Origin of the sequence: Micromonospora sp. NPDC049523, from assembly GCF_040676775.1 — a bacterium.
Lineage (GTDB): Bacteria > Actinomycetota > Actinomycetes > Mycobacteriales > Micromonosporaceae > Micromonospora_G.
On record NZ_JBFAPP010000003.1, the window covers coordinates 401073 to 457577 of the forward strand.

Sequence of the window (56505 nt, forward strand, 5' to 3'; positions counted from 1 at the left end):
GCCGCCGTCTACTGCGCCACCAAGTTCGCCGTACGGGCGCTCTCGGAAGGGCTGCGGCAGGAGAGCCGCGACATCCGGGTGACCGTGGTGAGCCCGGGTTACACCGAGTCGGAACTCGCCGACCAGGGCGGCGATCCGGAGGTCCGGGCCGCCGTACGGGCCGCGTCGCAGGAACTCGCCATCCCGGCGTCGGCGGTGGCGGACGCCATCGGGTACGCGATCGCCCAGCCCGCGAACGTCGACGTGAACGAACTGGTCGTCCGCCCCACCGCCCAGGGCTGACCGGTCGTTCCCACCGCCCAGGGCTGACTCGTCGGTCCCACCGTCCAGGGTGGACCCATCGGGCAGCCGGCCTCAGGTCGGCCGTTCGAGGTCCGGCGGGCCGACCGCCTCCAACCGGTCGCGGAGGGTGTCGCACTCCTCCAGCAGCCGGGTGTAGTGCTCCAGCATGGTTTCCAGGTCCACCAGGGCCGCGTCCCGCCGCCGCTCGCGTTCGAGCAGGGCGTCGGCGAGACCGGCGCCCCGATCGGTGAGGCGCTCAAGCTCGGCACGGTGCCGGGCCTCCAGCGTCTCGCCCAGGCTCGCGGACAGGTCACGCTGCTGGTGGTCGAGATCGCGTTCGGCCGCCCGGCGGGCGGATTCGAGCTTCGACAGGCCGAATTCCCGTAGCTGGGCGCCGACCTCCCGGCGGCGGCGCAGATCGTGCCGGCGCTGCCCCTCCCGGCGGCCCGCGTACCAACCGGAGACCTGGCCCGCCAGCCCGCCGACGGCCGCCCCGACCATGGTGCCGACGCCGGGCAGCACGATCGTCCCGGCGATCACCCCCAGGAACGCACCCGTGCTCCCGTACGCGCCGCCCCGGGCCCGCGTCCGCGCTACCGGCTCCGGCACGGGCTCGACCGGTCGCTGCTCGCCGGCCGGGTCGATGTCGGCGGGTGGCTCGGACATGCCCGCGTCGGCGTACGCGTCCAGGCCGTACTGCCGTGCGACGGTGCTCGCCGCCACCAGCAGGTCCCGTTCGGCCGCGGCGACGACGGCGGCGGTCTTCGCGCCCACCCAGTCGGCGACACCGTCCGGGTCCCGGTGTGCCCGTTCGCCGTAACTGGCGGCGCGGAAGTCGGCGGTCAGCCGGTCGAAGTCCTCGGCGAGGCGCCGCCGGACCGGTCGCGCCGCCCGCTCCAGGTCCAGCGGTAGGGCGACCAACTGCCGGCCGTGCCGCTTCTCCCGCGACTCGACCTCGGCGCGCAGGTCGGAAAGCTCGTCCCGAAGCCCGGTCGGTACGTCGTCGACCAGGGCGGTCAGCCGTTCCGCCTCCGGCCGGCGCAGCGCGTCGACCAGTTCCTCCCAGGTGTCGAGCGCGGCGAGGATCTGCACCCGGCAACAGAGGTCGGCGATCCCCTCCGACAGTCCGCCGACGACGACCAGCTCCTCCGGCGAGATTCCGACCGTGGCGGCGATCCGTCCGTTCAGCTCGCGGACCACCGGCTCGGGATCGTCCACCAGGTCGAGGAAGGTGACCACCGCTATCACGTCGGGGCAGAAGGAAACCGAGTCGGCCAGGAAGGCCAGTTCCTCCGTACGCAGCCGTTCGACCGCCGACGCGACGAAGACGAGCACGTCGGCCTCGGCCAGCTCGGCCCGTACGACCTCGGTGTGCGTCGTGGTGCCGATGCCCGGGGTGTCGACCAGGACCAGCCCCGATTCCAGCCTCGGCAGCGGTAACCCGATCTCCACCTGGTGTACGTCCCGCTGCTGGACCGGGCCGCCCCGCTCGCCGGTGAACTCGGCGAGCCGGTCGAGCGGGATGAGTTCCAGCGGTTGGCGTAGCGGGCCGGGATCACCGGGTCGTGGATCGAAGTGTGCGACGACCTGCTCCTCGTCGGCCCAGGAGAGACTGACCACGGTGGACGTGGTGACCACCTCCGGCGACACCGGGAACAGCCCCGGCCGGTCGACCAGCGTGTTCAGCAGGGTCGACTTGCCGGACCGGAATCCGCCGCAGACCACCACGCGGTACTGCCCCGAGTCGAGCCGTTCCCAGGCGGCACCGGCCTTCCGACGCAGGGCATCGGGCAGTTCGGGCGCAACCATCTCGATGATCCGGGCGAAATGCGTCAGCACGTCCTGTCGTACCCGGAATATTTCGTCCACGACCGCCTCCTCGCCGGCGGCCCGCCCTCGGTGGAGCCACTTCGGACGGTGCCGATGGTCAGGGAAGATGTTATGAACGTCGGTACCCGTGCTTCCCATCAGAGGATGGGGTTCTCCTCTCCGAGCAGTGCTGGAATTGCGGCCGACGAGCCGCCCGCACTGACGGGAAGGTGGATTTGACAACAGATTCCGGCGCTTAGAGTGACGGCCAGTTGGAGGCAACCACGACGGAGCGGGTCGAGGTCTCGGAGCGTGTCGACAATGGCGGCTGTAGACGGCTCGTCGCGATTTGAAAATGTCCGGTGGGCGCGTGGCACCTTGTTGCACGATCTCCAGCCGGCCGACCGGTCCGCACTACTCGCACTCGGCACACAACGATCATTCGGCGTCGGCGAGGCGCTGATGATCGAGGATGACCGGGGAACCGACGCGTACGTCCTGCTGGAGGGCTGCGTCAAGGTGGTGGGGAGTGCGGTCGACGGCCGGAGCATCCTGCTGTCGATCCGGATCGGCGGCGACCTCGTCGGCGAGTTGGGCGCACTGCACAACACACCCCGGTCGGCCTCGGTGTTCACCGCGACTGCCGTGGTCGCCCGAGCCATTTCACAGCGGACGCTGGCCCGATTCATGCTCGAGCACCCGATCGCGGCCCGCGCGATCCACGGCGCCGTCGCGGACAAGTTCAGGAGGGCGACCCGCCACCGGATCGACATCAACGGTGCCTCCGTACGTAACCGGCTCGCGCTGGTGCTGCACTACCTGGCCGAGACGTACGGCCGGCCACACTCGGACGGAATCCGGATCGAGGTGCCGCTGAGCCAACCCGAGTTGGCCAGCCTGATCGGCGTCTCCGAACCGAGCCTGCAAAGAGCCGTACGGGAACTGCGCGACCAGGACGTCATCAAGAGCGAGTACCGGCGACAGATCGTGCGCGACCCGGAGGCGCTGCGGAAGTTGGCGACCCAGGGAGGAGGGCCGCCGGACACCGAGAAGGGGTAGATGCCATGACCGACCTCCCGGAGTTCACCGACCGGCTCTGCCTGGTGGTCGACATCCCGGAGCACGGCGCCCGCGCGGCACCGGAACAGACGGACGCTCAGGGAGACGCTCAGTTCCGGCTGCTGCGCATCATCCAGTTCGCCTGCCTGAGGGCCCGCATCCGCCGGATCGCCGGCAGCGGCCTGCGGGGCATCGGCCTGCGAGGCGATGGCGGCCCGGGCAGCGGCATTCGGGGTGGTGGCGACGCGCAGGTGCTGGTCCTGCCGCCGGCCGTCGATTCGGCCCGAGTGGTTCCCGCGCTGGTACTCGGCCTGCGCCACGCGCTCTACGAGTCGAACCGCGAGCCGGGATCCGGCGGCCGGATCCGGCTGCGCGCGGTGCTCGTCGGCGGCAACATCGGCCGGGGCGCGACCGGATTCCTCGGCCCCGCCGTCGTCCTCGCCGCAGACCTGGCCCACACCCCGGTTTTCGAAACCGCCTTCACCCGGCCCGAGCACGAGCACGTCGACCTGGCCCTGGTCACCAGTGACCTGCTCTACCAGGACGTTTTCCGGCAGAACTACCCCGGACTGCCGGCCGACGACTTCCGGCCGGTGCCGATCACGGGACGGGAAACCGCGCCACCCGCCTGGTACCACCTTCCCGTCAGCCGCCCGGCCCCGGACAACCGCGCCGCCCGGGTTTCCTGGTCCGACCTGTCCGACGCCGTGGTCATACCCGGGCTGCTGGACCTTCCCCGACATCCGCCAGCGCGGAACAGCAGCCCCCTGTAGCGAAAGAGTGGCCATCCTCGCGGAAATGGCCACTCTTCAAGAGACCGGATCCTCGGTGGCCGGCGGCGAGCCGCTGCGGAGCCAGCTCTCCTGGGCCGAGCCCTGGCCCCCCGCCGGCTGAGCCCGACGGTGACCCGCCCCACCGGGTCGGGCCACCGTCGGACCGTACGTCGAGCCGTCACGACCACCGGATCGACCGGGGCGTCCAGGGCAGTTCACCGGCACCGTTCCAGCCGACCGAGCCGCCGGCGAAGTACGGCTGCTGGTAGTGCTTCGCCCAGCAACCGGCGAAGCTGCGGTACCAGCGCCAGCCCGACGGGAGGTCGAGGTTCGGGACCTCGAAGTCGACGTCGGCGAGCGACCCGGTGCAGCCGCTCGGCGCGGTGAAGGTGAGCGTGCCACCGCTGAACGAGGCGTTCTCGTACAGGATTCCGACCACCACACCGGCCCGTACGGCGGCGGCCCGGCCGGTGCCGTCGTCACAGCTGATCCGGGCGTCGGTGGCCGCCAGCCGCAGTACGCAGTGACGCGGCTGCGCCGAGGGCGCCGGGATGTTCGTCGGACCGGTCGCGGACAGTACGACCGCCACAGCGGTGGTGGCCAGTGTTCGTAGACGCATGGAACCCTCCTCGGTAGGTCTGTGGCGCCGGGCCGTCCCGGCGCGGCAGGACCGGCGGTGGTGCGAGTCGCACCACCGCCGGTGCCCGGTCGGTTCAGGACCAGCGCAGCGAGCTGGTCTCGTCGTCCATCCAGCCCATGTCGGCCAGCCCACCGTCGTACGACGTCGAGATCCCGCCGAAGTAGCTGTGCTCGTAGTGCTTCACCCAGCAGTTCGAGTAGCCCCGGTAGGAGCCGATCTCGTCGTTCCAGTTCGACGGCAGGGCGGCGAACTCCCAGTCCACGTCGCTGGTGGTGCCGGTGCAGCCCCACGGCGCGGTGAAGGTGTACGTGGAGCCGCCGAAGTCGTCGTCCCAGTACTCGATGCCGATCAGGACGTCGACGGCGACGGACGCGCGGTCCTTGGTGGCGCCGGTGGCGTTCAGCTTCGCGGTCAGGCCCTGGTCCTGGATGGCCGCGCGGGCGTTGTTCGGGGCGTCGGTGACCCGGCCGCCGGTGGCCTTCGCGATGGCCTTGGTGAAGCTGTCGTAGCAGGTGGGCGCGGCGCTCTTCGCCGCCACGTCCACCACGCAGTGCAGCGGCTGTGCGTCGGCCTGCGCGGGCGTCGCGACGAACGCGAGTCCCAGCGCCGCCATGGCGATGGTCGCGGCGGCGAGAGTTCGAAATCGCACGGGGTTCTCCTCGGTTGGGATCGTCGGCACCGGACCTACCGGGCCGGTGACTCCACAGTGGTGCCCGACCCTGGTCACGAACCTTGCGGCAACCTTGCGGAGCGGCCAGGATCGTCACCGGGGCCAACCGTTGGCGATGGTGCGATCACCGGGAGCGGGTATGGAGTTCCGCCTGCTCGGTGAGCCGGAGTTGCGGGCCGGTGGCCAGTTGTTCGATTTGGGGACCCCGCGGCAGCAGGCCGTGCTGGCCGTACTGGCGGTGGAGTCGCCCCGCCCGGTCGCCATCGAGACCCTGGTCGACCGGGTCTGGGACGACGCGCCACCGGTCGCGGCCCGCAACGTGCTCTACTCGCACCTGAGCCGGATCCGCCGGCTGCTCGCCGATGCGGCGGCACGATCGCCGGGGCTGGTGGCGCGGATCGAGCGGCGTCACGCCGGCTACGCGCTGACCGTCGAGCCGGACCGGGTGGACCTGCACCGCTTCACGCGGCTCGTCGAGCGCGGCCACGACCCGCTGCTGCCCGACGACGACCGGGCCGGCGCGCTCGCCGAGGCACTGGCACTGTGGCGGGGCACCCCGCTCGCGGGCGTACCCGGAAGCTGGGCCGAACAGGTACGCGGCACCTGGCACCAGCGGCGGGTGGACGCCGTGGTGCGGTGGGGGAGGATCGAACTCCGGCTCGGCCACCCCGACCGGGTGATCACCGCCGGGTCGGCGCTCGCCGCCGAGTACCCGCTGGTGGAACCGATCGAGGTGCTGCTCATGCGGGCGTTGCACCTGGCCGGGCGGGACGCCGAGGCCGTCGACCGCTACACCGCCACCCGGCAGCGGTTGGCCGACGAACTCGGCACCGATCCCGGCCCCGAACTGCGCGCACTGCACCGGGCGATCCTGCGTGGGGAGCCGCCGGCTCCCGCCGTACCGGAAAGGGTGGTCCCGGCCGCGCGGACCGTGACACCACCGGCGCAGCTACCACCCGACGGGTACGGCTTCGCCGGTCGCGACCGTGAGCTGAGCCAACTGGACGGCCTGCTGGCCGTGGCCGGCGCCCAGCCCACCGCCCTGGCGATCGTCACGGTGTCGGGCACCGCCGGTGTCGGCAAGACCACGCTCGCGGTCCACTGGGCACACCTGGTCCGGGACCGGTTCCCCGACGGGCAGCTTCACCTGAACCTGCGCGGTTTCGACCCGAGCGGTACGCCGGTCGCGCCGGCCGAGGCGGTACGGGGTTTCCTCGACGCCCTCGGGGTGCCGACCGAACGGACCCCGGCCGGCTTCGAGGCGCAGGTCGGCCTCTACCGCAGCCTGCTGGCCGGGCGGCGGGTCCTGCTGTTGCTGGACAACGCGCGCGACGCCGAACAGGTCCGCCCGCTGCTGCCGGGCGCACCCGGTTGCCTGGTGGTGGTGACCAGCCGCGACGAACTCACCGGCCTGATCGCCGAGGGCGCCCGACCGTTGACGCTGGACCTGTTCGACGACGACGACGCGCGCGAGCTGCTGGCCCGCCGCCTCGGCCCCGAACGGGTCGCGGCGGAACCGGAGGCGGTCACCCGGATCGTGGCCCTCTGCGCCCGGCTGCCGCTGGCGCTGGCCGTACTGGCCGCCCGCGCCGCCACCCATCCCGGCTTCGGACTCGGCGTACTCGCCGACGAGCTGGGCCGGGCCCGGGGTGGCCTGGACGAGTTCGCCGGAGGCGACCCGGCCACCGACGCGCGGGCGGTCTTCTCGTGGTCCTACCTGCAACTGAGCCCCGGCGCGGCGAGGATGTTCCGGCTGCTGGGCCTGCATCCTGGACCGGACATCGGCACGAGCGCCGCGGCGAGCCTGGCCGGCCTGCCGGTCGCACCGGCGCGTGCGCTGCTGGCCGAACTGGCCCGCGCACACCTGGTCACCCAACACACCCCCGGCCGGTACGTCTGCCACGACCTGCTCCGCGCCTACGCGAACGAACAGGCGCACCTCGTCGACCCACCTGACGAGCGCCGGGCCGCGCTGCGGCGGATGCTGGCGCACTACGTACACAGCGCCGACGTCGCGGACCGGCTGCTCAACCCGCTCCGGTTCGACCCGCCGGTGCTGGCCGCGCCGCCCACCGGGGTCACCGTGGACGGCCCGCCCGACCACGGGTCGGCGCTGGTCTGGTTCGACGCCGAACGTCGCGTACTGCTCGCGACCCTTCGGCAGGTCACCGGCTTCGACGTCGAGGTCTGGCAGCTGGCCTGGATGCTGCGGCGCTTCCTGTCGTACCAGGGGCACTGGCAGGACTCGATCGACGCGCTCTCGGCCGCGCTGGCTGCCGCGCGGCGGCTGGACGATTCGGGCCGGCAGGCCTTCGCGCACTGCTTCCTGGCCTGCGCACACGTCTGGTTCGGCCGGTACGAGACCGCCCGCGTCCAGTTCGACACGGCGCTTGAGCTGTACCGGGTCGCCGGTGACCGGATCGGCGAGGGCAACACCCACTTCCACTACTCGTGGATGCTCGACCGGCAGGACCGCCACCCGGAGGCGCTCGCGCACGCCGAGCGGAGCTTCGAGGCGTTCCGCGCCGTCGGGCACCGGGCCGGGCAGGCCCGGGCGTTGAACGCGATCGGCTGGTTCCACACCATGCAGGGCCGGCACGCGGAGGCGCTGGTGTACTGCCGGCAGGCGCTGGAGATCCAGGGCGAGTTGGACGACCGACTGGCCCAGGCCGAGACCTGGGACAGCCTCGGCTACGCGCACATGCTGCTCGGCCAGCACGACGAGGCGATCTCCTGCTACCGGACCGCGATCGAGCTGTACCAGGACTTCCACTACAGCTACAACCGGGCCCACGGGCACGCCGCCCTCGGCGACGCCCACCACGCCGCAGGCGACCTCGAATCCGCCGGTGCCGCCTGGCGGGTCGCGCTCGACCTGCTCGACGGGCTCGGTCATCCGGAGGCCGAGGCGGTCCGTACGAAGGTGGAGAAGCTTCGCGCGGCGGGACCTTCGGCGGACGAGGCGCGAGCGAATCATCCCCTTGACTGAGGGTGTCCGGGCGGGCACCGTACTGGGGTGTGTGTCCGGGCCCGAGTGTCGGTGTCCGGACGGCAGCGGGTGGCGGTCCGGGTCGGACGGCCACCATGGTCGTACCGCTCAGGTCGTGCTCACCAGGTAACGCAATCTGGAGGCCCGCAGTGACCGAAACGCCGATCAACCAGGCCGACATCGACGGGCTCGCGGCAGCGCTCGACGGGCTCGACCTCCCGCCCCGGCAGCGGGCGCTGCTGGCGTCGATCGTGGCCGCGGCCGCGAAGTTCGCCGACGAGGAGAGCCTGGGACTCGAGGCCGCCGTCCCGTCCTTCGCCGCGCAGTTCGCCACCGCATTCACCCCCGGTACGGCCTCGTTCCTGGTCGGCTACAGCCACATCACCCGCGGCTGACTTTCCGTACCTCCCCTTCGGGGCTCCCGTTCGGTTCATCCTGGAAAGGATGAACCGAACCGTGCGGACGTCCGGTGATCGGGCGTTCGTGGAATTGCCTCACGTACCGCCGAAACGGATTTCCCGATGTCGGTGGGAACCGTCGTGTGCCGAGCGGACATAGCTAGGTATGGGACAGCACTTCGATCCGCGGACACCGGATCTCGACCTGTTGGCGCAGGCCGAGTCGGGTACGGGCGCGGCGTTCGGGGAGATCTTCCGCCGGCATTCGGACGCGGTGTACAACCATTGTTTCCGTCGCCTCGGCTCGTGGAGTTCCGCCGAGGACGCCACCTCCCTGGTGTTCCTGGAAACGTGGCGGGGGCGGGCCAGGGCGGTCGGGGTGGACGGCTCACTGCTGCCGTGGCTGCTCGGAGTCGCCAACAACGTCGTACGCAACGTCGCGCGCGCCGCTCGCCGCTACGACGCGGCACAGTTCCGCCTGCCGGCCGGGCCGGTCGAACCCGACCACGCGGACGAGGTCGCGTCCCGGCTCGACGACGAGCGGCGGATGCGGGAGGTGCTGCGCCGGATCGCCACCCTCGGCGCCGACGAACAGGACGTGGTGGCGCTCGTACTCATGTCCGGGCTGAGCTACGCCCAGGCGGCGGTGGCGCTCGGCGTGCCGGTCGGCACCGTACGGTCCCGCCTGTCCCGGGCCCGCGAACGCCTCGCCGCCCTGGAGCGCGCCCAGTCCGAACCCGCCCAGTCCGAACCCGCCCAGCCCGATCCCGCCCAGCCCGGCCTTGTGCCAGACGCGGTGCAGAGCCGCCCCGAACTCGCCGACGTCGCGGCCACGCCCCGAACGCACGAGTCCAAGGAGACCCGCTGATGTCCAGTCTCGTCGACCTTCCCCCGCAGCGACCGCTGCCGCCCGCACGGGCGCGGGCCCGCCAGGCCCTGCTGGAGCAGTACGCGTCGACCCCGGTACGGATGCCGCGGCGACGGCGGATCGCCCGGTACCTCGCGGTGACGGCGGCCGGTTCGACCCTGCTGTTCGGTGGCGCCGCCGCGGCCTATGTCGCCTACCGGCCGGCCTCGGTGCCGGTCGAGGACCAGACCCGCTGCTACACGGTGGCGTCCCTGGACGGTGGCGACTCCGACTTCCACGGCACCACGGTCGGTCGGGCGTGGTCCGGCGACGGCCAGCGGTCCGCCGCTGCCGCGGTCGAACTCTGTGCGGCGCTGTGGCAGCAGGGTGTGCTGGAGGCCGGGGCGAAGGGGGTCCGGCCACCGGAAGGCGGGGCGAAGGAAGTCGGTCCGTCGGCCGGTGTGGTGCCGACCGTGCCCGTGCCGCCGCTACAGGCGTGCGTGCTCGACAACGGCATCGCCGCGGTCTTCCCCGGCGACACCGGCACCTGCGCCCGCCTCGGCCTGGCGAAACTGGCGGGGTGAAAGCCGACAGGGACCACAACGCGCTCGGGCGGAGGGCCGATGATCGACCCTCCGCCCGCCCCCGTGGCCCCCGCGTGGCTTGACCCGTCAGTTGCCCCGGTTACGCCAGGCAGCGGCCAGCGACGTCCGTCCGTTCGTACGCAGCAGCGAGCCCTCGTACAGGCGTGCCGCGAGCAGCAGTACGGCCACCGCCGAGCCGAGCAGGATCAGCAACGCCACCACCGGCTCCCAGCCGGCGGCCTCGCCGAGGAAGAGTCGTACCGGCATGGCGGTCGGCGCGGAGAACGGCACGTACGACAGCACGGTCATCAGGGTGCTGTTGTCGTTGCCGAAGATCACCGCGAAGAACGGGATCAGCACCAGCATCTGCACCGGCATCGACACCGAACCGATGTCCTCCTGCCGGCTGACCAGCGCGCCGGTGACCGCCCAGATCGCGGCCAGCAGCACGAATCCCACCACGAAGAACGGGATGAACCAGCCGATCGCCGGGGCGACCTGGTCCATGATCGCGCCGCTGTCGGTGACGGTCATGCCGACCACGGCGGCCAGCGCGATCAGTACGATCTGCCCGATCGCGAGCGTGCTGGCGGCGATCACCTTGCCGGCGAGCAGGGCGCGTACGGGCACGGTGGCGACCAGGATCTCCACGATCCGGGTCTGCTTCTCCTCGGTGACGCTCTGCGCGATCTGGATGCCGAAGGTGATCGAGGTGAAGAAGAAGACCATCCCGAAGATCAGCGGCACCAGCACCCCCACCACCGGGTCCACCGCGTCCGGGTCGAGCAGTTCCACCGGGGGAGCGGTGCTCAGCGCGCTCACCACGTCCGTCGGCGCCTCGTCCAGCGCCAGCACCCGTACGCCGTTCGGGCCGGCGACCACGGCCGCGTCCACGTCCTCGGCGAGCACCAGGTCCCGGGCCGCCTGCTCGTCGGCGACGGTCCGCACCTCCAGCCCGGCGGCACCGAGCACCTCGGCGGCTTCGGAGCCGACCACGGCGACGGTGTCCGGCCCGCCGGAGAGCATCGCCGGCAGCACGGTCGAGCCGACCGTGAGCAGCAGGAAGAAGACCGTGCTGAACAGGAACGCCTTGTCCCGCAGCTTGGTGCCGATCTCGCGCCCGCTGATCAGGCCGACCGCCTGCCAGAACGAGGTGGCGGGCCGGAGCGGCGCGGGTGCGGCGGCGGGTGCGTCGGTCGGCTGGGTCTGACTGGTGAGCGTCATCGTGCGATCTCCCGGAAGATTTCGGCGAGCGACGGAACGATCGGACGGAAGGCGCGTACGGGTTCCCGTTCCAGGACCCGGCGCAGCACCTCCTGGTCGTCGCTGGGCGAGTGGATGTCGATGACCGCTCGGGCGCCGTCGAGGTCGACCACGGTGACGCCGGGCAGGTCCCGTACCCAGCCGGCGTCGGTGTCGACGACCAGTTCGTAGCGCGGCGAAGCGTGCTTGCGGCGCAGGTCGGCGCGGCTGCCGGCGGCGCGGATGACCCCGTCGGCGATGATCACCAGGTCGTCGCAGAGCCGTTCGACCACGTCGAGCTGGTGGCTGGAGAAGAGCACCGGTACGCCGCGCGCAGCCCGTTCCCGCAGCACCCGGACGATGACGTCGACGGCCATCGGGTCGAGCCCGGAGAACGGCTCGTCGAGCACCAGGGCCACCGGATCGTGTACGAGCGCCGCCGCGATCTGCGCGCGTTGCTGGTTGCCCAGCGACAGGGTGTCGACCGCGTCGCCGGCCCGTTCGGCCAGCCCGATCTGTTCCAGCAGGTCGTCGCTGCTGCGCTGGGCCTCCGGGGCGGTCATCCCGTGCAGCCGGCCCAGGTAGACGAGCTGGTCACGGACCTTCATCTTCGGGTACAGGCCACGTTCCTCGGGCATGTAGCCGAAGCCCTGCCGGAGCGTGCGGGTGAGCGGGGCGCCGTCCCAGGTGACCTCGCCCGAGTCCGCGGCCAGCACCCCGAGGATGATGCGCATCGAGGTGGTCTTGCCGGCACCGTTGGCGCCGACGAAGCCGGTCATCCGGCCGGCGCCGATGTCGAACGATATGTCGTGCAGCACCCGGCGATCACCGAACGTCCGGCTCACGGACGCGACGCGGAGCATGCGGTCTCCCTCTGCTTGATCGTGATCCCCGCCCGGTTCGATGCGGGTGACCTGCGACCGAGCCTAGGCCGAGGCGTCGGCGTTGGCGTCCGGCGCGGGACGGAGCCGTCGGGGTCCGCCGCGCGACGGACCCCGGGCCACGGCGGGGTCCGCCGTCCGGCGCGGGGTGGAGGCGGCGGTCAGCCCTCGGCCGTACGGGGGGTCACCACGCCGTGCTCGTACGCGAAGACCACCGCCTGCGTACGGTCGCGCAGGTGCAGTTTCATCAGCACCCGGGACACGTGCGTCTTCACGGTCGCCTCGCCGAGCAGCAACTGCCCCGCGATCTCGGCGTTGGAGGCGCCGCCGGCCAGCAGCACGAGCACCTCGTGTTCTCGCTCGGTCAGCCCGGCCAGCGGCCCGGCTTCCCGTCCGGAGCGCTGCGCGGGCGGGAGGGGCTGCGCACCCCCGGCCGGATCCGTGGCCGTCGCGGAGCCGGGTGCGGTGAAGGTGGCGATGACCCGCTTGGTGAGCTGCGGGGCGAGCAGGGCGTCACCGCGGGCGACCACGCGTACCGCTTCGACCAGGTCCTCGGGTGAGCCGTTCTTGAGCAGGAAGCCGCTGGCACCGGCCTGTAGGGCGGCGAACAGGTAGTCGTCGCGGTCGAAGGTGGTCAGGATCAGCACCGCGGCGCCGCCGGTGGCCGAGGCGGCGACGATCCGCCTGGTGGCCTCCAGCCCGTCCATCACCGGCATCTCGACGTCCATCAGCACCACGTCGGGGCGGTGCCGGGCGGCCAGCTCGACCGCCTCCGCGCCGTCGGCGGCCTCGTCCACCACCTCGATGTCGTCCTCGATCTCCAGGATGACCCGGAAGCCGGCGCGGAGCATCCGCTGGTCGTCGACCAGCAGCACCCGGATCGGTGCGCACGTGGACGAGGGTGCCTCGCTCATCCGGCCTCCACCGTCTCGGCCGGCTGGGTGTCGTCGTGCAGGGGAAGCCGGGCGCGTACCCGGAATCCGCCGCCGTCGCGGGCACCGATCTCCAGTACGCCGCCGTGTGCCGCGACCCGCTCCCGCATCCCGATCAGGCCGAGTCCGCTGCCCGACGGCAGCCGTACGGCGTGCTCGGCGGCGGTGCGACCGTCGTCGGCCACGTCCACTTCGATCTCCTGTCGCAGGTAGCGGATCCGTACGTCGACCAGGTTGGCGCGGGCGTGCTTGATGGTGTTGGTCAGCGCTTCCTGCATGATCCGGTAGACCGCCAGCGAGACCGAGTCGGTCAGCGGCACCGGTTCGCCGAAGGTACGGAAGTCGACCGTCAACCCGGCCTCGCGGGCCCCGCTCAGCAGCGTCTCCACCTGGTCCAGCCGGTGTCCGGTCGGCTGTTCGGTGCGCGGGTCGGTGGTGGAGCCGTCGGCCTGCCGGAGCACACCGAGCAGCCGGCGCAACTCGTCGATGGCGGTCCGGGCGGTCTGTTCGACGGCGGCGAGCGCGGTCTTCGCCTTCGGCGGGTTCTGGTCCATCACCCTCCGCGCGGCGGCGGCCTGTACGCCCATCACGGCGACGTGGTGGGCAACCACGTCGTGCAGTTCGCGGGCGATGCGTACGCGTTCCTGGATCACCGCACGTTCGGCGAGTACGGCCTGGGACCGGCGCAGTGCCTCGGTCTGCACCTGCACCTCGTGTTGCCGCCGCGCGGACAGCCACGCGGTGTTCCCGAACAGGTACGCGAAGACGAAGTACATCAGGTTGAACAGGACCGAGGTGAGCAGCACGGCGAACAGGGGCGGCAGCGGGCCGGCGGCACCGCTGAACGCGTCCGGCGGGAGGTCCGGCATCGCGATCGCGGCGCTGAGGGCGAGCCAGCAGAACATGGCCACGATCACCGCGATCCGGATCACGGCGGCCCGCCGCCGGTCCCGGCCCCAGGCGCCGAGTGTGTAGATGGCGATGAAGAGGGTGACGGACGAGACCAGGACGTCGACGTTGGCCCGTGCCTGGGCGCCGATGAACAGGCTGGCGGTGAGCAGGGTGGTCGCCTCCGGCCAGCGCCGCCGCCAGGCCATCGGCGCGTTGATCCCCACGATCCAGGCGAGCTGTTCCGGCCACGGCGGCGGGTGGCCGAGCGCGAACGTGCCGGAGCTGTTGAGCAGCAGCACGCTGAGCAGTCCACCGCCGACCAGCAGCGCGCCGATCTGCCAGTCGTGCCGGCGCTGCGCGGCGGTCGGTCCGGGGCGCTCCCAGCGCTGCGCCTCCTGCGTGGTCATGGTGCCGAAGCCTAGTCGGGGGCCGGTCCGGGAAGCGCCCTCGCCGAGCGCCGCCCGTGTCCGGTGGGTGGCCGAGACGGCGGGTCCGGGCAGGCGGCTCAGCGAATCGACTCGGCGGTGGCCTTCAGTGCGGCCAGCCAGGCGGTGAGGGAGGCGGTCAGGGCGGCCCGGAGACCGTCCGGGTCGGCGAGCACCGCCGCGCCGGCCCACGACTCGGCGGTGTGTACGGCCACCCCGTCGTCGTATCGCTCGAACGTCCAGACGTGCACCCCGTCGATGCCGCGCGCCGGTCCGCCCCAGGCGATCCGCCGCAGTGGTTCGAGTTCTCCGACGGTGGAGGTGATGGCCAGTCCGGCGGTCTCCCACTCGAACGTGGCGCCGACCGCCAGCGGGCCGGTGAGCCGGGCGCGGGTGACCTCGGGATGCCACACGGTCCACTCGTCGATGTTGGTGTGCAGCTCCCAGATGGTCTGCAGGGGAGCGTCGACGATGGTGGCCAGTTCGACGATCACCGGCGCGGTGCGGTCGACGTCCATGACGGTCAGGCCGTCCGGGGGCGGCGCAGGCCGAGGATCCGGCGGCCGACGTCGAGCAGGATGTCCCGCAGTTCCTCGTCCGCCAACTCGCGTACCTCCGGCTTCGCGGCGGCGACGGCGATGCCGAACAGGGCCACCTGGGCGCTGATCCCGGCACCACCCGTGCCGTGTAGGTGGCCGGCGAGCAGGTCGCAGGGCTGTTCGAGCAGGATCGACGCGTTCTCCTGGTCCTTCAGCAACGGCTTCACGCCGGGGTCGACCTGGAGCAGGGTGATCAGGGAGCGGTGCCGGATTGCGACGTCCACCCAGCCGACCAGCATCCGTTCCGCGCGAGCGGTGGGGGTGCGCTGTGCCGAGGCTTCGGCGATCACGGCGGAGACGTCCTCGACGGCCGGTCGGATGACCGAGGCGAGGATCTCGTCCCTGGTCTTGAAGTGGTGGTAGACCGCCGCCTTCGTGATGCCGAGCTGGTCGGCGATCATCTGCAGCGAGGTGCCGGCGAAACCCCGGTGGATGAACAACTCCAGCGCGGTGTCGAGCAGCCGGGCCCGGGTGCTCTCGGTGGCGACTGTCTCGCGGGTGGGGCTCGCGGTCATATCTCCTCCTCGGCGTCGGCAGTGGGCGGGCTGCGGACAGGGTCAAGCCTAACCTGCCGTCCAGCAGGTTTTCAGCTTGTCGACCAGCAAGGAAACGGCTAGTCGGTCGACAGGTCCTTACCTTGCCGATCGGCTGGACGATAGCTTGCCGATCGGCAAGGTGCCAGCTAGTCGATCGTTAGGTGTGTCACTTGCCGATCGGCTAGTGCTCCCCTTGCCGATCGGCTAGCTTCAGGGCGTACCGGCAACACCGTACCGGCGCCTTCACCTGGCGTTTATCGATCATGTCCGAACGCCTTGGTGCCGTGACGGCGCAAGGATGACGTCCCCTATCTGTCCTGGAGCGGATCTCGTGGCAACGTTTCTCTACCGGATAGGCCGGTTCTCGTACCGTCGCCGATGGCTGGTGACGGGACTGTGGGTGCTGCTGCTCGCGCTGGTTGGCGTGGGAGCGGCCACCGTCTCGGGCAGCATGTCCAACTCGTTCAGCGTCCCCGGCACCGAGGCGCAGCGCGCCATCGACCACCTCGCCGACCGATTCCCGCAGGCGAACGCCAGCGGTGCCACCGCGCGGGTGGTGTTCCAGGCACCGGACGGGCAGAAGCTCACCGACCCGGCGAACCGCACGGCGGTCGGCAAGGTCGTCGAGGCGCTGACCGGCGCACCGAAGGTGGCCAGCGTGGTCGACCCGTACCAGGCAAACGCGATCTCGCCCGACGGCCGGTACGGGATCGCCCAGGCGCGCTACTCCGTACAGGGGCCCGCCCTTGCCACCTCGGACCGCGACGCCCTGCTGGAGACCGCCGACGTCGGCCGCGCGGCCGGGCTGACCGTCGAGATCGGCGGCGACGCCCTCCAGTCGTCACCGGAGACCGGGATCACCGAGGTCATCGGCATCGTGATCGCCGCGGTCGTGCTGGCACTCACCTTCGGCTCGCTGGTCGCCGCCGGCCTGCCGCTGCTCACCGCGCTCGTCGGCGTGCTGGTCGGACTGGCCGGCATCAGCGCCGCCTCGGGCTTCGTCGACATCAACTCCAACAGCACCATCCTGGCGCTGATGCTCGGCATCGCCGTCGGCATCGACTACGCCCTGTTCATCGTCTCCCGCTTCCGGCACGAGGTCGCGGTCCGCAAGGACCCCCTCGAAGCCGCCGGCCGGGCGGTCGGCACCGCCGGATCCGCGGTCGCCTTCGCCGGCCTGACCGTGATCATCGCCCTGGCCGGGCTCTCCGTGGTCGGCATCCCGGTACTGCGCTCGATGGGACTGGCCGCGGCGGCAACGGTCGCCATCGCCGTGCTGGTCGCGCTCACCCTGCTCCCCGCGCTGCTCGGTTTCGCCGGGAAGCGGATCACCGGCGGCCGGCGCGCCCGCGACCCGGAATCCGACCGGGGCACCGCGCCGATGGGCGAGCGGTGGGCCCGGTTCGTCACCCGCCGCCGGGTGCCGGTGCTGGTCGCGGCCGTCATCGGGCTGGGCGTGATCGCGGTGCCCGCGGCCGATTTGCGCCTGGGCTTCCCCGACGACGGTACGGCCGCCGCCGAAACCACCCAACACAAGGCGTACGAGATGCTCAGCGTCGGGTTCGGGCCCGGCTTCAACGGTCCGCTCACCATCGTGGTGGACGGCGAGGGTGGTGACGTCAACGCGGCGGCCACCGAGGCGACCAGCAGTATCAAGGGCCTGCCGAACGTCGTCTCGATCAGCCCGCCGGTGCTCAGCCCGGACGGCGGTACCGCGTTGCTCACCGTCGTACCGGCGACCGGACCGAACGACCCGGCCACCACCGACCTGGTCACCGACATCCGTGACCGGCAGTCCGACCTGCGTACGTCCACCGGCGCCGAGGTTTCCGTCACCGGCTCGACCGCGGTCAACATCGACGCCTCCGACCGGGTCAACGACGCGTTCCTGCCCTACCTGGGGCTCGTCGTCGGGCTGGCGTTCCTGATCCTGCTGCTGATGTTCCGCTCGATCCTGGTGCCGCTGAAGGCGACGCTCGGTTTCCTGCTCAGCGTCGGTGCGACCTTCGGTGCCATGGTCGCGGTCTTCCAGTGGGGCTGGCTCGGCTCGGTGTTCGGCGTCGAGGAGGCGTCACCGATCGCTCCCATCGTGCCGGTGCTGCTGATCGGCATCCTGTTCGGACTCGCGATGGACTACCAGGTCTTCCTGGTCACCCGGATGCGCGAGGACTACGTGCACGGCCGGAGCGCGCAGGAGGCGGTCGTCAGCGGGTTCCGCCACGGGGCGAGGGTGGTGACCGCCGCCGCGATCATCATGATCAGCGTCTTCGGCGGCTTCATCTTCGGCGACCAGGTGCTCATCCAGTCGATCGGGTTCGCCCTGGCCTTCGGGGTGCTGGTGGACGCGTTCGTCGTACGGATGACGATCGTGCCGGCGGTGATGTCGCTGCTCGACCGGTCCGCCTGGTGGCTGCCCCGCTGGCTGGCCCGGATCCTGCCCGAGGTCGACGTCGAGGGCGAGAAGCTGAGCCGTGACCTGCCCGCGAGCGCCGGGGACGGCGACCCGGTCGGGGAGCCCGAACTCGCTGGCGCCCGCTAGCGGCCGGGCAGACGTGGAGCGGGCGCTCGGCTCTCGTACGAGAGCCGAGCGCCTGCGCGCTGGTGCTACCTCGCGGCCAGCAAGCGGGCCGCCGCGAGGGCCAGCGGGTCCAACTCGTCCGGTTCGGCCTCGACCCGACGGTCCAACTCGGCTCGCATCCGTGGATCCCAGAACAGCCGGATGTGCTCGGCGATCTCCTTCGCCGCCACCTCCGGCGGTACGTGATGGAAGTGCGCCGCTATCTCGTTGGCGAGCCGGACCGACGGTGAGACGCCCTGGTGTGACATGTCAGTCCGCCAGCGCCGGCAGGAGCACCTCGTCCTGCGCGACCTGTGCCGGCGGACGGGAGTGCTTCAACCCCACCTGGACCGCGGTGACCTTGTACTCCGGGCAGTTGGTCGCCCAGTCGGAGTTCTCCGTGGTGACCACGTTCGCGCCGGTCACCGGGTGGTGGAAGGTGGTGTAGACGACGCCGACCGGCATCCGGTCGGAGAGCACGGCGCGCAGCGAGGTGGCACCGACCCGGCTGGCCAGGGTCACCTCGTCACCGTCGTTGATGCCGCGTACCTCGGCGTCGTGCGGGTGCAGTTCGAGTACGTCCTCGCGGTGCCACGCCACGTTCGCCGTACGCCGGGTCTGCGCGCCGACGTTGTACTGGCTGAGGATCCGGCCGGTGGTGAGGATCAGCGGGTACTTGCGGGTGCTGCGTTCCTTCGTCGGCACGAACGGCGTCGGTACGAACCGGCCCTTGCCGCGTACGAAACCGTCCACGTGCATCGTGGGCGTGCCCTCGGGCGCGTTCTCGTTGCACGGCCACTGCACGCTGCCGAGCTTGTCCAGCACCTCGAACGACACCCCGGCGAAGGTCGGGGTGAGCGCGGCGATCTCGTCCATGATCTCGCGCGGGTGGCTGTAGTCCATCGGGTAGCCCATCGCCTCCGCGATCTCGCAGACGATCTGCCACTCGTGCTTGCCGGTCTTCGGCGCCATCACCGGGCGTACCCGGTTGATCCGGCGCTCGGCGTTAGTGAACGTGCCGTCCTTCTCCAGGAACGACGTGCCGGGCAGGAACACGTGCGCGAACTTGGCCGTCTCGTTGAGGAACAGGTCCTGCACCACTACCAGTTCCATCGCGCCGAGCGCGGCGAAGACGTGCTTGGTGTTCGGGTCGGACTGGGCGATGTCCTCGCCCTGCACGAAGATCGCCCGGAAGGTGCCGTCCACGGCGGCGTCGAACATGTTCGGGATCCGCAGCCCCGGCTCCGACATCAGCGGCCGGCCCCACATGTTCTCGAACACCGTGCGTACGGCGTCGTCGGAGACGTGCCGGTAACCGGGCAGCTCGTGCGGGAACGAACCCATGTCGCAGGAGCCCTGCACGTTGTTCTGCCCGCGCAGCGGGTTGACCCCGACGCCCTCGCGACCGATGTTGCCGGTCACCATGGCCAGGTTCGCCATGCCCATCACCATGGTCGAGCCCTGGCTGTGCTCGGTGACGCCCAGACCGTAGTAGATCGCGGCGTTGCCCCCGGTGGCGTACAGCCTCGCCGCGGCCCGCAGTTCCTCGGCCGGTACGCCGGTGATCTCCTCGACCGCCTCGGGGCTGTTCTCCGGCCGGGAGATGAACTCGGCCCAGCCGTCGAAGTCCTCGCACCGCTCGTCGACGAACGACCGGTCGTAGAGCCCCTCGGTCAGCACCACGTGCGCGAGGGCGTTGACCACGGCGACGTTGGTGCCGGGGGCGAGTTGCAGGTGGTGGGCCGCCTCGATGTGCGGCGAGCGGACCAGGTCGATCCGGCGCGGGTCGATGACCACGAGCTTCGCGCCCTCGCGCAGCCGGCGCTTCATCCGGGAGGCGAAGACCGGGTGCCCGTCGGTCGGGTTCGCGCCGATCACCAGGATCACGTCGGCCTTGGCGACCGAGCGGAAGTCCTGGGTGCCGGCCGAGGTGCCGAAGGTCTGCTTTAGCCCGTACCCGGTGGGGGAGTGGCAGACCCGGGCGCAGGTGTCGACGTTGTTGTTGCCGAACGCCGCCCGGATCATCTTCTGCACCACGTAGACCTCTTCGTTCGTGGTACGCGAGGAGGTGATGCCGCCGATCGCGCCGACGCCGTGCCGGGCCTGGATGTCGAGCATCCTGGTCGCCACGTAGTTGATCGCGGTGTCCCAGTCGACCTTCTGCCACTCGTCGGTGATCTTGTCGCGGAGCATCGGCGAGAGCTGCCGGTCGGGGTGGGTGGCGTAGCCGAACGCGAACCGCCCCTTGACGCAGGAGTGCCCCTCGTTGGCGCCACCGTCCTTGTACGGCACCATCCGGACCAGCTCGTCGCCGCGCAGCTCGGCCTTGAACGAACAGCCGACCCCGCAGTACGCGCAGGTGGTGACGACGCTCCGGCTCGGCATGCCGAGCTGGATCACCGACTTCTCCTGGAGCGTAGCCGTCGGGCAGGCCTGTACGCAGGCACCGCAGGAGACACACTCGGAGTCCATGAACAGCTCGCCCGCACCGGCGCTGACCTTGGAGCCGAAACCGCGCCCCTCGATGGTCAGCGCGAACGTGCCCTGCACCTCACCGCAGGCGCGTACGCAGCGGGAGCAGGCGATGCACTTGGACGACTCGAAGTCGAAGTACGGGTTGCTGGTGTCGGTCGGCGCGTCCAGGTGGTTGGCGCCCTCGTAGCCGTACCGGACCTGGCGCAGGCCGACCGCACCGGACATGTCCTGCAACTCGCAGTCGCCGTTGGCGGAGCAGGTCAGGCAGTCCAGCGGGTGGTCGGAGATGTACAGCTCCATCACGCCCTGGCGGAGCTTCTCCAGCTTCGGGGTCTGGGTGCGTACCTTCATGCCGGGGGCGACCGGGGTGGTGCACGAGGCGGGGGTGCCGCGCCGGCCGTCGATCTCCACCAGGCAGAGCCGGCAGGAGCCGAACGCCTCCAGGCTGTCGGTGGCGCAGAGCTTCGGGATGTCGATGCCGCTCAGTGCCGCTGCCCGCATCACCGACGTGCCCTCGGCCACCGTCACCGGTAGGCCGTCGACTTCGATCGACACCGTCGCGGGTCCGGCCTTCGCCGGGGTACCGAGGTCGGGTTCCTTCAACAGGCTCATGGTCGTCTGGCCTCCTCGTAGCGGGCGGTGAAGTCGTCGGGGAAGTGCAGCAGCGCGCTGCGTACGGGGTTCGGCGTCAGCCCACCCATGGCGCACAGTGATCCCTCGGTCATCAGCTCGCAGAGATCACCCAACAGGGCCAGGTTCCCGTCCGGGTCCTCACCCGCGACAATGCGGTCGATCACTTCCACCCCGCGTACCGCGCCGACCCGGCAGGGCGTGCACTTGCCGCAGGACTCCTCGGCGCAGAACTCCATCGCGAACCGGGCCATCGAGGCCATGTCCACGGTGTCGTCGAAGACCACGATGCCGCCGTGGCCGAGCATGGCGTCGGCGGCGGCGAACGCCTCGTAGTCCATCGGCAGGTCCAGGTTGGCGGCGGGCAGGTACTGCCCGAGCGGGCCGCCGACCTGCACCGCGCGCAGCGGACGGCCGGTACGGGTGCCGCCGCCGTAGGTGTAGATCAGGTCGTGCAGGGTGATGCCGAACGCGGTCTCGAACACCCCGCCACGGGCGATGTTGCCGGCGAGCTGGAACACCTGGGTGCCGCGCGACCGCTCGACCCCGAGGTCCCGGTACGCCGCCGCCCCGTTCGCCAGGATCGCCGGCACCGAGCCCAGCGTGAGTACGTTGTTCACCACGGTCGGCTTGCCGAACAGGCCGGTGATGGCGGGGATCGGCGGCTTCGCCCGTACCATGCCGCGTTTGCCTTCGAGGCTTTCCAGCATGGCGGTTTCCTCGCCGCAGATGTACGCCCCGGCGCCGACCCGTACGAACAGGTCGAACGTCAGTTCCGAGCCGAGGATGCGTTCGCCCAGCCAGCCTTGCGCGCGGGCGATGTCGATCGCCTGGCGCAGCGTACGGACCGCGTCGGGGTATTCGGATCGGACGTAGAGGTAGCCCTCGCTCGCGCCGACCGCGTGGGCGGCGATCGTCATGCCCTCGATCAGGGTGAACGGGTCACCCTCCATCAGCATCCGGTCGGCGAAGGTGCCGCTGTCGCCCTCGTCGGCGTTGCAGCAAACGAACTTGAGCGGGCCGGGGGTGTCGAGCACGGTCTTCCATTTGATGCCGGCCGGGAAGCCGGCGCCGCCTCGTCCGCGCAGCCCGGACTCGGTGACCTCGGCGACCACCTCGGCCGGGGTGAGGTCCAGGGCTCGGCGCAGCCCGGCCAGGCCGCCGTGTGCCACGTAGTCCTGTGGCGAGAGCGGGTCGGTGACGCCGACCCGGGCGAAGCAGATCCGGGTCTGGTCACGCAACCAGGGCAGCTCCTCGACCACACCCTGGTTGAGTTCGTGGTCGGCGCCGTCGAGCAGGCCGGCGGCGACGAGTCCGGCCACCTCGTCCGGGTCGACCGGTCCGTAGCCGATCCGGCCGCGCGCGGTTTCCACCTCGACCAGGGGTTCCAACCAGAGCATGCCGCGTGATCCGTTGCGTACGACCTCGACCGGGCGGCCGGCGAGCGCGGCCTCGCGCTGGATGGCCGCGGCCACCTGGTCGGCGCCGACGGAGAGGGCGGCCGAGTCGCGGGGGACGTAGACGGTGACCGGTGTGGTCATGGTTTCCCCGTTTCCGTGGCTCGTGGTCATGGCTTCGCCGTTTCCGTGGCCCGTGGTCATGAGTTCACCGTTTCCGTGACCAGGAGGGCGTCGAGTCGCCGCGGGTCGAGTCGACCGACGACGCGTCCGTTGACCTGGGCGGCCGGGCCGAGCGCGCAGTTGCCCAGGCAGAAGACCTGCTCCAGGGTGACCGAACCGTCCGGTGTGGTCTGTCCGACCTTGATGCCGAGCACCTGTTCGGCGTGCGCGACGACCTTCTCGGCACCGACCGACTGGCAGGCCTCGGCCCGGCAGAGCTTGACCGTGGTGCGGCCGGCGGGTTCGGAGCGGAAGTCGGTGTAGAAGGTGATCACGCCGTGCACGTCGGCGCGGGAGAGGTTCAGTTCGGCCGCCAGCACCGGCACGACCTGCTGGTCGATCCAACCGAACTCGGCCTGGATCCGGTGCAGGATCGGCAACAGCGCCCCTCGATCCCCTCGATGTGCCGCGACCAGCGCACGCACCCGATCCTTGACCGAGGCATCAGGACTGTCCACTGCCATCCCACCTCCACATCGCCGACCCGCCACCGTGTTTACAATACTGTAGCCTGAATATCGTATGCAATACTGGCCCGACTAGCTCGCCGCTCGGGCCGGTACCGGCCGGGTGACCTGGGGTCTGTGCCGCACACCGTCGCGGTCCTCGGTGCGCCACGGGCAGCGCTCACACCCCCGGAGGGTCGGGGTCGGTGCCGACGAAGCGGCGTCCTTGGGTCCATCATGCCGCTCCGGACGCTCCGGCGGCAGGTTGATCTTTGTCGAGATCTGTGCGGTCCGGTTAGGGTGCGCCGATGAGCAACGGACAACGTGCCCTCGTCACCGGTGGATCGCGCAGCGTCGGAGCCGCTGTCGCCGCGGCACTCGCGCAGGCCGGATACACCGTGGCCGTGCACTGCCGGGCCGACACCACCGGGGCCGACGCGGTGGCCGCCGCGCTGCCCGGGCTCGGGCACGCCGTCGTCGCCGGTGACCTCGCCGACCCGGAGCGGGCCCGGTCGGTGGTCACCGCCGCGGTCGAGGCGCTCGGCGGGGTGGACCTCCTGGTCAACAACGCCGGACGGTACGTCGAACGGCCGATCACCGAAACCTCGTACGCGGACTGGCAGGCGAACTGGCGGGAGATCCTCGACGTCAACCTGCACGGGACCGCCAACGTCACCTGGTGCGTGGTGCACCACCTGCTCGAACGCCCCGAGGGTCCGGCCGGCGGGCGGATCGTCAACATCGGCTCTCGGGGCGCCTACCGGGGCGAGCCGAACGCACCCGCGTACGGCGCCAGCAAGGCCGGGGTGCACTCGCTGACCCAGTCCCTCGCCGTCGACCTCGCCCCGCACGGCATCGGTGTCGCCGCGGTGGCACCGGGATTCATCCGGACCGACATGGTGGCGTCGTTGCTCGACGGGGCGACCGGGGATGCGATCCGGGCACAGAGCCCGTTCGGGCGGGTCGCCGAGCCGGCCGAGATCGCCGCCGCCGTCGCCTGGCTCGCCTCACCGGAGGCCGTCTGGGCCAGCGGCGCGGTGCTCGACCTCAACGGCGCCTCGTACCTGCGCTGAGTCGACCCGGCGAACCACTCGACGTGGGTCCTGCACGGCGAGCGGCAGGTCGCGTACGTCGGCTGTTCGAGTGCACGACCGGTGCCGCCCGCTTCGGCGTACGCTGCCGAATATCAAGAGCCACCGAGCCGGACGCGTTAGGAAGGGCCCCTTGCTCGACACACGCCTCTTCCACCATCTGGTGACCTGGTTGGGGCAGTGGCCCACCCGGCAGCCGTTGCAGGTGGTGGGCTCGGAGCGGCGCATCCGACCGGCCTGGGACGGGCAGGTACGCCCGGCGGTCGGGGTCGGTGCGCCGGGTGGCCTGGTGCTGTCGGTGCCGCCGGACCGGCTGGCGGCCGTACGCGAACTCGCCGCCAAGCCGTTCGACACCCTGCTCGCCGAGTTGCCGGCGGTGGTCGGTCATCCGGGTTGGCAGTCGTATCCGGCGATCTTCCGGTACTCGCTGGCGCCGGCCCCGCTGCCGGACGCGGGGGAGTGGGTCGCCTCCGACGATCCGGCGTTGCCCACCTGGCTGCGTCCGTTCGGTGACGTGCTGGTGGCGCGCGACGACGACGGCGAGTACCTGGCCGGGGTGGGGATCAAACGCCACGACCGGCACGGGCAGGAACTGTCGGTCGGCACCACACCGGCCGCCCGGGGGCGGGGGTTGGCCCGGCGGTTGGTGGCGCAGGCCGCCCGTCGGGTGCTCGACGAGGGCGCGGTGCCGACGTACCTGCATGCGCCGGACAACCAGGCGTCGGCGCGGGTGGCCGAGGCGGCGGGTTTCCCGGACCGGGGCTGGACGGCGTACGGGGTTTTTCGCTCGGAGTAATCGCTGCTGGCAGTGACCCCGGTGGATGCCTTCCGAGGGGGCCGGCTGCGTTCGGCCTGGCTGTGGTGGTTGACAACGTATCGACCGGGATGGTCATATCGAAGTAGTTAACACTCTTAACAGTTCGGTGTCGGTCACCCCCGCTTGCCCGGCCGAACCGAGCCAGTCGGCCACTCCCACCAGGAGGACCTGATGTCCCATCCACTCCGGCACGGCAGGTGGGCGTTTGCCGTCACCGCGGTCACCGCCCTGCTGCTGACCGCAGCCCCGGCCGCCACCGCGCAGGTCGGTGCCACCGCACCTGCGCCCGCGGCGGGTGACGTCGTCGTCGCCGCACCGGCCACCTTCACCCACCCCGGTGTGCTGGTCAGCCGACCCCAGCTCGACTTCATCCGGGGCCGGGTCAACGCGTACGCCCAGCCGTGGCGTGCCGCGTACGACCAGATGATGGCCAGCCGGTACGCGTCCCTGACCCGGACCGCGAAGCCGCGCGCGGTGGTCGAGTGCGGGTCGTACTCGAACCCGAACAACGGCTGCACCGACGAGCGTGAGGACGCGCTGGCCGCGTACACGCTGTCGCTGGCCTGGTACATCACCCAGGACAGCCGGTACGCCACCAAGGCCATCCAGATCATGGACGCCTGGTCGGCGGTGATCCAGGACCACACCAACAGCAACGCCCCGTTGCAGACCGCCTGGGCGGGCTCGTCCTGGCCCCGGGCCGCCGAGATCATCCGCTACACGTACAGCGGCTGGTCGTCGGCGAGCATCACCCGGTTCGGCAACATGCTGCGCAACGTCTACCTGCCGGAGATCATCAACGGCAACACGTACAGCAACGGCAACTGGGAACTGAGCATGATGGAGGCGTCCATCGGCATCTCGGTCTTCCTTGAGGACCGGGCGGTCTACGACCGGGCCCTGGCCAAGTTCCGCGCCCGGGTGCCCGCCTTCCTCTACATCACCAGCGACGGGGCCTTCCCGAAGGGCCCGGCCGGCAGCACCATCGACACCCGTGCCGAGGTGGCGAGCTACTGGCAGGGGCAGAACACCTTCGTCGACGGCCTGTCCCAGGAGACCTGCCGCGACTTCGTCCACACCGGCTACGGCCTGTCCGCCATCGCCCACGTCGCCGAGACCACCCGGCACCAGGGCCAGGACCTCTACCCGGAGTTGCAGGACCGGTTGCGGCACGCGCTCGGTTTCCACTCCAAGTACCAGCTCGGCGAGGCGATCCCGAGCTGGCTCTGCGGCGGCAGCCTGACCAAGGGCCTGGGCCCGGTCACCGAGGTCGGCTTCAACGCGTTGAACACCCGGATGGGCATCGCGATGACCAACACCCAGCGGCTCACCGAGCAGCAGCGTCCGGCCGGCACCAACAACCTCTTCGTCGCCTGGGAAACCCTGACCCACGCGAACAACCCCAACTGACCGTACGGCACCACGGAAAGTCGCCGGCACACCCGCGCCCACGGGTGTGCCGGCGCACCGCGTACCGGCTCGGAGGCCGAGCGACAGTGTCTCCACCCTGGACTGCTGACAGCAAGGACCAGTCCGGCCCGGTGCTCGCCTTCGAGCCAACGGCGTGGCGCAACTTCGTCGGCCTGACCAAGCAGGGCTGACCCAACCGCCCGACCTGAAGAGAAGCTCCCCACCCAGCGGCGGGGGGGCTTCGCTGTATTCGGCCCGGCCTCTCTCTCGCGGATCCTGCCGCGCCCCGCGCTGGCTGCCTTCGTGATCGCGGAGAGTTCGGCCGGTCATAGCGAGCCAAACCCTTCGCGATCACGGGGCGCGTACGCGGAGGGGTTTTTCCGTTGCGGGGCGGACCGGCGGCGGTCGAGACTGCCCGGATGAGAGCGACGACGCCGACCTTCGACGAGCTTGTCACCGAGGGCGCTTCCGTGCCGGTGGAGGGGTGGGACTTCTCCTGGTTCGCCGGCCGGGCCACCGAAGAACGCCCCTCGTGGGGTTACTCCCAACTGCTCGCGGACAGGATGTCGCGCGCGAACGCCGCTCTCGACCTCCAGACCGGCGGGGGCGAGGTGCTCGCCACCATCGGCCAGCCGCCACCGCTGCTGGTGGCCACCGAGTCCTGGCCGCCGAACGTCGACATCGCCCGGCGCAACCTGGCCCCGCTGGGCGGCCACGTGGTCGCCGCCACCGACCTGCCGTTCCGCGACGCCGCCTTCGACCTGGTGGTCAGCCGGCACCCGGTCGACACCCGGTGGCCGGAGGTGGCCCGGGTGCTCCGCCCCGGCGGCACCTTCCTCTCCCAGCAGATCGGCCCCGGCACGGTCGGCGAACTGGCCGAGGTGATCGCCGGGCCGCTGCCGGCCAACCCCCGACGAGGCACGGCCTGGATCGCCGCCGAGGCCCGGGCCGCCGGCCTGGAACTGCTCGACCTGCGCGAGGAGTCCCTGCGTACGGTCTTCCACGACATCGGTGCGGTGGTCCACTTCCTGCGCAAGGTGATCTGGATCGTGCCCGGCTTCACCGTCGAGCGCTACCGCGACGAACTCGCCGCGCTGCACCGGCGGATCGAGGCGGACGGCCCATTCGTCGCGCACGCCCGGCGGATCCTGGTCGAGGCTCGCAAACCCCGCTGACCGGATCCGCCGGGCGTCCCCCCGTTCCCCCCGGATCAGGGCTGGCGGTGCCAGAGGTAGATGCCGGAACCGACCAGGAGCAGGCTGATCAGGCTGGCGCCGGCACGTACGGTGTTCCAGCCGATCCAGCGCGACGAGTAGTCCGCCCATACCCGTGCCGCCTCCGCCGGGTCGGCGGGCACCACGGCCGCGGCGAGCAGGTCGTTCATCGGTACGTTGACCGCCACGGTGGGCAGGAACGCGCCGAGCAGGTAGACGGTCGCGGCGAGCAGGAAGAGCACCGCCGCCGGCCGGTGCCCGAGCATCAGCAGCAGTACGCCGGTCAACGTCGCCGTGACCACCGGCCCGAAGAACGTGACGAAGAAGAGCGGATTCTGAATCTTCACGTTGATGCTGTTCATGGCCCGGATCGCGGAGCCGCCGTCGATCGCGTTCAGGCCGGGCAGCACCGAGACCGAGTACGCGTAGTACAGGCCGGCGATCGCACCGGTCAGCGCCAGCGTCACCGCCGCCGACCAGGCGGCCAGGGTGGAGGTCACGCCGCGTCCACCGGGGTACGCGCGGACCAGACTCCGGTGCCGGCGGCCTCGTGGGCGTACTCGGCGAAGTCGCGGGGCTCGCGGCCCAGTGCTCGCCGCACCCCGTCGGCCAGGTACGCGTTGCGGCCGTCCAGCACCTGACCGAACAGGTCGATCAGCACCCCCACCAACTCGGCCGGTACGTCGTACCGGGCCATCTCGGCGGCGTACCCCTCGGGCGGGACCGACTGGTAGTGGATCGGACGTCCGGCGGCACGTGCGATCTCGGCGGTCGCCTCGGCGAAGGTGAGCAGCCGGGGGCCGGTCAGTTCGTAGAGCTGTCCCACGTGCCGGTCCCCGGTCAGCGCCTCGGCGGCGATCTCGGCGATGTCCTCCGCGTCGACGAACGGCTCGGCCACCTCGCCCGCCGGCAGCAGCACCGCGCCTTCGCGTACGAAGTCGGCAAGGAAGTCCTCGCTGAAGTTCTGGTTGAACCAGCTCGCCCGCAGGATCGTCCACGCCACCCCGGAGTTCCGGACCACGTCCTCGCTGAGCTGGGCCGCCGGCTCGCCCCGACCGGAGAGCAGGACCAGTCGCCGTACCCCGGCGGCGACCGCCCGCGCGGTGAAGGAACGGACCGTGTCGACCGCGCCCGGTGCGGCCAGGTCGGGGTAGTACACCAGGTAGACCGACTCCACCCCGGTCAGTACGCCGTCCCAGGTGCGCTCGTCGGTCCACTCGAACGGCGGCTCGCCGGTACGGGATCCGACCCGTACCGGCCGGTTCGCGGCGGTGAGGCGGCGCACCACCCGGCGACCGGTCTTGCCGGTGCCGCCGAGGACCAGGATCGGTGCGTGGATCGTGTTCGCTGTCATGCCACCAGTCAAGTCCGGGCGGCTGCCGGCGGGAATCGTCGAGACACTCGACCGCATGCGTACGCGTCTAACCTGGAACGCATGGACCCACTCGCGGGGCTGCTGGACGGGCCGAGGGCGCGCGGCGCGTTCCTGATCCGCTCGGTGTTCGACCCACCCTGGTCGGTACGGATCGAAGACCGCGCGCCGCTCACGTTGATGTCGATGGTGCGCGGCGAGGCGTGGGTGCTACCGGACGGCGGCGAGCCGGTGCGGCTGCGTCCCGGTGACGTGGCGATAGCGCGCGGGCCGGAGCCGTACACGGTGGCGGACGACCCGGCGACCCCGCCGCAGGCGGTGATCCATCCCGGCGAGCACAGCACCACGCCGTCCGGTGACGAGCTGTGCGAGGTGATGGACCTCGGCGTACGGACCTGGGGCGAGCGGGCCGACGGGACGGCGGTGCTGCTCAGCGGCACGTACCAGTTCGAGGGTGAGGTCAGCGGGCGGCTGCTGCGGGTGCTGCCGCCGCTGCTGGTGCTGCCCGACGAGGCGCGCAACAGCCCGCTGGTAGGGCTGCTCGCGCAGGAGATGACCAGGGACGAGCCGGGCCAGGAGGTGGTCCTCGACCGGCTGCTCGACCTGCTGCTCATCGCCGTACTGCGGGCCTGGTTCTCCCGGCCGGAGGCGGCGGCGCCGGCCGGATACCGGGCGCACGGCGACCCGGTGGTGGGGCCCGCGTTGCGGCTGCTCCACGACCATCCGGCGCAGCCCTGGACGGTGGCCACGCTGGCGGCGCGTACCGGGGTGTCCCGGGCGGCGCTGGCCCGCCGGTTCACCGAACTGGTCGGTGAGCCGCCGATGGCGTACCTGACCAACTGGCGGCTCGCGCTCGCCGCCGACCTGCTGCGCGAGCCGGACGCGACGGTGGCCGCAGTGGCCCGGCGGGTCGGTTACGGCAGCCCGTTCGCGCTCAGCTCCGCCTTCAAACGCGTACGCGGGCTCAGTCCGGCCCAACACCGTACGTCGGCATGAGGCCCGACCGGGCGGTCGCCCTCAGGTGAGTTCAGGGACGTTGGCGAGGTCCAGGACGATGTTCTGGGCCACTTCGACGAGCCGCTGGTTGGTCGACCGGGCGTGCCGGCGGATGAGCACGAACGCCTCGTCCACGCTGATGCCGTTGCGCTGGGCGATGGCGCCCTTGGCCTGCTCGATGGTGACCCGGCTGTTGAGCGCGTTCTGGAGCTGGGCGGTGAGTTCCTCGCCCCGGCTGATGGCACGTTCGTGCAGGATGGCGATCGAGGCCAGGTCGGCGAGCGCCTGCACGATCGGGACGTCGTCGCTGTTGAGCGGTTCGCTCCCGGTGGCACCGAAGACGTTGAGCGCCCCGATGACCTGCGTACGGAGGCGGAGCGGGAAGGCGTGCACGGCGCGGAACCCGGCGGCGGTGGCGTACGGCACGAACTGTGGCCAGCGATCGACGGCGCTGTTCAGGTCGGTGTTCACCACCGCGGTGCCGCTGCGGAACGCATCGAGGCACGGGCCCTCGTCGTTCTGGATCTGGAACAGCTCGAGAACCCGGGCCTCTTCCCTGGACGCGGCGATGAACTGGAGCTGGTCGTAGTGGTTGGCGAGGACCAGACCGACGACGCCTGCCTCGGCGAGCTCCGCTGCCCGCTGGGTGAGCGTCTGTAAGAAATCGATGAGGTCGAACTCGTCGACGAGGGTGTCGGAGATCTCGACGAAGATCCTCGCGAGTCGTTGCGGTGAGACTGCGGTCATGACAAGCTCCTGGCCCCTGTTCCTAAGGATGCTGTCGTTCATTTCTGGGTCTGGTCGAACCGCAACTTGCGGTCGACGACGTCCTGCGCGACGTGGTGCAGCGGCCGTCCCTCGGCATAGGCGTGGGCGCGCAGTCGGATCAGGGCCTCCTCGATGGTGACGCCGAGTTGGACCATGATCATGCCCTGGGCCTGTGCCACCTCTGCCCGGAAGCCGGGCGACTGGTCGAACCCGATCGGCAGGGTGCGACCAGTCGCGGTTCCCTGGCCGTCGAGCACGACGGTCAGCGCGATCTCCGCGAAGGTGAGCGCCTGGTCGAACGCGTCCTTGGTCAGTGGGCCCGTCTGACGGCGGAAGAGGTCCAGGGCGCCCAGGTGCAGGGCCCCGACCTGGAGCGGAAGCGCGAACACGGCATTGATGTCGTGCTCACGGACGGCCGGTGCGTAGACCGGCCAGCGCCGCATCGCCGTGTCGGCGGTGAGGTCCGGGACCAGGACCGGTCGGCGCGTCTCGTATGCGTCGATGCAGGGACCCTCCCCGAGTGTGAACTGCAGTTCCTCCAGCAGGTACGCGGTCTCGTCCGAGGCGGCGGCGAACCCCCGGGCCCCCTGCTCACTGAGTACGGTGACGCCCGCGCCCGATCCGCCGAGGTCGTGCGCGGCGGCGCGGCAGATTCTGGACAGGCTCTTCGCGACGTTGTCGGCTCCGTTGTCCGGACCCTCTTGTTGTGCGATGGTCGAGAGTGCTCGGACCCATCGGCCCGCGGGGCGATTCGCCGTCATGCGTCGACCACGCCCCGGCCGGCCCGCCGATTTCGGTCGGAGTATGTCCGTGAAGACATCATCATTGGGGGCGCACCTTCCGGATTAGTGAGAGGTGCCGCCGGGTGGAAGCGACATCAACAGAGACAGGGGAACGATACATGCCGTGGCTCGTCCTGCCATTCACCCGTCTGCATGATTCTTTGTCGGGTCTGCTTGACAGCCCCCCTGAGCTGGGATAACGTTGTTTCATCCAGTAGTGGATGTTGCCCCAGACCTTGGCAATCGAGGACGACAGACCAAAGGTGGGGCCCGTATGAATTCCCCTCATCTGTGCTAGGGACCATTCCGCGCTAAGCGCTCACCGCCGTGGCCGTGTGCCCGGACCGGGCCAATGTCCATGCCCGGATCCGACTGGATCTGTATCGCGACCGATACCCGCTCGGAAATGTCGCCGTGCATTTTCCACGCACCGCCGACCCGGCTCTCATTGACCCGTTACCGTCCCGCCTGCCGTACGCCCCGGCACCGGACGGTCACCGTGGACATGAGACCACAACTGATTCGAATTTCCTTGTGCGACTTCGTTCGGCGCTCCAGGGCGGTGTCGGACAGAAGGATGGCAACATGAACGAGAAGTCGACTTCGGGGAGTCGTCTCGACAAACCGACGCTCCCCTGCCACCGCTCGCCGGCCGCCGTTCGCCTTGCGGGGGACTGTCGCCGTACCCACCGGGGTGCCCGTCGCGACCGTACCGATCGATATGCGGTGCGATGTCGGGCGGCCGGGAACGAGCCGGGTCGGGATGCGGACGGGTCCGCCGGTTAGGTAATCGCCGGCTGGAGCCGAAAGAGGTCACACCCGCCTCCGTCGCGGTGCTTCCGCGTCGCGCCGCGCGTTCTGGCGCGGGCGACGACGATTCAGGACGGCATTGACTCCTGTCGTCCGCGCGGTGGTCACGAGGGCGCTTGCTGCCACCGTTGTCCGGTCCCGAATGAAACTCTTTTCGAGTCGCGACCGAGCCAGGAGTGGGGCACATTCCTGCCCTAATTACCGTGATATGTCACATAGGTGTCGTGTAGCGGTCATCTGCTGGCTTATGGACATATAGGCGAATTAGTGTCGGGGAATAAGCCAGCCACCGCAACGGGTGTGTGGAGGCGAAGGGAAAACATCATGTGGGCAAGACGCATTGCCGTGGTGACCGTGGCCGTGACCGTGACCGCCTTGGGTGCCGCCGTACCCGCTCGGGCGGGTGCGCAGGGTCAGACGCTGTTCGGCGACGTGAACGGCGACAGACGTACGGACCGCGTCCAACTCACCTCGGCCCCGCCGGACCGGTGTGGGGTCCTGGTGCAGTTGGGCAGGGCGGGCGGCGGTTTTCTTAGGGCGAGGTTGTACGCGTATCCGAACCCTGCCGGCGCCGGGACCCCTCTACAGTGCCCGGATATCGGGACCCTGGTCGACCTCGGGCGGAACGGTTCCATGGAACTGGTCGTGGGATGGTTCGCCGGTCGTCCGGTGGGCGTGAACGAGGATCTCCTGATTCTGCGGAACTTCCGACCCTCGGGGGGAACCACCGGCCTGTTCCAACCCAGTTACATAGACGTCTCCGACTTCAACGGCGACGGACGCAGGGACGTTTACCAGTGGACCGACCAGGGTGAGGGAATCACCACCCTCCTGAACACCGCCGACGGCGGGCTGGCCCCAGGACAGCTACAGTTCTGCGCCACCCCCGTCCAACCTCCGCAGCTCGCCGACTTCACCCAGGACCGGGCCACCGAGGTGGTGTTCTCGTACTTCGAGCGTTGCGGTGCCCCGCAGTCCGGGGTGGCGGTGCTGTTCGGCGACGGGGGGACGAACTACCTGGAGCAGGACCCGGCGGGATCGAGCATCTGGCACAGCTCGATCGTGGACGCCGACCTGGACGGCATACCGGACGTGCAGACAGTCAACGAGACCACCTCCGAGGTGTCGCACTACCTGGTTCGCCCCCCGGTCAGGTTCGTCGAGGCGCCCACCCCGGAGCCGGACGAGGCCGTGGTGACGGCACCCGTACCGACGCCCATCCCGGTGCTGGCCAACGACGCCGTGACGGTCGAGGCGCAGATCGAGATCGACACACCGCCGCGTTACGGCCGGGTCGAGATCACGCCCCAGAAGACCCTGCTCTACATACCTCCGGCGACTCCTCCGGCGACCGTCGACACCTTCACCTACCGCGTGATCGACGACGGCAAGGTCGCCGTAGCCCCGGTGACGGTCGCGCTCCGGCTCCCGACGGCCCGACCGGCGAGCGCGACTCCGGCGGCACCGCGGGGCACCGAGCCGGCGCGGTAGTGGGCGCTGGCGCGGCCACCCTGAACCGATGACCTGCTCGGATCGCGCAAATCCGCGGATCGAAATCCTGATTGGAGGAATCATGTCCAGAAAGTTCATCACCCTGGCGACCGTCTTGATGACGATGGTCGCGGTGGGGGCGGTCGCGGGCACCGCTCGGGCCGGTGGACCGAACGCGGCCATCACCGGCGACGTGACCGGCGACGGGCGCAGCGACCGGGTCACCCTGATCGACGTCGACCCCGACGAATGCGGCGTGGTGGTGGAGGCGGGCCTGGATGGCGGGGGCTTCGATCTGCCGGTCGCCTACTCGTACACGGACCCGCCCGGTGCGGGGACGCCCGGTGACTGCCCCAACATCGGTACCGCCCTCGACCTGAGCGGGGACGGCTCGAACGACCTACTGGTGGGATGGTCCAACGGCCGGCCCGCGGGATCCGACGTCGACCTGTTGGTGTTGGAGAACTTCAGCGCGGCGGACGGCTTCGTCGCGCTGCCCAAGCCCGACTTCATCGGGTCGGGGCACTTCAACGGTGACCTGCGGCGCGACATCTACGAGTGGTCCAACACCGATCGCGCGTTCGCCACCTTCCTGAACGGAGAGGGCGGTGACCTCACCCCGGGCCCGATGCGGTTCTGCGCCAGCGGGCTGACCGCCCGGCTCTCCGACGTCGACCGCAACGGCACGATGGACGCGGTCATCACCTACGAACAGGGCTGCGAGGACACCTCGTCGGGTGTGGTGGTGCTGCTCAGCTCGGGCACGGTGGTGAACGTCGAACGCAGCCCCACGGGCGCCACCCGGTGGACGGCCACCGTCCAGGACGAGAACGGCGACGGCAATCCCGACGTGGTCACCACCAACATCAACAACGGCGCGGTGAACCACTGGATCGGAAACGGTGGTGGCGCCTTCAACCGGGCACCGATCGCCAACAACGACACCGCCTCGACCACCGGCACCAGGAAGGTGGACATCGCGGTGCTGGCCAACGACATCGCGCCCAACAGCGCGGCGCTCACCATCGCCACCCCGCCGTCCCACGGCACGGTGCAGATCACCAGCCGGAGAACGGTGGTCTACACACCGAACGCGTCACACGGGTCGACCGACAGGTTCAGCTACCGGGTGACGCTCGGGGGACGCACCGTCAGCGCCTCCGTCGCGATCCAGTTCTGACCCCGGGGCGGTCGCGTCACCGCCTCCTACCCGCCGGGTTCCTTCCGCACAACGCGTGCGGAGGGAGCCCGGCGAACCCCGACACACCCTTCGAATTGAACGAACCATGGCATGTGAGGGGGCAGCGATGTCCAGGAGAACAACAACACGACGCGGAGTCTCGGCCGTACTGGCGCTCTGCCTCGGGCTGGTCGCGGCGGTCTCACCGACGTCCGGGCAGACCCAACCGGTACGCGCGGCGGCGCTCCCGCCCGGCTTCACCGACCAGGTGGTCTTCTCCGGGTTGGTCCAACCCACCAAACTGGTCTTCTCGCCCGACGGGCGGATCTTCGTGGCGCAGAAGAACGGCATCATCAAGGTCTTCCACGGTATGTCCGACTCCACCCCGACCACCTTCGCCGACCTGCGGACCAACGTGTACGACTACTCCGACCTGGGCCTGGTCGGCCTGGCGCTGCCGCCCGGATTTCCCACCGCCAACCCGTGGGTCTACGTCGGCTACACCTACGACGGTGTTGTCGGCGGCACCGCCCCGACCTACCGCGACACCTGCCCGGCGATCGGGAACTGTCTCTCCAGCGCCCGGGTGTCCCGCCTGCACATCAGCGGTGACGTGATGAACGGCACCGAGCGGGTGCTGCTGCACGACTGGTGCCAGCAGAGCGATACCCACTCCATCGGTGACATCGGCTTCGGCTCGGACGGGAGGCTCTTTGTCGCCGGTGGCGACGGGGCGTCCGGCAACACCATGGACTACGGTCAGCTCGGCACCCCGAGTAACCCGTGCGGGGACCCGCCGTCCCCGGTCGGCGGTCCGATGACCCCGCCGACGGCGCAGGGCGGGGCGCTGCGGTCACAGGACCTGCGTACGACCGCGGATCCGACCGGTCTGGACGGGACGATCGTCCGGGTGCACGAGACCACGGGCAAGGCCCCGGCCGACAACCCGTTGGTGAAGAGCCCGGACGCGAACACCAAGCGGATCGTCGCGTACGGGCTGCGCAACCCGTTCCGTTGGGTGTTCCGGCCGGGGACCGGCGAAATCTGGGTCGGTGACGTCGGCTGGCGCAGCTACGAGGAGATCGACCGGGTGGTGGCACCGGTTGCCGGGCCGGTACGCAACTACGGCTGGCCCTGCTACGAGGGGCCCGCGGTGCAGGGCAACTACCGGGCCGCGCACCTGACCCTCTGCGACAGCCTCTACGCCGCACCCGCCGGTACGGTCACCGCGCCGCACTACAGCTACGCGCGTACGCAGGTGATAGCTCCGGGGGACGGGTGCCTGGTCGGCCGGGCCGTGATCAGCGGACTCGCGTTCTACCCGAGGACCGGAGGCCGCTATCCGACGACGTACTCGCGGGCGCTGTTCTTCTCCGACTTCCTGCGCGGCTGCGTCTGGGCCATGCTGGCCGGCCCGAACGGTGTGCCGAACCCGGCCACCATCGTGCCCTTCGGCACGGCGGCCACACCCGTCGATCTCCAGATCGGCCCGGAGGGTGACCTCTACTACGTGGACCTCTCCGGTGGCACGGTCCGCCGCTTCCATTACAACTAGCCCGGCGTCTACAACTAGCCCGGCGTCGTGGCGCGGACCGTGGACCCCGGCGGGCCCACGGTCCGCATCCTTCCCCAGGCCGAAGTCCTCGGTGCCGCCCGCCGGTACGCACCTGGTGTGCGGTGGCCGGTGGGTCGAAGTGATGGGGTGCGAACCTGTCGGTACGACCAGTGGTAACGCTACGAATCCGGGCGGTTGCTTTCAAGACCGCGGGAGAGCCGTCCAAAATGTCCGTTCGGGGGACTTGACGGGCAATTGCCCATTGCCCCTATCGCCCCCGTCCCGATGCTGGTGCCAGCCGCAGCACGCGCAGCAGGCGTACGGTCGGCCCGCGTGCCACCGTCACCGTCGCGGCGGCCAGCACCCCGCCCAGGACCAGCCCGGCCAGGACGTCGTGTGGATAGTGCACCCCGGCCACCACCCGCAGCAGCGCGGTCAACCCGGCCAACGGCAGGGTGAACACGGCCAACCGGGGCACGACCAGTGCCAAACCCATCGCGAGCGCACCGGCGATGGTGGCGTGGTTGCTCGGGAACGACCAGTCGCCGACGTCGGGGCAGGCGGCCATCGGCTGCACCCCGGTCAGCGCCCGGCACGGCCGCTCCTGGTCCACCACCAGCTTCGACGCCTCGCTCAGTGCGTACGCGGCGCCGGTGGCGACGAGGACCAGCACCGCCCCGGCCAGCAGGAACGGGTCGCGTCGCCGTCCCAGCCAGCCGATCCCGGCGACCAGTGCGAGCAGGATCAGCAGCGCCGCGTCGGTGGTCACCTCGACCAGTCGGTGCAACCAGCCGGGTGAGCCGGCCATCGCACCGACGATGCTCCGGTAGCCGTCCGCCGAGGCACCGTCGGTGACCCGGAGCACCGCCGGGTCACCGAGCCCGCCGGGTGCGAGCCAGCCGACCAGTCCGGCTCCGCCCACCACGAGCCCCAGTGCGGCCCAGAGCCGTCCCGCTCGGGTGCCGGTACGGCGGCGGTGCGTCGGACCGCCCGCCCCCGTACCGGTACCCGCTTTTTCCGCTGACCGTTCCGTCGACCGTGCCCGCTCCACCATGGTGAACACTGTATGAACGGAGGGTGGCCGCAGTCTTGCTACCTTCGTCGGTGTCGCGACCTGACGATGGTCAGTCGAGCTGGCAAGAGCCGGTCAGCCGGCCAGGCCCAGGGTGTCGGCGGCGGCCCAGCCGTTGGCGTGGCTGGCGCCGTACGTGGTGACGAAGGCGCGTACGCCCGCCGGTCGCCAGGTCGACGGCCAGCCCATCTCCACCACGGTCACCGCCTGGTCGACCGCCAGCGCCTCGACCAGCTCGGCCGCGCCCGGCAGCCGGTGCAGGTGCCGGCCGACCAGCACGATGGGTCGCCCGTCGGCGAGCTTCGTCAGCGTCTCCGGGTCGGTCTCGGCGGCCACCAGCGGCAACTGCTCGGTGCCGCCCAGGTGCGGTCCGAGGCCCCACGGGACCCGACCCTCCGCGATCGTCGAGCTGGAGACGAGCTGCACCACGAGCGGATCGTCCAGCCCGGACAGCACACCCTCGACCCGTACCGCGCGCTTCGCGGCGGCGTACCCGAGGTTGCCGGCGGTGATCTCGGCGGTCCCGGCGGCCCGGGTCCAGGCGGCGAGGGCGTCGGCGCGGCCGGCGGCCTCCTCGACCCGTGCGGTGGAGAGCCGGCCGTCGCGCAGCGCGGCGACGATCTCGGCGGCCACCTCCTCGACCAGGGCGGCGTCCACGTCGGCGCCGATGCAGAGCAGGTCGGCTCCGGCGTCCAGGGCGCGGACCGCGGCCGGGCCGATGCCACCGGCGGCGAGTGCCGCGCCCTTCATCTCCAGCGCGTCGGTGATCACCGCTCCGGCGAAGCCGTACTCGCGGCGGAGCAGGTCGACCAGGACGGCCCGGCTGAAGGTCGCCGGCCCGTCGCCGGTCAGCGCCGGCACCCTGATGTGCGCGGTCATGATCGCCTTGGTGTCGGCGGCGACCACCGCGGCGAACGGCGGCAGGTCGCGGACCCGGAGCAGGTCCAGCGGTACGTCGACGGTCGGCAACTCGTAGTGCGAGTCGGCGATGGTGGCACCGTGGCCGGGGAAGTGCTTGGCGCAGGCGGCGACCCCGACCGACTGGAGGCCGGCGACGGCGGCGGCGGAGTGGGCGGCGACCCGGACCGGGTCGGCGCCGAACGAGCGGGTGCCGATGATCGGGTTGTCGTCGGCGCTGTTGACGTCGACCGTGGGGGCCAGGTTGACGTTGATCCCGACTGCCGCGAGTTCGGCACCGATGGCCTGGTAGACCCGCCGGGTCAGGCCGACGTCGTTGACCGCGCCGAGCGCGGCGTTGCCCGGGTACGGGCTGCCGGTGGCGTGGGCCAGTCGGGTGACGTCGCCGCCCTCCTCGTCGATCGCGATCAGGACGTCCGGGCGGACCGCGCGCAGGGCGGCGGTGCTGGTCGCGACCTGGGTCGGGTCGGTGACGTTGCGGCCGAACAGGGTGTGGCCGGCGAGCCCGTCGGCGACCAGGCCGAGCGCCCAGTCGGGCGGCGAGTCGCCGGGAAAGGCGGCGAGCAGGGTACGCAGTGCCAACCGGCGGAGCCCTGGATCAGTCCCCACGTTGTCTCCTCTTCGCGGCCGCCACTGGTCCGAGTGTCGCACCAAGCAGGGCCATCTCGTGACCAACCGGTGCCCTGTCGGCTTACCGCCGGAGCACCGACTGGCCGTTACGCTACGGCTACTCGGTAAAGGCTAACCCATCTAATAACAAACTTTACTAATAATTAGGGGACCTGCATGGCTTCCACCCGGCTACCCGGCACGCCCCGGCTGCTGCGCGCGCTCAACGACCGCGCCGCGCTCGAACTGCTGCTCTCGCAGGGGCCGCTGACCCGGGCGCAACTCGGCGAGCTGACCGGGCTGTCCAAGGTGACCGCCTCCCAACTCGTCGAACGGCTGGAGGAGCGCGGGCTGGTCATCCGGGTCGGCGAGCAGGCCGGTGGGCGCGGGCCGAACGCCCAGCTCTACGCGGTCGAGCCGGGCAGCGCGCACGTGATCGGGGTGGACGTCGGCCCGGACCGGGTGGTCGCCGCCTGCGCCGACATCACCGGCAAGGTGATCGGCCGGGTGGAACAGTCCACCCGCGACACCGACGACCCGGTCGGTGTCGTACACAACGCCGTGGTCCAGGCGGCGAGCAGCGCCGGAGCCTCGCTGAGCAGCGTACGGCGGGTGGTGCTGGGCACGCCCGGCCTGGTCGACCCGCACACCGGCGACATCACGTTCGCGTTCAACCTGCCGCGCTGGCACCGGGGCCTGCTCGCCGCGCTCCGGGAGGACCTGCACACCCCGGTCGTGTTCGAGAACGACGTCAACCTCGCCGCCCTCGCCGAGGCCCAGTCCGGTGCCGCTCGCGGCGTCGACGACTTCGTCCTGGTCTGGGTCGGCGTCGGCGTGGGTCTGGCCATCGTGCTGAACGGCAAGCTGCACCACGGCAGCAGCGGCGCGGCTGGCGAGATCGGCTACCTGCCGGTGCCCGGCGCACCCATCCCGCGCGACGTCTCCCGCCGGGCCAAGCCCGCGTTCCAGCAGCTCGCCGCCGCCGACGCGGTCCGGGTGGTCGCGCGCGAGCACGGCTTCCGGGCCCAGACCGCTGCGGACGCGGTACGCGCCGCGATCGCCGCCGGCACCGAGGGCGGTCAACTGCTGGACGAACTCGCCCGCCGGCTCGCGCTCGGGGTGGCCAGCACCTGCGTGGTGCTCGACCCGCCGCTGGTGGTGCTGGCCGGCGAGGTCGGTCAGGCCGGCGGCAGTGCGCTGGCCGAGCGGGTGCAGCACGAGGTCGCGGCGATCACCCTGGTCACGCCCCGGGTGGTGGTGACCGAGCTGACCGACGAGCCGGTGCTGCGCGGCGCGCTGCGTACGGCCCTCGACGCGGTCCGGGACGAGGTGTTCGGCTCGACCGTCGGCTAGTTACCCGCTGGTTACCCAAGCTCCCTCGACATCGACGAACGTCGCGCTATAGCGTTCCGTCATCCGGTGATCTGGATCCAGGATCATCGATCCCCTGGGGAGGAGTGACGGTGACTGTTCGGTTTCCCTTACGGCGTGCGAGCTACCTGCTCGGCGCCACGCTGATCCTGGCCGCCGGTCCGGCCGGCCAACCCGCGCTGGCCGCGGCTCCGGCCGACTCGACCGGCAACGGTCCGGCGGTGGTCGGCGCCGCGGCCCGGTCGCCGCTGGCCGGCGCGTTCGAGCGGGCGGGGGCTCGTTACCAGGTGCCGGCCGACCTGCTCGCCGCGCTCGGCTACGCCGAAACCCGGCTCGACGGCCACGGCGGCGCACCGAGCGCGTCCGGCGGCTACGGCGTCATGCACCTGACCAGCAACCCGAAGCTGCGCACCCTGGACCTGGCGGCCACGCTCACCGGCCTCGACCCGGCCGTGCTGCGTACCGACAGCACGGCCAACATCCTCGGCGCGGCCGCCGTGCTGCGCTCGTACGCCGACGCGGCCGGGCTGGACGCGAACCAGCGCGCCGACGTCGACCACTGGTACCTCCCGGTCGTCCGGTACGGCGGCGCCGGTGACCCCGCCGTCGCCCGGCTCTACGCCGACGCCGTGTACGACCTGCTCGGCACCGGCTTCAGCACGCCCTCCGGCACGTCCGTCGCCCCCACGGCCGTCTCGCCGCAGCGGGGCGCGTACGCGACCGTCGCCCCGCTCGGCTCCTCGGTAAATGCCGGCACCGACGGCGTCGGCACGCTCAGCACCGACTACGGCCCGGCCGCCTGGGCGCCGGCGTACTCCGGCAACTACACCGCGTCCAGCCGCGAGTCGGCGTACCCGATCAACTACGTGATCATCCACGTGGCGCAGGGCTCGTACGCCGGCACGGTCAACTGGTTCCAGAACTCCGCCGCCGGGGTGAGCGCGCACTACACGTTCCGCTCCTCCGACGGCGCAGTCACCCAGTCCGTACGCGACAAGGACATCGCCTGGCACGCCGGCAACTGGACGTACAACACCCAGTCGATCGGGATCGAACACGAGGGTTACGTGAACCAGGCGTCCTGGTTCACCGACGCGATGTACCGGGCGTCCGCCGCGCTGACCCGGCACCTGTGCGACAAGTACGGCATCCCGAAGGACCGGTCGCACATCATCGGGCACAACCAGGTGCCCGGTGCCACCCACACCGACCCCGGCCCGAACTGGAACTGGACCACCTACATGCAGTACGTCACCGGCTCCGGTGGCGGCGGTGGTGGCTGGACGGCCACCGTGGACAACACCACCTCGGGCCGGTTCACCGCGAGTGCCAACTGGGGTGTGTCGACGTACTCCGCGCAGCGCCAGGGCGTCGACTACCGGTACGCCAACCCGGTCGCCGCCAGCGACGTCGCCTGGTACAGGTTCAACGTGCCGGCGACCGCGAGCTACCGGGTCGACGTCTGGTACCCGGCCGACCCCGGTTACAACGACTCCACGCCCTACGTGGTGGCGACGCCGAGCGGCAACCAGACCGTGATCGTCAACCAGCGCAGCGGCGGTGGGCAGTGGCGTTCACTGGGCGCCTTCACCCTCGCCGCCGGTGACGCCAACAAGGTCGGGGTGAGCCGCTGGGCCTCCGGCACCGGTTACGTGATCGCCGACGCCGTCCGCCTCACCCGCCTCTGAGGAAGCAGGGGAGGGGCACCCGGTCCGACCGGCTGCCCCTCCCGGCTCAGACCAGGTCCCGCTTGCGGAAGTTGGCGAACGCGCCGGCCACGAAAGCGCCGACCACGACCAGCAGCACCAGCAGCGCCGCCGGCCAGCTCAGCACGTACTGGGTGGGCTGGCAGAAGTCGGCGAGGCTCGGGCCGCAGTCGAAGTTCTGGTCGCTGAGGTGGAGCTGGCCGAGCACCCACGCTCCGACGTAGGTGGAGAGCATCAGGACGTCCGGCCGCGGGGCGTCGATGATCTCCATGACGATTCGGCCGCCGCCCTCCCAGATCACCGCGTACCCGGCGAGCACGCCCAGCGCGGCGGCGGTGTGCCGGCCCAGCACGGCGATCGCGAAGCCCAGCGCGGTCACCATCAGCGTCAGGAACCAGCCGCGGACGGTGGTGGTCAGGATCGTGTTCCAGAAGTCCGCGTCCAGGATCCCGGGGTAACCACGCGCCTGGCCGACCAGCCAGAACGCGCCCAGGTACAGCACCGAGGAGACGATCGACAAGCCGAGTACGGCGCCGAGCAGGCTGCCCAGCTTGGTGCCGAGTACGGTGAGCCGCTGCGGTCGCCAGAGCAGCAGGTTGGTCATCCCGCCCGAGTTCAGGTCGGCACCGATGTACGAGGCCCCGACCAGGAAACCGAACAGCGCGAGGAACGTGATCAGGAAGTAGATCAGCCCCGGCATCTGCCGCTCGAAGACGAACACCCCGGTCAGGTAGTCCTCGATCTGCGGCGTACGGGTGAAAACCTCGTCGCAGTCGACCGGGTACCTGGACCGGAAGTTCTGCGGGTCCTCCTCACGGGATTCCCGGCACTCACGCAGCCAGCGCTCGTTCGTGTCGATCTGCTGCTGCACCTCGACCCGCGCCCGCTCGACCTCGCCCGCGGTGGGTTGGCGCGAGCCGGCGACGGTGGTGACCACGGTGACCGCGAACGCGACCACCAGCAGCGCCAGCATGAGCTGGACGAAGCGTCGGGCACCCAGCCGCTCCAACTCGGCCTGGATGAGATTCACGCCTTCGTCCCCTCGTCGGTGGTGGCCGGCGCTCCCGCACCGATGGCGGCCGGTCGCGCCCCGTCGTCCGGTTCCGCGGTGGAACCCAGCTCGATCTGAGCCACCGGTCCGTCGTACGCCGTCGCCGTGTGCTGCGGCAGCACCGAGTCGTCGACCTGCTGCGGGATGCCGGGGTGCGGCACGGTGCCGGTGAGTTCGAGGAAGACACTCTCCAGGTCCGGGGTGAGCGGCGTCAGCTCGCGTACCCAGAGGTCCTGCTCGCCGAGGATGCGGCTGAGCGCGGCCGGATCGGTCACCCCGGAGACCACCAGGCGGTCCGGATAGGTGACCACGTCGTGACCGGCCGCCGTGATCAGGCCCGTGGCGCGGTCGTGGTCGTCGACGCGTACCAGGTATTCGCCCCGGTCGAAGCCGGCCAGCACCTCGCCGACCGTTCCCGCGGTGACCCGTCGGCCCCGCGAGATGATGGTCACGTGGTCGCAGATCAGCTCGATCTCGGCCAGGATGTGACTGGACACCAGCACGGTGACCCCGGACGACGCCAGGTCCCGGACCAGGTCGCGCATCTCCCGGATGCCGGCCGGGTCCAGCCCGTTCGCCGGCTCGTCGAGGATCAGCAGCTCCGGGCTCTTGAGTAGGGCCGAGGCGACCGCCAGCCGCTGCTTCATGCCGAGCGAGTAACCCTTGACCCGGTCGTCGGCCCGGTCCCGCAGGCCGACCCGTTCGAGCACCTCGTCCACCCGTGCCGGCTCGACCCCGCCGGCCGTGGCGAGCAGCCGCAGGGTGCGCCGACCGGTGAAGTTGCCGAAGAACTGTGGGCTCTCCACGATCGCACCGAAGCGGGGCGCGACCACGGGCAGCCGTTCCGGCGCCGGTTCACCGAGCACCCGCATGCTTCCGGCGTCGGCCTGGACCAGGCCGAGCAGCGTACGCAAAGTGGTCGTTTTGCCCGAGCCGTTGGGGCCGAGGAATCCGTGCACCTGTCCCGCCTCGACCAGCATGTCGAAGCCGTCGAGTGCGACCCTCGGTGCACCCCTCAACGGGCGGAAGCTCTTACGCAGCCCGTGTATCTCGATGACCGCGCTCACGCGACCCCCTCGCCGCGTACGCCCATGTGGACCTCCGGTCCGTTCAGCGTGATCAATGACACGGCGCCCCACCTTACGGGGAGGCCGCCGTCCGTGGGGGGCGGCGACACGTGCGTGGTTGGATGGACGGGTGCCTACTGAGCTGGTCCACAACGTCGCCGGTGCCGCTGCCGCCGGCCCGAACCCGAGCCCGGACGCCGACGACCTGGTGATCGACCTCGCCGGGGTGAACGTGGTCCGCACCGGAGCGTTCCTGCTGCGGGACCTGAGCTGGCGGGTGGAGCTGGACGAGCGCTGGGTGGTGCTCGGCCCCAACGGCGCGGGTAAGACGACACTGCTCAACCTGGCGGGCGGTCGGTCGCATCCGACCAGCGGCACGGTGCACGTGCTCGGTGAGAAGGTCGGCCGTACCGACCTGGCCGAGTTGCGTACCCGGATCGGTCTCACCACCGCCGGGCTGGCCGAGCGGATCCCGACCGACGAGTCCGTACGCGACGTGGTGCTCACCGCTGCCTGGTCGGTGGTCGGCCGGTGGCGGGAGAGCTACGACGCGGTGGACGAGTCACGGGCGCGGGCACTGCTGGACCAGTTCGGTGTCGCCGGGCTGGCCGACCGGCTTTACGGCACCCTGTCCGAGGGGGAGCGCAAGCGGGTGCAGATCGCCCGTGCCCTGATGACCGACCCCGAGTTGCTGCTGCTGGACGAGCCGGCGGCCGGGCTCGACCTGGGCGGGCGCGAGGACCTGGTCGGCCGGCTGGCCGGACTGGCCCGGGACCCGGACGCCCCGGCGCTGGTGCTGATCACCCACCACGTGGAGGAGATCCCGCCGGGCTTCACCCACGCGCTCCTGCTGCGCGAGGGCGGCATCGTGGCGCAGGGGCTGCTCGGTGACACCATCACCGGCGAAAACCTCTCCCGTACGTTCGGGTTGCCGCTCACCGTCGAGCGTTCGGGAGACCGCTTCACCGCCCGCGCGGCCTGATCCGGGGGACGAACCGGCGGCACTTGCCAAATATGGACAAGTGTCGTCATGTTGACGTGACTGTTAATTAAATTTACTGTTCCTTCATCGATACGTGTCGTCATGTCGATCCGATCGTCAGGGGAACAGGATGAACAGATTCCGTCGGCTGGCGACGCTGGTCTCCGCCACCGCGTTGTCCGTGGCCGCAGCCCTGCTGGTGGCCCCGGGCGCGTACGCGGCGACCGCCAGCTTCACCAAGACCCAGGACTGGGGCAGCGGCTACGAGGCCCTGTTCACCGTCCGCAACAACACCAGCGGCACGATCACCGGTTGGCGGGTCGAGTTCGACCTGGCCGCCGGCTCGACCATCGGCAGCTCCTGGGACGCGACCCGGACCAGCTCCGGCAACCACCACGGCTTCGTCAACCAGTCCTGGAACGGCACCCTCGCCGCCGGAGCCAGCACCACCTTCGGCTTCACCGTCTCCGGCACCGGCACGCCGACCAACTGCACCGTCAACGGCGGTTCCTGCTCCGGCGGCGGTGGCGGCGGCGACACCCAGGCGCCCACCGTTCCCGGCAACCTGCGCAGCACCTCGGTCACCTCGACCAGTGTCTCGCTCGCCTGGAACGCCGCCACCGACAACATCGCCGTGACCGGCTACGACATCTACCGGGGCGGCACCCTCGCGACCACGGTCACCGGCACCAGCGGCACCGTCGGTGGGCTCGCCGCCGCCACGGCGTACACCTTCACGGTCCGGGCGCGGGACGCCGCCGGCAACCTGTCGGCGGTGAGCAACCAGGTCACCGCGACCACCGCCTCCGGCGGTGGCGGCGGCACCACCCCGGCGGCGATCAACGGCCAGCTCCGGGTCTGCGGCGTCAGCTCTGCAACCAGTACGGTCGCCCGATCCAGTTGCGCGGCATGAGCACGCACGGCATCCAGTGGTACGCCCAGTGCGTGAACAACAACTCCCTCGACGCGCTCGCCAACGACTGGCGGGCCGACGTGCTGCGGATCTCGATGTACATCCAGGAGGACGGTTACGAGACCGACCCGCGCGGCTTCACCGACCGGGTGCACGACTTCATCGAGCGCGCCACCGCCCGCGGCCTCTACGCGATCGTCGACTGGCACATGCTGGATCCCGGCGACCCGAACTTCAACCTCAGCCGGGCCCGCACCTTCTTCACCGAGATCGCCAGCCGGCACGAGGACAAGACCAACATCCTGTACGAGGTGGCGAACGAGCCGAACGGCGTCGGCTGGTCGACCATCAAGTCGTACGCCGAGCAGATCATCCCGGTGATCCGCGCCCAGGACCCCGACGGTGTGGTGCTGGTCGGCACCCGCGCCTGGTCCTCGCTCGGGCTGTCCGACGGTGCCAGCGAGACCGAGGTTGTCAACAACCCGGTCAACGCCACCAACATCATGTACACCTTCCACTTCTACGCCGCGTCGCACGGCACGTCGTACCTGAACGCGCTGAGTCGGGCCGCCGACCGGATCCCGATGTTCGTGACCGAGTTCGGCACCCAGACCGCCTCCGGTGACGGCGCGAACAACTTCACCCAGGCGCAGGCGTACCTGGATCTGATGGCCAGCAAGCAGATCAGCTGGGTCAACTGGAACTTCTCCGACGACTTCCGCTCCGGTGCCGTCTTCAACACCGGCACCTGCAACGGCACCACGTACGCCGGCACCGCCGTCCTCAAACCCGCCGGCGTCTGGATCCGCGACCGCACCCGCACCCCCGACACCTTCCCCACCACCTGACCCCCGGCCATCACCTCCGCCAAGATCACCGCTCTTGTAGAGAAAGAGGGGCTGTCCCGCCCGGGATAGCCCCTCTTTCTCTGCAGGAGCGCGCTGGGGGCTTGCCAGGATTCATGTGTCGTGTAATCTAATGTCATGACACAGAACGCGGCGGTCACGCCCGGAACCAGCAACCTGATCAAGGCAGTCTCGGTGGTCAGCACCGGCACGGTGGACATCCGCCCGCAGCACGTGCGCTCGGACGGCACCCCGTTCCTGTGGTGGCTGATGACCTCACGCAAGTGGACCGACCCGCGGCCGATCAACGTGTACGTGATCGAGCGGGAGGACGGTCTCGTCCTGTTCGACACCGGTCAGGACCGGGCCTCGGTCACCGACCCGGACTACTTCCCGACCTCCGGCCTCACCGGCCTGATCTACCGCCGGCTCGCCCGGTTCCAGATCGACCCCGACCAGACGCTCACCGCCCGACTGGCCAGCATCGGCTACGACATCGCCGACGTGCACACCGTCGTCCTGTCCCACCTGCACCAGGACCACATCGGCGGCCTCGCCGAACTGCGCCACGCCGAGATCGTCGTCGACCAGCACGAGTGGGACGACCTGCACCAGCCGAACCCCGAGAACCGGGGCATGCTCACCAGCCACATCAACCTGCCCGGCCTGCGCTGGCGGCAGGTGACGCCGCGCCCGACGCAGGATCCCGCCGTCGCGCCGTTCACCGCCGCGCACGACCTCTTCGGCGACGGCACCCTCGTGCTGCTGCCCACCCCGGGCCACACGCCCGGTTCGCTGTCGCTGCTCGTACGCCAGCCCGGCGCGACCCCACTGCTGATGGTCGGTGACGTAACCTACGACGTGCACTTGATGCAGGACGGACACATCCCCGGCGTGGGCGAACGAGCCCGGCTGCGCGAGACGACCCGCGCGATCAACACCCTGCGCGGCAGGTACCCGGACCTCGCGGTCCTGCCCGCGCACGACCCGGCCGCGGGCGGTCACCTCTCCGGCAGCTCCTGGGGCAAGCTGGCCGGCGTCGCGGCGGCGAGCTGACCGTGCGCAAGGTCGAGCAGTTGCGGTTCCTGATCCTGGCCGCCCAGCGTGAGGGCAACCGGCTGCTCGCCCAGAACCTGCGCCCGCTCGGGGTGACCCCGTCGCAGGCCGAGGTGCTGCGCCTGCTGGCCGACCGGCAACCGCTCACCCTCGGCGGGCTCGGCGAACTGCTGGTCTGCGAGAGCGGCACCAATCCCAGCCGGCTGGTCGACCGGCTCGTGGCGGCGGGTCTCGTCGACCGGGTCGAGGCACCCCACGACCGCCGTACCGTCGAACTGACCCTCACCGCCGCCGGCCGCGACGTGGCGAATCGAGTCGCCGACGTAGAGGAACGCCTCTACGAAACCCTCGAAGCCGCCGGCACCGGCCTCAACCTTGACGAGGTCATCACCTACCTACACGCCCTCACCACCAACCAACCCTCGGGCCAAGCCGTCCAACGCCGCACCCAACCACCCCCACCCCCCACCCCTCGCCGTTGATCATGAAGTTAGCGACACCTTCCGTGGCCGAAATCGTCGCTAACTTCATGATCAACGAGGTGATCCGGGGTTACCGGGGGAGGAGGGTGGGGGCGGCTAGGGTGATTTGGGTTACGGCTAGTTGGGGGTCGGGCGGGGGGATCAGGACTATCGCGTTGGCGGTTGCCTCGGTCAGGGCCTGTATCGAGGCGGCGCACTGGGTGGGGGTGCCGGCGATGGCGAAGCGGTCGACGTAGTGCTCCGGTAGGGCCTCGGCGAGCTGTTCCACCTGCGGGTGGGCGGCTACCAGGGTGGCGATCTCCTCGGCCAGGTCGTCGTCGGCGGGGGAGAGCGGCGGGCCGCCGAGGAAGCGGCCGGCGATCGCCCGGCGGGCGTACGACCGGTCGGAGTCGAAGTCGAGGAAACCGTAGACGGTCAGGCGATGCGGGTCGTCGTTCCGGCCGGCGTCGTTCCGGCCGGCGTCGATCAGGTCCCTGGCCCAGCGCAGGTACGCCGGGCTCGCGCACTCGGCCAGGATCGTCCCGTCCGCCACCTGACCGGACAGCCGCAGTGACTTCGCGCCGCGTACGCCGGTCGAGATCGGGGGCGGTTCGGCCGGCGGGAACGCGAGCTTCACCCCGTCCAGCTTGGCGTACTGGCCGTCGACGGTGACCGTCTCGCCGGCCAGCAGGGCGCGTACGGCGGTGACGGTCTCACCGAGCACCGCCAGCGGGGACGGGTGGTGGGCGCCGACCTGGCGTACCCAGTCCGGCATGCCGTGACCGAAACCGGGCAGGATGCGGCCGGGGAAGAGCCGTTCGAGGTTGCTCAGCTCCATCGCGGCCAGGGCCGGGTTACGGAACGCGGCCGGCAGGATGCCGATGCCGATCCGGATCGTCTCGGTGACCGAGGCGGCAACCGTGGCGGCCGAGACCGCACCGGTGAAGAAGCAGTCCTCCACCACCCAGAGTTCGTCGTAACCGAGTCGTTCCACCAGGCGCGCATAGGCCGGAAGCTGCTCCGGCGGGCTGTCGCAGCGGTACATGACCCCGATTGCCGTCTTTCCCATCCCGGCAGCCTGCCAGAAAACCACCCCAACCGCCGCCTCTAGAATCATGGTCCGCGTCCCACCAGCAGGAGGTGCCCGTGAGCCGACCCAGGGTCGTTGTCGTGGGCAGCGCGAACATGGACCTGGTCGCGATGACGCCGGTGCTGCCGGCGGCCGGGCAGACGGTGCTCGGCAACGACTTCGTGATGGTGCCCGGCGGCAAGGGTGCCAACCAGGCGATCGCCGCCACCAGGGCCGGTGCCTCCGGTGTTTTCCTCGGCGCGATCGGCTCGGACTCGTTCGGCGTGACGCTCAAGGCCCGGATCGCCGCCTCCGGCGTCGACACCGGCCAACTGCGGGTCGTGTACGGCGCCTCCGGCGTGGCCGTGGTCACCGTCGACGCCGACGGCGAGAACACGGTGGTGGTGGCGCCGGGCGCGAACGCCGCGTTCGTCGGCCTCACCGAACCGGAGCTTTCCGCCGTACGCCGAGCGGACGTGCTGGTCACCCAGTTGGAGATCCCGCTCGAAACGGTGCTCGAAGCGGCCACCGCTGCCCGCGCCGCCGGCACCCGGGTGGTGCTCAACGCCGCACCGGCCCGCGAACTCCCCGCCGAACTGCTCGAACTGGTCGACCTGCTGGTGGTCAACGAGCACGAGGCGCAGGCGATCAGCGGTTCCGGCCGGGAGGATCCGGGAGCGCTGCTGGCCGCCGTACCCCGGGCGGTTCTGACCCTCGGCGCCGATGGTGCCTGGTACGGCGACCGGGACGGCGCCGCCGTACACGTCCCGGGTTTTCCGGTCGACGCGGTCGACACGACCGGTGCCGGTGACGCCTTCACCGGCGCGCTCGCCGTCGCCTGGGGCGAGGGGCGTGACCTGGTCGACGCGGTGCACTGGGCCTGCGCGGCCGGTGCTGCCTGCGCCAGGCAGGTCGGCACCTCCGGTTCGCTGCCCCGCCGCGACGAGATCGACGCCCTCTTCGCCACCGCGGCCGCCCGCCCCGGCAACTGAGCTGGGGCGTTCACCGCCCACGGTGGCATGGGTTGGGCACTATGAGGGCATGGTGCGTTTCATCCTCAATCTTCTCTGGCTCGTCTTCGGCAGTGGCATCGTGCTCGCCATCGGGTACGGCATCGCCGCGCTGATCTGCTTCGTGCTGGTCGTGACGATTCCGTTCGGGGTGGCGTCGCTGCGGTTGGCGTACTACTCGCTCTGGCCGTTCGGCCGGACGCTCACCCCGAAGCCGGGCGCCGGACTGGGATCGGGCGTGGCCAACGTGCTCTGGGTGATCCTGGCCGGCTGGTGGCTGGCGTTGATGCACGTGCTGGCCGGGATCGCGCTCTGCGTCACGATCATCGGGATCCCGTTCGGTATCGCCAACTTCAAGCTCGTACCGGCGGCGTTCTGGCCGCTCGGACGCGAGGTGGTCGAGATCGACGACCTTCGTCGTCCGGGAGTGGCCGCCTAGCTGCGATCTGTGACGTTCAGGGGCCTCCCCACGCGCTGACGGGTTCGGCGTACGCTCCCGCGACATGAGCGTTGGTGGCGGGCCCACGGGGGCGCCGGGCCGAGGTAAGCCACAGTGGACGGTCGGGCTGGTCGTGGCGCTGGCCGTGGCGGGGCTCGTGGTCGCGTTTCCCGGACCGACCGGCAGCCCGGCCACCGCCCGGCTGGCCCGGACCGTCGTACGCACGGTCACGGCGACCGCGACGCCGACCGTCTCGCCCACCCCGGTCGGCGTGTACGCGGCCAGGTTGCCGCGCTTTCCGGCCCCGCCGGTGCCCGAGCCGGTGGCCGTGCCGGCCGGGCCTTCGGCGGGCTGGTACTCGCGCATCCCCACCACCCAGCCGGTGGCGTTCGTGACCATCGACGACGGCTGGATCAAGCGGCCCGAGGCGCGTCAGTTGCTCGCCGAGGCGCAGGTGCCGGTCACGCTCTTCCTCACCATCGACGCGATCCACGAGAATCCGGACTACTTCCGGCAGCTCCAACTCGCCGCGCCGAACGTGGCGATCGAGGCGCACACCCTTACCCACCAGGGATTGCGGGGCAAGTCGTACGCGACACAGAAGCGCGAGATCTGCGGCTCGGCAGACCGCCTCGCCCAGCTCTACGGCCGCCGCCCGGTGCTGTTCCGGCCGCCGTTCGGGGAGAAGGACGCCACCACCCTGCGGGCAACCCACGACTGCGGTCTGAAGGCGGCGTTCTTCTGGACCGAGTCGGTGGACAAGGGCAAGGTGCGTTACCAGGGTGAACACAAGATCCACCCGGGCGACATCATCCTGATGCACTTCCGGGAGCGGTTCGTGGACGACCTCGTCGCGGCGCTGAACGCCATCCATGCCGCCGGCCTGACCCCGGCCGTGCTCGGCGACTACGTCCGCTGACCGGTTCCCGCTGACCGGTTCCCGCTGACCGGTCCGGTCAGCTCTCGTCTGGAGACCGGTTCTCGCCGCGTCGGCGGAGCATGGCCAGGCCGGGAATGCCGGCGATGGCGAGCTTGAGGTCACGGGTGACGTTGAGCAGGTCGTGGATGTCCGGGCCGACCCGGTCGAGGGTGGCCAGGATCGGCAGTACGTCGGCCGTCAGGTGCCCGGTCAGCTTCGGCAACTCGTCCACCAGCCGGATCGCCGCGTCCACCTCCTCCGGGGTGAGCTGCTCCACGAAACGGCTGGCCATCGGCGCACCCTTGCGCAGCGTGACCGCGTACGCGCCGAGCAGTTCGTCGACCGTACCCATGGTGGCCTCGGCCCGGGCCATGGTGGCGGCGGCCTTGCCGGCGACGAGTTCCGCCTCGGCGACCACCACCGCGGCGGCCGCGGCAACCCGGCTCGCCTCGTCGATCGGGGCGGCGGCACGGGCGGTCAGCGTCTGCACCTGGTCGACGGCCTTCTCGGTCGTGCCGACGATCCGGTCGGTTCGCTCCAGTGTGGACTCCATCCGGTCCAGCGCGGTTTCCACCCGGTCCAGCACGGTGCCGATCCGCCGTACCAGCTCCTCGGCCTGGTCGAGTACGCCGATCGCGCGGGCGGGCAGTCCGGCGAGCGTGGTCGCGGCGTCGGTGGCCTGACCGACGGCCTGGCCGACGGCGAATCTGGTCAGGTCGAGCAGGGCGGCGGGCCGGGGGAGGGGGAGCACCATCCCGCAATTGTGCGTCGCCCGGTCGACCGCCGCCCGACGGGTGATCATCGGCAGATTTGTCGATTCCCGGTCCGGGCGGCCGTCGAAGGCCGGAAAATGGATCGAGCAGACCGCCCAGGGCAGTGGCACGGGCATCGAGCAGACCGCCCAGGGCAGCGGCACGGACGCGGGGCGACGGCGACGGGGGCGGCACAGTGCGCGAAGGCACCGGAACATGACCACGGTCGGTGAGCTGCTGCTGAGCCGGCTGCACGACCTCGGCGTACGGCACGTCTTCGGCCTGCCCGGCGACTACAACATGGAGTTCCTCGACCAGATCGAGGCGTTCGAGGGCATCGACTGGGTCGGCAGCTGCAACGAGCTGAACGCCGCGTACGCGGCCGACGGCTACGCCCGCCTCGCCGGCATGTCGGCCATCCTCACCACCTTCGGCCCCGGTGAGCTTTCCGCGGTCAACGGGCTGGCCGGGGCGATGGCCGAATCGGTGCCGATCGTGTCGATCGTCGGCGGCCCACCGGTCCGGATCATGGACAGGCAGACCTCCATGCACCACTCGCTCGGTGACGGCGATTTCGACCGCTGGGTCCGGATCGGCCGCGAGGTGACCGTCGCCCAGACCAGCCTGACCGCCGAGAACGCCGCCACCGAGATCGACCGGGTGCTGTGCCAGGCCTGGCTCGCCCGGCGGCCGGTCTACGTACGGTTGCCCGGTGACGTGGCACGGCACGAGGTGGCGACGCCCCGGGCGCCGCTGATCCGACCCGAGCCGGTGGTCGACGCCGCGCAGCTCGACGCGTTCACCGCCGTCGCCCGGCGACTGCTCGCCAAGGCGAGCCGACCCGCCCTGCTGGTGGGCAACCTGGCGATCCGGTACGAACTGGGGCAGCTCGTACGGTCGGTGATGGTCGACCGGAACTGGCCGGTGGCGACCCAGGGCATGGGTCGGGGCTTTGTCGACGAGTCCGACCCGCACTTCGTCGGCATCTACAACGGCGGGGACAGCGCCGATCCGGTCCGGCAGGTGATCGAGGGTGCGGACGCCCTGGTCTGTGTCGGCACCAAGTTCTTCGACTGGGACGGCCTGTTCACCGCCGACCTGGACCTGTCCCTGATCATCGGGCTGAACAGCACCTCCGCCACCGTCGCCGGGGCGACGTTCGAGGGCGTACCGCCGGACGCGGCGCTGCGAGCGCTGTACGAGATCGCTCCGGCGCGTACCGCCGACTGGGAGTCGGCCGTCGCACCCGCACCCGACCTGGCCGGCGCGCTCGACCCGGCCAGCGACGAGCCCGTACGGCAGGCACGGCTCTGGCCCGCGCTGGCGGCACTGCTGCGCCCGGGTGACGTGCTGCTACCGGAGACGGGCACCCCCTCGTACGGCGTGGCGACCATCCAGCTCCCGCCGGGAACCGACTGTCTCCAGGCACCCCTGTGGGGATCGATCGGATACGCGACGCCGGCCGCGTTCGGCGCCGGGGTGGCCGCCCCGCAGCGGCGGGTCGTCCTCGTCACCGGTGACGGGTCGTTGCAGCTCACCGTGCAGGAGATCAGTCGGATGCTCGCCACCGGCCAGCACCCGATCATCGTGGTGCTCAACAACGGCGGTTACACCGTCGAGCGCGCGGTCGACGGGGCGCACCAGCGGTACAACGACATCGACAACTGGCGCTACGCGCAGATCCCGTCGGTGTTCGCCCGGGACGCGCCGATCGACGCGCACGTCGTCTCCACCGAGGGCGACCTGGCCCGGGTCTTCGCCGGCCTGCCGGGCAGACCGGACCGGCTGACCATCATCGAGCTGCTGCTCGACACCCGTGACATGCCGGCCGGCATGCCCCGGTGGGGGAAGGAGACGACGGCCCTCGACTACCAGGCACGGATGGCCGAGGATCCGCCCCAGTTGCCGTGGGGCGGCCTGCCGGACCAACCACCCAACTGACACACCGTACGTTCGTCAGGGCCGGTCGCCGTGCTGCTCGACGGCCCGCTGCACGGCGCGGTAGATCTGGCCGAAGCGCAACGCGTCGGAGATCTGCAACAGCATCAGTTCCTGCCCCTGGCGCTGCACCCAGAGTTCGTAGATCCCCGAGCCTCGGTCGTACGAGCGGTCCAACCAGCTCAGCGGGACCTCCAGGAACGGCATCAGCGCCAGCGCGCCCACCACGCAGATGCCGAGGATCGCTCCCGCGAGCAGCCAGTTCCCCCGGTCCTGCGCGGCGTACGCGAGCGAGACCACGCAGATCGTGGCGATCAGCGGCGGGACCGAGAGCAGGAAGATGAGCGTCCCGCGTCCGAGTAACCGGGAGCGGGAGCGCAGCGTGCCGCGGCCGCGGGTGTGCCAGACGTACGTCAGTTCGGCGACCGGTACCCGGTGACCGCCCGCCTGGACCGTCTCGGAGGTCACCTGCACCGTGTCGTCCCGGTAATAGACGGTCACCACTCAAGCAAAGCGCGCCTGTCAACAGTGCCCCCACACCGCGACGATCTTGCAGTTGTGGTGGCAGGTAAACCGGATAAGCGTCGTGATTCGGGCACCACAACTGCAAGATCGTCGGCGACACCGGTGCGCGGGGCTCGGGTTTTCGGGGATTGACCGTGATCGGTAGCGTGGGTGGGGGTCGAGCGGTGGGCGGGCCGCGCGGTCCGTACTGCCCGGCGATGGTCGTACGACAAGGGGTGCGGTGGGCGTGACGGGCTGGAAGAACGCGGGGTTGGCCGTGTTGCTGCTGGTTGGTTTGGGCGTCCTGGCCGGGGTTCCGGCGTTGCTGGCGTTGCCGCTGCCCAGCGAGGGCGCACCGCTCTCCGGTGAGCGAGTCGACATCGGCTTCGGCGCGACCATCGCGCCGCCACCCGGTGCGCGGCTCGACCTGTCCGACTCCCGACCGGGCACCGGTGCCGTGACACTGGTGGCCGGCGAGGTGCGTCTGCGCCTGACCGCGCAGCAGTTCCGCGGCGACGTCGGGCCGTACGTCGCACACGTACGGCACAAGCTCGATCGCGACGACTGGCTGCGACCGGTCGGCGATCCGGAGCGGGTCACCACCACCTCCGGTGTGTCCGGTGAACGCGGCTCGCTGAGCGGTGACGACAGCGTGGACGTCGACCCTGGCTGTTACGCCGTGCTGACCGCGCGGTCGATCGGTGTTGTCGTGCTGGCCAGCCCGGTCGCTGACTGCGCCGAGCTGCCGGCCCCGGTCTGGGCAGCGGTGACCAGCATCGAGATCGACCCGGCGGCGGCACAGTGATCCCCGGCGACGGCACGGTGATCTCCGGCGACGGCACGGTGATCCCTGGCGGCACCGCAAACCCCGGCGACGGCACAGTGAACCCCGACGGCACGGTGATCCGCCCGTGGTCGTTGGTACGCACGCCGAGCTTCTGGATCCTGCTGGGCGTCACCGGGATCGCCACCGCGGTAACCCTGTTCACCGCGGTCTTCTTTGTCATACTCGCCCCCTGGTCGACGCTGGTCGGCGCGCTGCTGGTCACCGTC

Annotated in this window: 52 protein-coding genes and 2 pseudogenes (2 of these 54 running past the window's edge); 30 read left to right on the forward strand and 24 right to left on the reverse strand. The window is 70.7% G+C overall.

Going from position 1 to position 56505, the window contains the following annotated elements:
• Positions 1-282 carry the 3' end of an SDR family oxidoreductase gene (locus tag AB0J90_RS06450; RefSeq protein WP_363592798.1) on the forward strand. It extends 462 nt beyond the left edge of the window, so 282 of the gene's 744 nt are visible here — the last part of the coding sequence; its start codon lies off the left edge, out of view; its stop codon occupies positions 280-282.
• A gap of 72 nt (positions 283-354) precedes the next feature.
• Here AB0J90_RS06450 and AB0J90_RS06455 read toward each other — a convergent pair whose 3' ends face one another.
• Positions 355-2151 (reverse strand): dynamin family protein, encoded by a 1797-nt coding sequence (locus AB0J90_RS06455; RefSeq protein WP_363592800.1) that lies wholly within the window; start codon positions 2149-2151, stop codon positions 355-357.
• A 261-nt stretch (positions 2152-2412) separates the two neighbouring features.
• On the opposite strand from AB0J90_RS06455, the gene AB0J90_RS06460 reads away from it, so the two are divergent.
• Positions 2413-3150: a Crp/Fnr family transcriptional regulator gene (locus AB0J90_RS06460; RefSeq protein WP_363592802.1), complete on the forward strand. Its 738-nt coding sequence runs from the start codon at positions 2413-2415 to the stop codon at positions 3148-3150.
• A 5-nt stretch (positions 3151-3155) separates the two neighbouring features.
• Positions 3156-3923 (forward strand): hypothetical protein, encoded by a 768-nt coding sequence (locus AB0J90_RS06465; RefSeq protein WP_363592804.1) that lies wholly within the window; start codon positions 3156-3158, stop codon positions 3921-3923.
• Positions 3924-4101: 178 nt separating this feature from the next.
• Here AB0J90_RS06465 and AB0J90_RS06470 read toward each other — a convergent pair whose 3' ends face one another.
• Both AB0J90_RS06470 and AB0J90_RS06475 read right to left on the reverse strand, forming a co-directional pair.
• Entirely contained in the window at positions 4102-4542 is a 441-nt protein-coding gene (locus tag AB0J90_RS06470) for a hypothetical protein (protein ID WP_363592806.1), read from the reverse strand.
• A gap of 94 nt (positions 4543-4636) precedes the next feature.
• A complete protein-coding gene (locus AB0J90_RS06475) occupies positions 4637-5212 on the reverse strand; it encodes a hypothetical protein (protein WP_363592808.1) in 576 nt (191 codons plus the stop codon).
• A gap of 160 nt (positions 5213-5372) precedes the next feature.
• Between AB0J90_RS06475 and AB0J90_RS06480 the strand changes: the two genes are divergently transcribed.
• The 4 genes from AB0J90_RS06480 (at position 5373) to AB0J90_RS06495 (ending at position 10051) form a co-directional block, all read left to right on the forward strand.
• Entirely contained in the window at positions 5373-8222 is a 2850-nt protein-coding gene (locus AB0J90_RS06480; RefSeq protein WP_363592810.1) for a BTAD domain-containing putative transcriptional regulator, read from the forward strand.
• 149 nt (positions 8223-8371) lie between these two features.
• Positions 8372-8617, forward strand: coding sequence for a hypothetical protein (locus tag AB0J90_RS06485; protein WP_363592812.1), 246 nt, complete (start codon positions 8372-8374; stop codon positions 8615-8617).
• 169 nt (positions 8618-8786) lie between these two features.
• Positions 8787-9488, forward strand: a complete 702-nt coding sequence (locus AB0J90_RS06490; RefSeq protein ID WP_363592814.1) for an RNA polymerase sigma factor — start codon at positions 8787-8789, stop codon at positions 9486-9488.
• A complete protein-coding gene (locus AB0J90_RS06495) occupies positions 9488-10051 on the forward strand; it encodes a hypothetical protein (RefSeq protein ID WP_363592816.1) in 564 nt (187 codons plus the stop codon). Before AB0J90_RS06490 ends, AB0J90_RS06495 begins: the two co-directional genes overlap by 1 nt.
• A gap of 87 nt (positions 10052-10138) precedes the next feature.
• Here AB0J90_RS06495 and AB0J90_RS06500 read toward each other — a convergent pair whose 3' ends face one another.
• The 6 genes from AB0J90_RS06500 to AB0J90_RS06525 all read right to left on the reverse strand — a co-directional run bounded on the left by AB0J90_RS06500 (position 10139) and on the right by AB0J90_RS06525 (position 15536).
• On the reverse strand, positions 10139-11275 hold the full coding sequence (locus AB0J90_RS06500; RefSeq protein ID WP_363592818.1) for an ABC transporter permease: 1137 nt from the start codon (positions 11273-11275) through the stop codon (positions 10139-10141).
• Positions 11272-12156 (reverse strand): ATP-binding cassette domain-containing protein, encoded by an 885-nt coding sequence (locus AB0J90_RS06505; RefSeq protein WP_363592820.1) that lies wholly within the window; start codon positions 12154-12156, stop codon positions 11272-11274. The genes AB0J90_RS06500 and AB0J90_RS06505 overlap by 4 nt, the downstream gene beginning before the upstream one ends.
• A gap of 179 nt (positions 12157-12335) precedes the next feature.
• Complete coding sequence (locus tag AB0J90_RS06510; RefSeq protein WP_363592822.1) at positions 12336-13088, reverse strand: response regulator transcription factor; 753 nt, start codon at positions 13086-13088, stop codon at positions 12336-12338.
• Positions 13085-14404 carry a sensor histidine kinase gene (locus AB0J90_RS06515; protein ID WP_363592823.1) on the reverse strand — a complete coding sequence of 440 codons (1320 nt, stop codon included), beginning with the start codon at positions 14402-14404 and terminating at the stop codon, positions 13085-13087. Before AB0J90_RS06515 ends, AB0J90_RS06510 begins: the two co-directional genes overlap by 4 nt.
• A 98-nt stretch (positions 14405-14502) precedes the next feature.
• The gene (locus tag AB0J90_RS06520) at positions 14503-14940 is read right to left on the reverse strand and encodes an SRPBCC family protein (RefSeq protein WP_363592825.1); all 438 of its coding nucleotides are present in this window, start codon (positions 14938-14940) and stop codon (positions 14503-14505) included.
• A 5-nt stretch (positions 14941-14945) separates the two neighbouring features.
• On the reverse strand, positions 14946-15536 hold the full coding sequence (locus tag AB0J90_RS06525; protein ID WP_363592827.1) for a helix-turn-helix domain-containing protein: 591 nt from the start codon (positions 15534-15536) through the stop codon (positions 14946-14948).
• A 352-nt stretch (positions 15537-15888) separates the two neighbouring features.
• Here AB0J90_RS06525 and AB0J90_RS06530 point away from each other — a divergent pair, with 352 nt between their 5' ends.
• Positions 15889-18096, forward strand: a complete 2208-nt coding sequence (locus tag AB0J90_RS06530) for an MMPL family transporter (protein WP_363592829.1) — start codon at positions 15889-15891, stop codon at positions 18094-18096.
• Between the two features lie 65 nt (positions 18097-18161).
• On the opposite strand, the gene AB0J90_RS06535 is transcribed toward AB0J90_RS06530, so the two are convergent.
• From AB0J90_RS06535 to AB0J90_RS06550, 4 genes are read right to left on the reverse strand one after another with little or no spacing between them, the layout of a single operon-like run.
• Complete coding sequence (locus tag AB0J90_RS06535; RefSeq protein ID WP_363592831.1) at positions 18162-18383, reverse strand: formate dehydrogenase subunit delta; 222 nt, start codon at positions 18381-18383, stop codon at positions 18162-18164.
• Between the two features lies 1 nt (position 18384).
• A complete protein-coding gene (gene fdhF / locus AB0J90_RS06540; RefSeq protein WP_363592833.1) occupies positions 18385-21201 on the reverse strand; it encodes a formate dehydrogenase subunit alpha in 2817 nt (938 codons plus the stop codon).
• Positions 21198-22760, reverse strand: coding sequence for an NADH-quinone oxidoreductase subunit NuoF (locus AB0J90_RS06545; protein WP_363592835.1), 1563 nt, complete (start codon positions 22758-22760; stop codon positions 21198-21200). Before AB0J90_RS06545 ends, fdhF begins: the two co-directional genes overlap by 4 nt.
• A gap of 56 nt (positions 22761-22816) precedes the next feature.
• Positions 22817-23296 (reverse strand): formate dehydrogenase subunit gamma, encoded by a 480-nt coding sequence (locus AB0J90_RS06550; RefSeq protein ID WP_363592837.1) that lies wholly within the window; start codon positions 23294-23296, stop codon positions 22817-22819.
• A gap of 296 nt (positions 23297-23592) precedes the next feature.
• On the opposite strand from AB0J90_RS06550, the gene AB0J90_RS06555 reads away from it, so the two are divergent.
• The 5 genes from AB0J90_RS06555 to AB0J90_RS06575 all read left to right on the forward strand — a co-directional run bounded on the left by AB0J90_RS06555 (position 23593) and on the right by AB0J90_RS06575 (position 27777).
• A complete protein-coding gene (locus AB0J90_RS06555; protein WP_363592839.1) occupies positions 23593-24357 on the forward strand; it encodes an SDR family oxidoreductase in 765 nt (254 codons plus the stop codon).
• A 151-nt stretch (positions 24358-24508) separates the two neighbouring features.
• Positions 24509-25171 carry a GNAT family N-acetyltransferase gene (locus AB0J90_RS06560; protein ID WP_363592841.1) on the forward strand — a complete coding sequence of 221 codons (663 nt, stop codon included), beginning with the start codon at positions 24509-24511 and terminating at the stop codon, positions 25169-25171.
• A 192-nt stretch (positions 25172-25363) separates the two neighbouring features.
• The gene (locus tag AB0J90_RS06565; RefSeq protein ID WP_363592843.1) at positions 25364-26602 is read left to right on the forward strand and encodes an alginate lyase family protein; all 1239 of its coding nucleotides are present in this window, start codon (positions 25364-25366) and stop codon (positions 26600-26602) included.
• Between the two features lie 86 nt (positions 26603-26688).
• Complete coding sequence (locus AB0J90_RS06570) at positions 26689-26793, forward strand: DUF397 domain-containing protein (protein WP_363592845.1); 105 nt, start codon at positions 26689-26691, stop codon at positions 26791-26793.
• A 228-nt stretch (positions 26794-27021) separates the two neighbouring features.
• Positions 27022-27777: a class I SAM-dependent methyltransferase gene (locus AB0J90_RS06575; protein ID WP_363592847.1), complete on the forward strand. Its 756-nt coding sequence runs from the start codon at positions 27022-27024 to the stop codon at positions 27775-27777.
• A 35-nt stretch (positions 27778-27812) separates the two neighbouring features.
• Here AB0J90_RS06575 and AB0J90_RS06580 read toward each other — a convergent pair whose 3' ends face one another.
• Both AB0J90_RS06580 and AB0J90_RS06585 read right to left on the reverse strand, forming a co-directional pair.
• The gene (locus AB0J90_RS06580) at positions 27813-28316 is read right to left on the reverse strand and encodes an anthrone oxygenase family protein (RefSeq protein ID WP_363592849.1); all 504 of its coding nucleotides are present in this window, start codon (positions 28314-28316) and stop codon (positions 27813-27815) included.
• Positions 28313-29170, reverse strand: a complete 858-nt coding sequence (locus AB0J90_RS06585) for an NmrA family NAD(P)-binding protein (protein ID WP_363592851.1) — start codon at positions 29168-29170, stop codon at positions 28313-28315. Before AB0J90_RS06585 ends, AB0J90_RS06580 begins: the two co-directional genes overlap by 4 nt.
• 81 nt (positions 29171-29251) lie before the next feature.
• Between AB0J90_RS06585 and AB0J90_RS06590 the strand changes: the two genes are divergently transcribed.
• Positions 29252-30184 (forward strand): AraC family transcriptional regulator, encoded by a 933-nt coding sequence (locus AB0J90_RS06590; protein WP_363592853.1) that lies wholly within the window; start codon positions 29252-29254, stop codon positions 30182-30184.
• Between the two features lie 21 nt (positions 30185-30205).
• On the opposite strand, the gene AB0J90_RS06595 is transcribed toward AB0J90_RS06590, so the two are convergent.
• Together AB0J90_RS06595 and AB0J90_RS06600 are read right to left on the reverse strand one after the other, a co-directional pair.
• Positions 30206-30931 (reverse strand): GAF and ANTAR domain-containing protein, encoded by a 726-nt coding sequence (locus tag AB0J90_RS06595; protein ID WP_363592855.1) that lies wholly within the window; start codon positions 30929-30931, stop codon positions 30206-30208.
• Positions 30932-30969: 38 nt separating this feature from the next.
• The gene (locus AB0J90_RS06600; protein WP_363592857.1) at positions 30970-31713 is read right to left on the reverse strand and encodes a GAF and ANTAR domain-containing protein; all 744 of its coding nucleotides are present in this window, start codon (positions 31711-31713) and stop codon (positions 30970-30972) included.
• A 1464-nt stretch (positions 31714-33177) separates the two neighbouring features.
• Between AB0J90_RS06600 and AB0J90_RS06605 the strand changes: the two genes are divergently transcribed.
• The 3 genes from AB0J90_RS06605 (at position 33178) to AB0J90_RS06615 (ending at position 36770) form a co-directional block, all read left to right on the forward strand.
• Entirely contained in the window at positions 33178-34035 is an 858-nt protein-coding gene (locus AB0J90_RS06605; protein ID WP_363592859.1) for an Ig-like domain-containing protein, read from the forward strand.
• An 82-nt stretch (positions 34036-34117) separates the two neighbouring features.
• Positions 34118-35215 (forward strand): Ig-like domain-containing protein, encoded by a 1098-nt coding sequence (locus tag AB0J90_RS06610; RefSeq protein ID WP_363592861.1) that lies wholly within the window; start codon positions 34118-34120, stop codon positions 35213-35215.
• 127 nt (positions 35216-35342) lie between these two features.
• Positions 35343-36770 (forward strand): PQQ-dependent sugar dehydrogenase, encoded by a 1428-nt coding sequence (locus AB0J90_RS06615; protein ID WP_363592863.1) that lies wholly within the window; start codon positions 35343-35345, stop codon positions 36768-36770.
• A gap of 268 nt (positions 36771-37038) precedes the next feature.
• Here AB0J90_RS06615 and AB0J90_RS06620 read toward each other — a convergent pair whose 3' ends face one another.
• Both AB0J90_RS06620 and AB0J90_RS06625 read right to left on the reverse strand, forming a co-directional pair.
• Entirely contained in the window at positions 37039-37824 is a 786-nt protein-coding gene (locus tag AB0J90_RS06620) for a phosphatase PAP2 family protein (RefSeq protein ID WP_363592865.1), read from the reverse strand.
• Positions 37825-37917: 93 nt separating this feature from the next.
• Positions 37918-39369: a glycoside hydrolase family 3 N-terminal domain-containing protein gene (locus tag AB0J90_RS06625; RefSeq protein WP_363592867.1), complete on the reverse strand. Its 1452-nt coding sequence runs from the start codon at positions 39367-39369 to the stop codon at positions 37918-37920.
• 177 nt (positions 39370-39546) lie between these two features.
• On the opposite strand from AB0J90_RS06625, the gene AB0J90_RS06630 reads away from it, so the two are divergent.
• Positions 39547-40722: an ROK family transcriptional regulator gene (locus tag AB0J90_RS06630; protein ID WP_363592869.1), complete on the forward strand. Its 1176-nt coding sequence runs from the start codon at positions 39547-39549 to the stop codon at positions 40720-40722.
• A gap of 110 nt (positions 40723-40832) precedes the next feature.
• The gene (locus AB0J90_RS06635) at positions 40833-42428 is read left to right on the forward strand and encodes an N-acetylmuramoyl-L-alanine amidase (RefSeq protein WP_363592871.1); all 1596 of its coding nucleotides are present in this window, start codon (positions 40833-40835) and stop codon (positions 42426-42428) included.
• A gap of 46 nt (positions 42429-42474) precedes the next feature.
• Here the strand turns inward: AB0J90_RS06635 and AB0J90_RS06640 are convergent, their stop codons facing one another.
• The gene (locus AB0J90_RS06640; RefSeq protein ID WP_363592873.1) at positions 42475-43476 is read right to left on the reverse strand and encodes an ABC transporter permease subunit; all 1002 of its coding nucleotides are present in this window, start codon (positions 43474-43476) and stop codon (positions 42475-42477) included.
• Positions 43473-44564 (reverse strand): ABC transporter ATP-binding protein, encoded by a 1092-nt coding sequence (locus tag AB0J90_RS06645; protein ID WP_363592875.1) that lies wholly within the window; start codon positions 44562-44564, stop codon positions 43473-43475. The genes AB0J90_RS06640 and AB0J90_RS06645 overlap by 4 nt, the downstream gene beginning before the upstream one ends.
• A 55-nt stretch (positions 44565-44619) precedes the next feature.
• Between AB0J90_RS06645 and AB0J90_RS06650 the strand changes: the two genes are divergently transcribed.
• The 5 genes and pseudogenes from AB0J90_RS06650 (at position 44620) to AB0J90_RS06670 (ending at position 48842) form a co-directional block, all read left to right on the forward strand.
• Positions 44620-45546 (forward strand): ABC transporter ATP-binding protein, encoded by a 927-nt coding sequence (locus tag AB0J90_RS06650; protein ID WP_363592877.1) that lies wholly within the window; start codon positions 44620-44622, stop codon positions 45544-45546.
• 130 nt (positions 45547-45676) lie between these two features.
• A pseudogene (locus AB0J90_RS06655) lies at positions 45677-46297 on the forward strand (cellulose binding domain-containing protein); the annotation flags it as partial.
• 69 nt (positions 46298-46366) lie between these two features.
• Positions 46367-47307 (forward strand): annotated as a pseudogene (locus AB0J90_RS06660) (glycoside hydrolase family 5 protein); the annotation flags it as partial.
• Positions 47308-47442: 135 nt separating this feature from the next.
• The gene (locus AB0J90_RS06665) at positions 47443-48360 is read left to right on the forward strand and encodes an N-acyl homoserine lactonase family protein (RefSeq protein ID WP_363592879.1); all 918 of its coding nucleotides are present in this window, start codon (positions 47443-47445) and stop codon (positions 48358-48360) included.
• Positions 48361-48362: 2 nt separating this feature from the next.
• A complete protein-coding gene (locus AB0J90_RS06670; protein ID WP_363592881.1) occupies positions 48363-48842 on the forward strand; it encodes a MarR family winged helix-turn-helix transcriptional regulator in 480 nt (159 codons plus the stop codon).
• Between the two features lie 70 nt (positions 48843-48912).
• Here AB0J90_RS06670 and AB0J90_RS06675 read toward each other — a convergent pair whose 3' ends face one another.
• Positions 48913-49890, reverse strand: a complete 978-nt coding sequence (locus AB0J90_RS06675; RefSeq protein ID WP_363592883.1) for an LLM class flavin-dependent oxidoreductase — start codon at positions 49888-49890, stop codon at positions 48913-48915.
• A 77-nt stretch (positions 49891-49967) separates the two neighbouring features.
• Between AB0J90_RS06675 and AB0J90_RS06680 the strand changes: the two genes are divergently transcribed.
• The 3 genes from AB0J90_RS06680 (at position 49968) to AB0J90_RS06690 (ending at position 52258) form a co-directional block, all read left to right on the forward strand.
• A complete protein-coding gene (locus AB0J90_RS06680) occupies positions 49968-50882 on the forward strand; it encodes a ribokinase (protein WP_363592885.1) in 915 nt (304 codons plus the stop codon).
• A 49-nt stretch (positions 50883-50931) separates the two neighbouring features.
• The gene (locus AB0J90_RS06685) at positions 50932-51339 is read left to right on the forward strand and encodes a YccF domain-containing protein (protein WP_363592887.1); all 408 of its coding nucleotides are present in this window, start codon (positions 50932-50934) and stop codon (positions 51337-51339) included.
• A 64-nt stretch (positions 51340-51403) separates the two neighbouring features.
• Positions 51404-52258 (forward strand): polysaccharide deacetylase family protein, encoded by an 855-nt coding sequence (locus tag AB0J90_RS06690; RefSeq protein ID WP_363592889.1) that lies wholly within the window; start codon positions 51404-51406, stop codon positions 52256-52258.
• Between the two features lie 37 nt (positions 52259-52295).
• On the opposite strand, the gene AB0J90_RS06695 is transcribed toward AB0J90_RS06690, so the two are convergent.
• Positions 52296-53147 carry a hypothetical protein gene (locus AB0J90_RS06695; RefSeq protein WP_363592891.1) on the reverse strand — a complete coding sequence of 284 codons (852 nt, stop codon included), beginning with the start codon at positions 53145-53147 and terminating at the stop codon, positions 52296-52298.
• A 79-nt stretch (positions 53148-53226) separates the two neighbouring features.
• On the opposite strand from AB0J90_RS06695, the gene AB0J90_RS06700 reads away from it, so the two are divergent.
• Entirely contained in the window at positions 53227-54951 is a 1725-nt protein-coding gene (locus tag AB0J90_RS06700) for a thiamine pyrophosphate-binding protein (RefSeq protein ID WP_363592893.1), read from the forward strand.
• Positions 54952-54966: 15 nt separating this feature from the next.
• Here the strand turns inward: AB0J90_RS06700 and AB0J90_RS06705 are convergent, their stop codons facing one another.
• Positions 54967-55449, reverse strand: coding sequence for a DUF6232 family protein (locus AB0J90_RS06705; RefSeq protein WP_363592895.1), 483 nt, complete (start codon positions 55447-55449; stop codon positions 54967-54969).
• 250 nt (positions 55450-55699) lie between these two features.
• On the opposite strand from AB0J90_RS06705, the gene AB0J90_RS06710 reads away from it, so the two are divergent.
• Positions 55700-56257, forward strand: coding sequence for a hypothetical protein (locus tag AB0J90_RS06710; RefSeq protein ID WP_363592897.1), 558 nt, complete (start codon positions 55700-55702; stop codon positions 56255-56257).
• Positions 56254-56505, forward strand: the 5' portion of a protein-coding gene (locus AB0J90_RS06715; protein WP_363592899.1) for a PrsW family intramembrane metalloprotease. The gene runs 1755 nt beyond the window's last position; only the first 252 of its 2007 coding nucleotides appear in the window; its start codon is at positions 56254-56256; its stop codon lies beyond the right edge, outside the window. Before AB0J90_RS06710 ends, AB0J90_RS06715 begins: the two co-directional genes overlap by 4 nt.

Excerpts from the sequence above, each read along its gene's own strand:
- AB0J90_RS06460 (WP_363592802.1), top strand. The coding sequence starts at position 2,413 with ATGGCGGCTGTAGACGGCTCGTCGCGATTTGAAAATGTCCGGTGGGCG.
- AB0J90_RS06465 (WP_363592804.1), top strand. The coding sequence starts at position 3,156 with ATGACCGACCTCCCGGAGTTCACCGACCGGCTCTGCCTGGTGGTCGAC.
- AB0J90_RS06470 (WP_363592806.1), bottom strand. The coding sequence starts at position 4,542 with ATGCGTCTACGAACACTGGCCACCACCGCTGTGGCGGTCGTACTGTCC.
- AB0J90_RS06480 (WP_363592810.1), top strand. The coding sequence starts at position 5,373 with ATGGAGTTCCGCCTGCTCGGTGAGCCGGAGTTGCGGGCCGGTGGCCAG.
- AB0J90_RS06490 (WP_363592814.1), top strand. The coding sequence starts at position 8,787 with ATGGGACAGCACTTCGATCCGCGGACACCGGATCTCGACCTGTTGGCG.
- AB0J90_RS06495 (WP_363592816.1), top strand. The coding sequence starts at position 9,488 with ATGTCCAGTCTCGTCGACCTTCCCCCGCAGCGACCGCTGCCGCCCGCA.
- AB0J90_RS06500 (WP_363592818.1), bottom strand. The coding sequence starts at position 11,275 with ATGACGCTCACCAGTCAGACCCAGCCGACCGACGCACCCGCCGCCGCA.
- AB0J90_RS06505 (WP_363592820.1), bottom strand. The coding sequence starts at position 12,156 with ATGCTCCGCGTCGCGTCCGTGAGCCGGACGTTCGGTGATCGCCGGGTG.
- AB0J90_RS06510 (WP_363592822.1), bottom strand. The coding sequence starts at position 13,088 with ATGAGCGAGGCACCCTCGTCCACGTGCGCACCGATCCGGGTGCTGCTG.
- AB0J90_RS06515 (WP_363592823.1), bottom strand. The coding sequence starts at position 14,404 with ATGACCACGCAGGAGGCGCAGCGCTGGGAGCGCCCCGGACCGACCGCC.
- AB0J90_RS06520 (WP_363592825.1), bottom strand. The coding sequence starts at position 14,940 with ATGGACGTCGACCGCACCGCGCCGGTGATCGTCGAACTGGCCACCATC.
- AB0J90_RS06525 (WP_363592827.1), bottom strand. The coding sequence starts at position 15,536 with ATGACCGCGAGCCCCACCCGCGAGACAGTCGCCACCGAGAGCACCCGG.
- AB0J90_RS06535 (WP_363592831.1), bottom strand. The coding sequence starts at position 18,383 with ATGTCACACCAGGGCGTCTCACCGTCGGTCCGGCTCGCCAACGAGATA.
- fdhF (WP_363592833.1), bottom strand. The coding sequence starts at position 21,201 with ATGAGCCTGTTGAAGGAACCCGACCTCGGTACCCCGGCGAAGGCCGGA.
- AB0J90_RS06545 (WP_363592835.1), bottom strand. The coding sequence starts at position 22,760 with ATGACCACACCGGTCACCGTCTACGTCCCCCGCGACTCGGCCGCCCTC.
- AB0J90_RS06555 (WP_363592839.1), top strand. The coding sequence starts at position 23,593 with ATGAGCAACGGACAACGTGCCCTCGTCACCGGTGGATCGCGCAGCGTC.
- AB0J90_RS06565 (WP_363592843.1), top strand. The coding sequence starts at position 25,364 with ATGTCCCATCCACTCCGGCACGGCAGGTGGGCGTTTGCCGTCACCGCG.
- AB0J90_RS06575 (WP_363592847.1), top strand. The coding sequence starts at position 27,022 with ATGAGAGCGACGACGCCGACCTTCGACGAGCTTGTCACCGAGGGCGCT.
- AB0J90_RS06585 (WP_363592851.1), bottom strand. The coding sequence starts at position 29,170 with ATGACAGCGAACACGATCCACGCACCGATCCTGGTCCTCGGCGGCACC.
- AB0J90_RS06590 (WP_363592853.1), top strand. The coding sequence starts at position 29,252 with ATGGACCCACTCGCGGGGCTGCTGGACGGGCCGAGGGCGCGCGGCGCG.
- AB0J90_RS06595 (WP_363592855.1), bottom strand. The coding sequence starts at position 30,931 with ATGACCGCAGTCTCACCGCAACGACTCGCGAGGATCTTCGTCGAGATC.
- AB0J90_RS06600 (WP_363592857.1), bottom strand. The coding sequence starts at position 31,713 with ATGACGGCGAATCGCCCCGCGGGCCGATGGGTCCGAGCACTCTCGACC.
- AB0J90_RS06605 (WP_363592859.1), top strand. The coding sequence starts at position 33,178 with ATGGAACTGGTCGTGGGATGGTTCGCCGGTCGTCCGGTGGGCGTGAAC.
- AB0J90_RS06610 (WP_363592861.1), top strand. The coding sequence starts at position 34,118 with ATGTCCAGAAAGTTCATCACCCTGGCGACCGTCTTGATGACGATGGTC.
- AB0J90_RS06615 (WP_363592863.1), top strand. The coding sequence starts at position 35,343 with ATGTCCAGGAGAACAACAACACGACGCGGAGTCTCGGCCGTACTGGCG.
- AB0J90_RS06620 (WP_363592865.1), bottom strand. The coding sequence starts at position 37,824 with ATGGTGGAGCGGGCACGGTCGACGGAACGGTCAGCGGAAAAAGCGGGT.
- AB0J90_RS06630 (WP_363592869.1), top strand. The coding sequence starts at position 39,547 with ATGGCTTCCACCCGGCTACCCGGCACGCCCCGGCTGCTGCGCGCGCTC.
- AB0J90_RS06650 (WP_363592877.1), top strand. The coding sequence starts at position 44,620 with ATGACACGGCGCCCCACCTTACGGGGAGGCCGCCGTCCGTGGGGGGCG.
- AB0J90_RS06665 (WP_363592879.1), top strand. The coding sequence starts at position 47,443 with ATGACACAGAACGCGGCGGTCACGCCCGGAACCAGCAACCTGATCAAG.
- AB0J90_RS06675 (WP_363592883.1), bottom strand. The coding sequence starts at position 49,890 with ATGGGAAAGACGGCAATCGGGGTCATGTACCGCTGCGACAGCCCGCCG.
- AB0J90_RS06685 (WP_363592887.1), top strand. The coding sequence starts at position 50,932 with ATGGTGCGTTTCATCCTCAATCTTCTCTGGCTCGTCTTCGGCAGTGGC.
- AB0J90_RS06690 (WP_363592889.1), top strand. The coding sequence starts at position 51,404 with ATGAGCGTTGGTGGCGGGCCCACGGGGGCGCCGGGCCGAGGTAAGCCA.
- AB0J90_RS06695 (WP_363592891.1), bottom strand. The coding sequence starts at position 53,147 with ATGCCCGTGCCACTGCCCTGGGCGGTCTGCTCGATCCATTTTCCGGCC.
- AB0J90_RS06700 (WP_363592893.1), top strand. The coding sequence starts at position 53,227 with ATGACCACGGTCGGTGAGCTGCTGCTGAGCCGGCTGCACGACCTCGGC.